Below are 51750 nucleotides of genomic sequence, written 5' to 3'. Positions count from 1 at the left end.
CTCAGGCCGGCTACCCGTAATCGCCTTGGTAGGCCTTTACCCCACCAACAAGCTGATAGGCCGCGAGCCCATCCCCAACCGAAAAAACTTTCCACTCGCACACCATGAGGTGGCGGGTCGTATCCGGTATTAGACGGCGTTTCCACCGCTTATCCCAGAGTCGGGGGCAGGTTGCTCACGTGTTACTCACCCGTTCGCCGCTCGTGTACCCCGAAGGGCCTTACCGCTCGACTTGCATGTGTTAAGCACGCCGCCAGCGTTCGTCCTGAGCCAGGATCAAACTCTCCATAAAGGTCATACCACCCGTTCCGGCGACCTGTGAGGGTCGGCCTGGTCCGGGTAAACCTAGAAGAAATCCTGACCGATCAACTGGCGTTGATCAATCAAAGGAACCCTACACACGATGAAGTGTGTCGGGGCCAAAACAAACATGGCTTAAAGAAAATCAAACACGCGCTGTTGAGTTCTCAAGAAACAATCACTCTTCCCGTACAAGCTCCGGAACCTTGCGGTTCTCGTCTGCTCTTCCGTGGAAGGCTTCTTCGTTGTGTCTTTACTTTATCAGGTGTTCCGTTTCCCGTCGAATCGGCGGTTTCGGTGTTCCTGATCGGGGTAAAGGCCCGTTTGTGCTTCTTTCGGCTTTGCGTTTTCGCCTGTCGGTTTGAACGCTGGGCTTTTGAAGCGACTCTTCGAGTTTACATGCTCCGAGCACCGCTCGAACCAGGCTGCTTTGAAGAGGATGTCTGTGATCGCGGTCCGGTGCCGAGCGCGAACCAGAAGGTTCTGCGCTCTCCGTCCCGCAGCGACTCGCTGAGTCTAGGTAACTGTCTCGGTGACGTCAAATCGGCCCGGTCCGGTGGGGAGATCCCCGATGTGTCCGGGCCTTCCGACCTTGATGACGCTGTCGGCCCTGATGACGCCGTCGATCCTGGTGACACCGTACGTCGACGTCGGGTCCGGGGTCTTGGATCGGCTTGCTTGTCAGGCATGAACCATCCTGCCCCTGGTCCCGGACCGGCAAACCCCGGTGTCAAGATTTTTCCGTGCCCTGGGTTTGATCCGGGGTGGGACGGACCGAAACCGACCCGTCCCACCCCGGTCACACCAGTGCGGCCAGTTCTTCGGCCAAGGCGCGGAAGGCGATGCCCCGGTGGCTGATCGCGTTCTTCTCCTCGGCGGTCAGCTCCGCCGTGGTCCGATCGTGGCCCTCGGGGACGAAGACCGGGTCATAGCCGAACCCGTTCTCTCCTCGGGGTTCCCCGACCAGGTGTCCACTCAGAACACCTTCGGCCGACCGCTCGGTCCCGTCGGGCATCACCAGCACGGCCGCGCACACGAACCGGGCGCCTCGGCGCTCCCGCGGGGTATCGGCGAGCTGGTCCAGGACCAGTTCCAGGTTGGCCCGGTCCTGGTTCCGCGCACCGAAACGGCCGGACCATCGGGCGGAGAGGACACCCGGCATCCCCCGCAGTTCGTCCACGCTCAACCCGGAGTCGTCGGCCACCGCGGGCAGACCGGTGTGCGCCGCGATCGCCCTCGCCTTCAGTCGGGCGTTTCCGACGAAGGTCGCCTCGGTCTCGGGTACCTCGGGTGCGTCGGGGAACGCGTCCAGGGCGAGGACCTCGGCCTTCACGCCCGCCTCGGCGAGGATGGCGCGCATCTCCGGCACCTTCTTCGCGTTGCGCGTGGCCAACACGATCTTCACGGTCAACTCCTCCGGACCTACTCGGACAGGCTCTTCTTCTGGATCGCGGACAGCTCCCCGCAACCGTTGGTGGCGAGGTCGAGCAGCTTGTCGAGGAGTTCGCGGTCGAACGCCGCACCCTGTCCCTCCGCGGTGCCCTGCACCTCGATGAACTTGCCGTCACCGGTGATCACGACGTTCATGTCGGTGTCGGCGACGGAGTCCTCCAGGTAGTTCAGGTCCAGCCTGGGCTGCCCCTGCACCACGCCGACGCTCACCGCTGAGAGCGAGCCGATGAGCGGGTTGGTCTTGAGCTTGCGCTTCTTGCGCAGGTACTTCATCGCGTCGGCGAGGGCCACGTAGGCACCGGTGATCGCCGCGGTGCGGGTTCCACCGTCGGCTTGGAGCACGTCGCAGTCCAGGGTGATGGTGTGTTCGCCCATCGCCTTGAAGTCGACGACGGCGCGCAGGGAGCGGCCGATCAATCGCGAGATCTCGTGGGTACGTCCGCCGATCTTGCCGCGCACGGACTCCCGGGCACCACGGGTGTCGGTGGCGCGCGGAAGCATGGCGTACTCGGCGGTGACCCACCCCTCGCCGGTCCCCCTCCGCCAGCGGGGCACACCGTCCTCGACGGTGGCCGCGCAGAGCACACGGGTGTCTCCGAACTCGATGAGCGCGGAACCTTCCGCTTGGCGGAGCCAGTTGCGGGTGATGGTCACAGGGCGAAGTTGGGTCGGAACGCGTCCGTCAGGTCGAGCCATGGTCATGAGCGTATCTCCGGTCGGACCACCTCGTGGCTCGGCCGCCGCTCAGTCGCTCAGCCGCTCAGTCGCCGATCCGGTGGACCTGTCCGCCTCGGGCGAGTTCGATGTCGCCGGCGAAGGTGGAACGGGCCTCGGACATGGTGACGTCGTCGTCGTTCCAGGGCACCAGGTGGGTGAGCAGGAGTTTGCGGACCCCGGCCCGGTCGGCGTGGTCGCCGGCCTCGCTACCGGTCAAGTGCATGTCCTTGGGGTGTTCGAGGTGGTCGTGGAAGGCGGCCTCACAGAGGAAGAGGTCGACTCCGCGGGCCAGGTCGATCAGGGAATCGCACGAGCCGGTGTCCCCGGAGTAGGCGAGGGAGGCGCCCTCGTGTTCGAGCCGGATGCCGAAGGCGTCGACGGGGTGGTTGACCCTGTCCACGCGGGCGGTCATCGGGCCGATGCGGAACTCGCCGGGGGTCAGTTCGTGGAAGTCGAAGACCTCGGTCATGCCGGGGTCGGGGTCCAGCCCGTAGATCTGGGCGAGGCGGTCGGAGACCCCGACGGGTCCGTAGACGGGGATGCGCGGCTTGGCTCCGTCGGGCGAGTACATGCGGGCGACCCAGTAGGCGCACATGTCGGCGCAGTGGTCGGTGTGCAGGTGACTGAGGTACACGGCGTCGATGGAGTAGAGGTCCGTGTAGCGCTGGAGGGCGCCCAGGGCGCCGTTGCCAAGGTCCAGAAGCAGGCGGTATCCACCGGCCTCGACCAGGTAACAGGAGGCCGGGCTGTCCGGCCCGGGGAAACTCCCGGAGGACCCGATAATCGTGAGTCGCACGTCGTCGTCGCCTTCTCGGTCGGCCGCTCTGTCTCCGTGGCCCCTGAGTGGCTGTGCGCGGGGAGTGCGGGTGGCGGCTGGTTCTGCGGATGTGCCCTTGTTACGGGTGTACCCCAATGACCGCCCTGGTGGTACAAAATGTGTCCCGCATCTCAGGCGACCTCGGTCACGTGTGAATTTTTCACACCAATTGATCAGAGATGACCGTTTTGCCCGAATAAGACAGGAGACCGGCCGCAGCAGCGACCGGTCTCCGTCACGAAGCTCGGATCAGGCCCAGAGCTGGCCGTCCAGGCGCTCCTCCGCCTCTTCGAGGGTCCCCTCGTAGGCGCCGGTGGACAGATACTTCCATCCGGCGTCGGCGATGACGAACGCGATGTCGGCGGACCGCCCCTCCCTTTCGGCCTTGCGGGCCATCCCCAGGGCGGCGTGCAGGGCGCCGCCCGTGGAGACCCCCGCGAAGATGCCCTCCTTGGCCAGGAGTTCCCTGGTCCGCTTGAGCGCGGCATCGGAGGGGACGGAGAAACGGGTGGTGAGCACCGACTCGTCATAGAGCTCGGGGACGAACCCCTCGTCGATGTTGCGCAGCCCGTAGACGAGTTCGCCGTACCGGGGTTCGGCGGCGACGATCTGAATGTCGGGCTTGTGCTCGCGCAGGTAGCGCCCCACCCCCATGAGGGTTCCGGTCGTACCGAGCCCCGCCACGAAGTGGGTGATCTCCGGCAGGTCGGCCAGCAGTTCGGGCCCGGTCGTCTCGTAGTGGGCGCGAGCGTTGGCCGGGTTGCCGTACTGGTACAGCATCACCCAGTCGGGGTTGGCCGCGGCCATCTCCTTGGCGACGCGGACGGCCTCATTGGACCCGCCCGCGGCCTCGGAGAAGTGGACCTCGGCGCCCCACATGGCGAGCAACTGCTTGCGCTCGGCGGAGGTGTTCTCCGGCATGACGCAGACCATGCGGTAGCCGCGCAGTTTGGCGACCATGGCCAGCGAGATGCCGGTGTTCCCCGACGTCGGCTCCAGGATCGTGCACCCCGGGGAGAGCAACCCGTCCTTCTCGGCCTGCTCGATCATGAAGAACGCCGCGCGATCCTTGATCGAACCGGTGGGGTTGCGGTCCTCCAGCTTCGCCCACAGCCGCACCCTCGGCGAGGGCGAGAGTCGGGGCAGGCCGACGAGCGGCGTGCCGCCGAGGGAGTCGAGTAGGGAGTCGTAGCGCATGGCCGTCCTTAGCGGCTTCCGCCGGCGACGGCGGGCAGGACGGTCACGTTGTCGCCGTCGGAGAGCTTCGCTTCGAGCCCACCGACGAATCGGACGTCCTCGTCGTTGAGGTAGACGTTGATGAAGCGGCGCAGCTTGCCGTTCTCCACCAGACGCTCGGCGATGCCGGGGTGACGGCTGTCCAGGTCGGTGAACAGCTCGCCGAGGGTGGCGCCGGACCCCTCGACGACCTTGGCGTCGTCGGTCAGGTTGCGCAGGATGGTGGGGATGCGGACCTCGATGGCCATGAAGGTGACTCCGTTAGCGGTCGTAGTTGTGCGTTCATGTCCAACAGGAGACACTCCGCCCTCATTCCGGACGGAGCCCTGCCGGTGGCGGAGCCTACTGGCGGCCGTCGCCCTCGGTGATCTCCACCGGTTCCTCGGTGACCTCGCCGTCGACGATCCGGTAGGAGCGGAACTCGACGGTGTCGGGCTCACGGGTGGAGACGAGGACGTAGTGGGCCCCCGGCTCGGAGGCGTAGGCGATGTCGGTGCGCGAGGGGTAGGCCTCGGTCGCGGTGTGGGAGTGGTAGATCACGACGGGTTCCTCGTCGCGGTCGTCCATCCCACGCCAGACCTTGAGCTGCTCGATCGAGTCGAAACGGTAGAAGGTCGGTGACCGTTCGGCGTTGAGCATCTCGATGAACCGCTCCGGGCGGTCGGAGCCCTCGGGGCCGGCGACGACACCACACGCCTCGTCGGGGTGGTCGCGGCGGGCGTGTGCGACGATCTGGTCGTAGATCGAGCGGTCAATCCTCAGCATGGCTCCAGGGTACCCACCCATTCTTCTCTACCAACCGAGTGGGTATTGTTGCCCCGGCTGGTGGGGCGGCTGCGAAGCTCCAACCCTCAACGAATAGGCTCGCTCCTATGAGAGAGGACGGCAGCAGTGCGCTGCTCACCGACCACTATGAACTGACGATGCTCCAGGGCGCCCTGCACAGCGGCGCCGCCGCACGCAGGTCGGTGTTCGAGATGTTCGCCAGGCGCCTACCCGAAGGCCGTCGTTACGGCGTCGTGGCGGGCACCGGGCGCTTCCTGGACCTACTGGAACGCTTCCGCTTCGGCCGTGCGGAACTGGACTTCCTGTCCGACCACGGTGTCGTGGACGAGCCCACCCTGGAGTGGCTCGCCGACTACCGCTTCTCGGGCAACGTCTGGGGCTACGGCGAGGGAGAGGCCTACTTCCCCGGCTCCCCCATTCTCGTGGTGGAGTCCACGTTCGCCGAGGCCGTGATCCTGGAGACCCTCGCCCTGTCGGTCTACAACCACGACAGCGCGATCGCCTCGGCGGCCAGCCGCATGTCGGTCGCGGCCGGCGACCGCCCGCTCATCGAGATGGGGTCCCGCCGCACCCACGAACGCTCCGCCGTGGCCGCGGCCCGCGCCGCCTACGTGGCCGGGTTCGCGACCTCTTCCAACCTGGAGGCGGGACGCTCGTTCGGGGTACCGACCGGCGGCACCGCGGCGCACGCCTTCACCCTGCTGCACGACAGCGAACAGCACGCGTTCAAGGCCCAGCTGGAATCCATGGGCATGGGCACCACCCTGTTGGTGGACACCTATGACGTCGAACGCGCGGTGCGTCACGCCGTGGAGTTGGCCGGCAAGGAGCTCGGAGCCGTCCGGATCGACTCCGGTGACCTGGGCGCGACCGCGTCCCGGGTGCGCGCCCAACTCGACGGGCTCGGCGCCACCGACACCGAGATCGTGGTCACCGGCGACCTCGACGAGCACTCCATCCAGGCTCTGGCCGTGGCCCCGGTGGACGGCTATGGCGTGGGAACGTCCCTGGTCACGGGTTCCGGCGCCCCGACCGTCTCGCTGGTGTACAAACTGGTGGCACGGGCGCGCGGCCTGGCGGACGACGCCCCGCTGGAACCGGTCGCCAAGCGTTCGGTGGGCAAACCGAGCCGGGGCGGCCGCAAGTGGTCGGTGCGCCGATTGGACGACAAGGGCGTCGCGGTGTCCGAGGAGGTGTACCCGCACGACCCGGGCGAGGTCGTCGGTACCCGTCCGTTGTTGCGGCCGCTGGTCGTCGACGGGGAGATCGTGGGCCGGGAGACGGTCCACCAGGCCCGTGAACGCCACCGGGCGACCGTGGCGGAACTGCCGGAGCAGGCGCTGCGGATGTCCCGCGGCGACGCCTCGCTGCCGACGATCTTCCACTGAAGTCCCAGACCCGACCCGATCCTGGAAGAGAGGTGCCGGACATGACGAGGGCACTCATCGTGGTGGACGTACAGAACGACTTCTGTGAGGGCGGCAGCCTCGGTGTGAAGGGCGGAGCGCGTACCGCGGCCGCCGTCACCGAGCACTCCCGCGCCGGTGGCTACGACCACGTGGTGGCCACCCGTGACCACCACATCGACCCGGGGGCGCACTTCTCCGACACCCCCGACTTCGTGGACACCTGGCCGCCGCACTGCGTGGTCGGTACCCCCGGCGCGGAGTTCCACGCCGACTTCGACGCCTCGGTGGCGGAGGAGATCTTCGGCAAGGGCCAGTACACGGCGGCCTACAGCGGTTTCGAGGGGACCGCGCGAGATGGTGAGACGACCCTGGTCGCGTGGTTGCGCGAACGGAACGTGGACGAGGTGGACGTGGTGGGCATCGCCACCGACCACTGTGTGCGGGCCACCGCGCTGGACGCCCGGGAAGAGGGGTTCCGGACGCGGGTGCTGCTCGGTCTGACCGCGGGCGTGGCCGCGCCCACGGTCGAGTCGGCGCTGGAGCGGTTGCGCGCCGCCGGCGTGGAGCTGGAGGGCGAGCCGCTGGTCGGTTGAGCCCCTGCCCTGACGACGAAGCGGCCGTGACCGGAGAGGTCACGGCCGCTTCTTGACTCCGGCGCGGCGCTCGACCTAGGCGATGCCGATGGCGGAGCGGACGTCCTTCAGGACCCGGCGGGCGCGCTCACGGGCGCGGTCCAGGCCGGAGGCGAGGATGTCGTCGAGCTCGGTCTCGGAGGCCATGAGCTCCTCGTAGCGGTCGCGCTTGGGGCCGAGTTCGGTGTCGACCGCCTCGAACAGTTCCTTCTTGAGGTCGCCCCAGCCCATGCCGCCCGCTTCCAGACGCTTGCGCACGTCGGCGACCTTGTCGGCGTCGGCGAAGTGTGTGAGCAGCTGGAACGGGATCGAGGAATCCGGGTCCTTGGGGTCCTCCACCGGGGTGGAGTCGGTGGGGATCCGGTTGATGGCCTTGCGGAGCTTCTTCTGCGACAGGAACAGCGGGATGTGGTTGTCGTAGGACTTGCTCATCTTGCGGCCGTCTGTGCCGGGCAGGATGCTCGCTTCGCTGTCGTCGATGACGCCCTTGGGGATCGGGAAGCTGTAGGAGTCCCCGAAGCGGTGGTTGAAGTACCCGGCGATGTCGGCGGTGTACTCGATGTGCTGCGACTGGTCGCGGCCGACGGGGACCTGGGTGCCCTCCATGACGAGGATGTCCGCGGCCATGAGGATGGGGTAGTTGTACAGCCCCATGTTGACGCCCGAGTCGAGGTCGGTGACGCCGGCCTCGGTGTTGCGGTCCCGAACGGCCTTGTAGGCGTGCGCGCGGTTCATGAGCCCCTTGGGGGTGAGGGTGCTCAGGATGGTGGTGAGCTCGAAGGTCTCGGGGATGGAGGACTGGCGGTAGAAGACCGTGCGCTCGGGCTCGAGCCCACAGGCCAGCCAGGTGGCAGCGCCCGACCGGATGCTGTGACGAAGCTCGTCCGCGTCCTTGATGATGTTGAGCGCGTGATAGTCGGCGATGAAGTAGAAGGTGTCGTAGCGCTCGGCGGCCGCGAGGGCGGGCTTGATCGCGCCGATGTAGTTGCCCAGGTGGAAGTCGCCGGTGGGCTTGATCCCGGTCAGGTACGTGTTGGCTGCCATGTCTCAAGCCTAGCGGCGCGCACCACCCGCTCCCCGCCCGACTTATGGCCAAGCCCCCATCCCTGAGGCATACTTTCAGTATGACTTCCATGGATACCACGATCAAGGTCCCACGATCCCTGAGAGAGCGCATCAGCAAGAGGGCGAGACACCGCCGGGTCACCATGGCTCGCGCGATCGAAGAGGCACTGGACGAGGCCGAGGAGTTGGAGTTCTGGTCCGACGTGCGCATGTACAACGAGAGCCTCACCAAGGAGGACCGGCGTGCCCGCCTCGATGACCGGACACTCCAGGACGACCTCTCAGACCCGGGGGACGACGAACTGACCGCAGAGGAAGCCTGGTGAAGCGAGGCGAGATCCACATGGCCGACCTGGGAGACCCGGTCGGCCACGAACAAGGGATGCGCCGTCCGGTTCTCCTGGTCAACGCTCAACTCTGGTTGGAGTCCCACCCACCCGTGGTCATGGCGGTCCCGTTGACCCGAACCCACCGGGGAAGTCGGACCCATGTGGAGATCGAGCCGGGTTCCTCGGGACTGAAAGCGTTCAGCTACGCCAAGTGCGAGGACCTGCGCTCGATCTCTCCCGAACGGCTCGGACGACGGTTCGGTCGTGTCGACGATCTCGTCCTGTTCGAGGTGGAAACGGTCCTGCGCAGACTACTCGCCCTTTGAGGTGGCGATTCGTGGCGCCACGGGTGGTGTGACGCCACGAACCCGGGTCAGGCCTGTGGCGCGCCCTCGCGGAAGGCGGCCCAGTGCTCGGCCATGCGATCCGCCTGCCCCTTGGTGAAGTGGGTCATGCAGGCGTCGTCGCTGTAGTTCATGAAGTTGGTGACCGGGTCCTCGCCCTCGCGTTCGGGGCAGGTGTCCCGGCCCTCGGGGCAACCGGAGGCGGCCTCGCGTTCGTAGGGGGTGTCGTCGACGTAGTCGCCCGGGCTCTCGCAACCGTTCTGGAAGGTGTGGAACAACCCCAGCCAGTGACCGACCTCGTGGGTTCCGGTGTGCCCCTCGTTGAACTTCTCGCGGCCACCGCCGGGCAGGGTGTCGTGCGCGATCGCGACCCCGTCCTGGTCGGGGTTGTCGGCGTAGTCCTGCGGGAACGTGGAGAAGCCCAGCAGTCCGCTGCCCAGGTCCGCGGTGTAGATGTTCAGGGTCTCGGGGCCGCCCTGGCGCAGTTCGGCGCGGATCTCGTCGCGCTGCTCTCCGAAGTCGCGGAACCAGGTGTCGTTCTCGGTCCGCGTGACGTCGGCGAGCTCGAAGCGGAATCCGGTGTCGGTGCCCTCCGAGCCCTTCGCGTACTCGCCCTGGTACGCCCGGTTGAGCACGTCCACCTGGTCGTCGACGCGTTCGTCGGAGATCTCGCCGCTGCCGTCGCTCGCGGAGATCACGTGCATGACCACGGGCACGGTGTAGGGCGCGGCGGCCTCATGGTCGCGGATCCGTTCCATCGCCCGGCGGAGGCCTTCCTCGTACTCGGCGGCCTGTTCCGGGGTGACCTCCACACCGTCGGAGGGTCCGGCGTGCGGGTCGGCGACCCTGCGTTCGGCCTCCGCGACCGGTTCCGTGCCGGGTGGGCAATACGGTTCGTTCGCCACCGTGGCCGCCGAGACGTTCTCCGGAGCCGCCACCCCCTGGGTGGTCGGCTCCGGAGAAGTACTCGCCACCAGGCCGGTCAACGTGACCGCGCAAAGGGACAGTCCGGACCAGAGCGCGGCTGTGCCACCGCGAGAGCTTCGTCGAATCATCTCACGCACAGTAGCGACACAATCGCCCACAGTTTGCCTGCCTTGCGCGGCGTTGCGAAGTATTTGCCCGATTCGACTGGTCAGTGACTATTTCTGCCCGACGGCCCAGGCGCGCAGCTTGGCGATGCGTTCCTGGATCTGATCCGGGGTGGCCTGCGCGACGGGCGGCCCACCACAGGCGCGCCGCAGCTCGTTGTGGATGGCACCGTGCGGTTTTCCGGTCCGATGGTGCCAGGCCCCCACCAACCCACTGAGTTCGCGACGCAGGTCGGCCAGGATCTGGTGGGTGGGCCCCTTGGGCTCCTCCGGTTCCTGCCTGCCCTTGGCCTTGAGCTCACTCGCCTTCAGGTCCGCCTTGCGCTTGCGCAACAACTGGGAGACCTGGTCGGGGTCGAGCAGCCCGGGCAGCCCGAGGAAGTCCTCCTCCTCACTGGACCCCGCGGCGCCGCCCCCGTACTCCAGGCCGTCGTACAGCGCCCGGTCGAACTCGGCGGCGGACTCCATCGTCTCGAACGGGAGCTCCTCCCCCGCGTCCGGCGAGTCCTTCTTCTTGTTCGCCTCCCGGAGCAGGTCCTCCTCCGGGTACTCGTCGTCACCTGGTGTCTTGTCCAGGACGTGGTCGCGCTCGCGCTCCATCTCGCCCGCGTACTCCAACAGCGTGGGCACCGACGGCAGGAACACCGACGCCACCTCGCCACGCTTGCGGACCCGCACGAAACGCCCGATGGCCTGCGCGAAGAACAGCGGGGTGCTGGTGGAGGTGGCGTACACGCCCACCATCAGACGGGGCACGTCCACACCTTCGGAGACCATGCGCACCGCGACCATCCAACGATCGTCGCCGGCGGCGAACCGGGAGATCTTCTTGGAGGCCGTGGGGTCGTCGGAGAGCACCACGGTGGCGCCCTTGCCGGTGATCTGCCGCAGGATCCGTGAATAGGCGCGGGCGTTCTCGTGGTCGCTGGCGATGACCAGCGCGCCGGCGTCCGGGTGTGTCTTGCGCACCTCTGTCAGGCGCCGGTCGGCGGCCTGCAGGACCTTCTTGATCCAGTCGCCCTTGGGGTCGAGCGCGGCCCGCCAGGCCTGGGAGAGCGCGTCCTGGGTGAGCGGTTCGCCCAGGCGTGCGGCGAGTTCGTCACCGGCCTTGGTCCGCCAGCGCATCTCACCGGAGTAGGCCATGAAGATGACCGGGCGCACCACGCCGTCCTCCAGCGCGGGCGCGTACCCGTAGCTGTAGTCCCACGAGCAACGTCTGACCCCGGCACCGTCCTGGACGTAGTCCACGAACGGGATGGGGTTGATGTCGGAGCGGAACGGGGTGCCGGTCAGTGAGAGCCTTCGGGTGGCCGGGTCGAAGGCCTCCCGTGCCGCCTCGCCCCAGGACAGGGCGTCGCCGGCGTGGTGGACCTCGTCGAAGATCACCAGGGTCTTGCGCGCCTCGGTGCGGTTGCGGTGCAACATCGGGTGCGCGGCCACCTGCGCGTAGGTGACGGCCGCACCGAGGTACTGACGCCCCAGTGCGCCCTGCCCGTTCTTGAACTCGGGGTCGATGGGGATCCCGAACCGCGCCGCGGCCTCCGCCCACTGCTTCTTGAGGTGCTCGGTGGGGCAGACGATGGTGATCGAACGCACTGCGTGCCGTTGGAGGAGCTCACTGGCCAGGGTGAGGGCGAAGGTGGTCTTGCCCGCGCCGGGGGTGGCCACCGCGAGGAAGTCGCGCGGCTGCCTGCGGAAGTACTCCTCGAAGGCCTCCCTCTGCCAGGCCCGAAGGCCGCTCAGGCGATCCTCTTGCGAGGTCTGCGTCACCGTCATTCGTCTCGTCCCCCGTTGCTCACCTGCTAGAGGTTAGTGGTTGCCCGGTCCGGAAGATGGAGCCCCGGCAGTGGTGCCGCGCACAGCGGCCCACCATTCCACCACCTCACGACGGGCGGCACGGTGCCCGTGCACCGCGCCGCCCTGTTGTTCCTCTTCAGCGTCGAAACCGCTGTCTTTCCTCGTGTCCTAAACGCCGCCCTCTTCGGCTTCCGGGTCGGCCCCGGGATCGCCTCCCAGCTCATCACCGGTGGATTCGGCGTCCTCACCGGGCACGCCGGCGGGGGCCTCCTCACCTCCGATGTTCGACGTGTCCACCGCACCGTCGTTGAACGGCATGTGGGGGGAGATCGCCGGGAAGGCGAAGAACCACAGCAGCGCGGCGGCACCCGCGAGCAGGCCGACCATCATGATGAACTTCGACGCCCATGGTCCCGGCAGGACGCGCCAGATCAGGCCGTACATTCGTGAACCCTCCCTAGGCTTCCGGCGCCATGTGCGCGATGGACTCCGGCATGCCCTCGGACTTGGGCGTGGTCTCGGCCAGTTCCGCCCAGACGATGAGCCGGTGCGTGTTGTTGAGCTTGGGCGCGCAGGTGGTGAGGGTGAGCAGCGCACGTCCGGGTTCCTCTTCCGAGGCGTCCTCGAAGGGGTCGGGGGTGACCACCCAGAAGTCCTCGGGCAACACGGTCTCCTCTCGGAAGACCTCGTAGGTATAGAAGTTCTCGCCGTCCTCCAGGACCATGACGTCGCCCTCGTCGAGCAGGTCGAGGTCCCAGAACAGGCCGGGGGTGCGGTGGGCGGCCACGCCGTAGTTGCCCATCTCACCGGGTGCGCTGTCGAACTGGGTGTAGCGACCGGGACTGTAGCGGATGTCGTCGGGCTCGGTGCCGTTGACGACGACCCAGTCCAGGTCCAGGCTCGGAACGTACAGGCGGCTGTCGGCGCTGCCGGGCAGCGGCTCCGAGTCGGGCCCCTGCACGGTCTCCTCCGTGGCGGCCCAGGCCTCGTCGAGCCCGTCCGCCAGCCCCTGCTGTTCGCGGTCGGTCTCCCACTGGGAGCCGTACACCTCGTAACCGGCGTAGAACAGCATCAGCAGACCCGCGGTCAGCAGGATCTCGCCGAAGAACCGTACGAAACCGCGGACGACGTCACCGGGGGTGGTCTTCGGTTTGCGGGCGCGCCGCCTCCCGCCCCTGGAGGAGCGGGGGCGGTGCTCCTCGTTCTCGGGGTGGGGCTCATCGCGCGACTGCCGTTCAGTTGTGGACACCAATACGACCTACTCCTGTGGACGCTTTCGTGTGCACCCGGGTGACCGGAGTGGGACGACGAGCGGGACCCCCGTACGCGGATGCGGCAGTACTTCGACCTCGTGTCGGTACACGGCGCTGAGCAACGACGCGGTGAAGACGTCGGCGGGGGTGCCCTGCGCTGCGACCCGTCCTCCGGAGAGTACCGCCACACGATGGGCGTACGCGGCCGCAAGCCCCAAATCGTGCAGGACCACGATAACCGCCCCACCGTGGGACGCCAGTGTACGCGCGATCCCCAGAACGAGTTCCTGGTGGCGGATGTCGAGCGCCGCGGTGGGTTCGTCCAGCAGGAGCAGGGAGGTGTCCTGGGCCAATACGCGGGCGAGCATCACCCGGGCTCGTTCGCCGCCGGAGAGCGTGGGGAAACGTCGGTCGGCGAGCTGTTCGACACCGACCCGCGCCATGGCCTCGCGCACGAGTGCGGCGTCCTGATCGGGGGTGCTCAGCCCGGCCCAGGGCGCCCGCCCCATGGTGACGAGCTCGTGCACGGAGAACGGGAAGCCGACCGTGGCCTCCTGGGGCAGGACGGCGCGGCGCAGCGCGAGTTCGGGCGGGGTCCACTCCTCCAGCGGGCGGTCGAACAGGCGCACCGTGCCCGAGTCCCGCTCCCCCTTACCGGGTGCTCCGGTGACGTCCCCGGAAACGGCGCGCAACAGCGTGGACTTGCCGGCGCCGTTGGGGCCGACCAGCGCCAGCAGCTCCCCGGAACGGACGGTGACATCGACCCCGTCGAGCAGGGCCCGCCCACCCCTGCGGACGGTGACGTCCCGCGCTCGGACCACGGGGGCGCCGGGTTCGAGGGGTTCGGGCCGATCGGGTGCCCGGGTGAGTGGGGCGACGGCTGACGCGAACCGGCGGCGCAGCGGGGACCCCGTGGTCATGACCAGCCTCCTTGCTTGGCGCGGGTGCGGTGCAGCAGGTAGAAGAAGAACGGTCCGCCCAGGGCCGCGGTGACCACGCCGAGTGGGATCTCGGCGGGGGCGGCCGCGGTTCGGGCGAGCAGGTCGGCGGCGAGCAGGAGCAGCCCGCCGCCCAGCGCCGAGGCGGGCAGCAGCACCCGGTGTCCGGGACCGGTGACCATCCGGATGATGTGGGGTACGACCAGTCCGACGAACGCGACGATCCCCGCGAAGGCGACCGCGGCGGAGGTCAGCAACGCCATCGCGGTGATGATCACCAAACGCATGCGTTCGACGTCCACGCCCAGATGACGGGCGGGCCCCTCGCCGAGGGACAACAGGTCGAGCTTGCGCGCGTAGAACGGGATGACGGACAGGCCCAGCAACAGGCACGGCGCGATCGCGGCGACCTTGGACCAGGTGGCGGTGGAGACGCTGCCCAGCTGCCAGAAGGTGATGGTCTGGATCTCGGCGTCCTGGGAGAAGTTGGTCATCAGCCCGATGGCCGCGCCGGCGATGGCGTTGACCGCGATACCGGTGAGCAGCAGGGTGACGACCTCGGTACGGCCGCCGGAGCGCGCGAACACGTACACGAACAACGTGGTGAGCAGGCCGAAGACGAACGCCGACGCGATGATCGTCCAGTGACCGAGCACGGTCAGCCCGGTGAAGATGACCACGATCGCGCCGACGGCCGCGCCGGAGGAGACGCCGATGACGCCGGGTTCGGCGAGGGGGTTGCCGAAGATGCCCTGCATCATGGCGCCGGCGCTGCCCAGGGCCGCACCGACCATGACGGCCAGGACCACACGGGGCAGGCGCACGTCCCACAGGACGGTCTCGGCGATCTGGTCGGGCAGGCCGCCGACCCGCAGGCCCACCGCGTCCAGGAGGGAGGCCGCGACCTGGCCGGCGGGGATCGGGTAGGCGCCCACACCGGCGGCGATCACGGAGACGACGACGAGTCCGACGGACAGGCCCGTGATCAGCAGGGTGGCGCGCAGGCGTCGGCAGAGGGTCCCGGGGGTGGCCCCGCCGTCGTCCGCGGGGGCGTCGTCGGATCCGGTGGTGGGGCGTGGGGACAGGGCGGTCACTCGTCGCCCTCCGCACCCGAGGCGTCGCCGGTCTCGCCGGTGACCGCGGCGAGTTCCTCGGCCATGGTGGTGATGACCTGCGGGGTGCGGGGACCGAAGTTGAGCAGGACGCCGTCCTCGAAGTCGATGACGGCCTGGTTCCGTCCGGCCGGGGTCTGCGCGACGCCGGGAATCTCGGAAAGTCCGGCGACGCCGCCGACCGATTCCAGTCCCTTGGTCATGACCAGCAGGACGTCGGGGCGTGCCTCGATGAGCGCTTCGGTGGTGATGGGGGTGAAGGCCGTGGTCAGGCCCATCTCGACACCGGCGTCGCGGGCTCCGATCTCTTCGAGCAGGGCGTCGGCGCCCGAGCCGGGGCCGCCGAGCAGGTACACGCCGGCGGTGCCGCGCAGATAGAGGAAGGCGACGAGGGGATCGCCGCTGGTCTCCAGGGAACTCTCGCGCACCTGCGCCATCTGCTCCTGGGTGCGTTCGGCCAGGAGGGTGCCGGAGTCGGGGACGCCGAGGGCCCGTGCCACACGTTCGAAGCGGGGATACATCTCGTCGATGGACCAGGCCTCTTCGACGATGACGACGGGGATGCCGGAGTTCTGGACCTGTTCGATCACCTCGGGCGGGCCGGTCTGGGTGTCGGCGAGGATCACGGTGGGTCGGAGGGCCAGGACCGTCTCGGCCGAGACCTCGTGGCCCTCACTGATGACGGGCAGGTCGGCGGCCTCGTCGAAGGTGGCGGCCACGTCGCGGCCGACCACGTTGTCGCCCAGACCGAGCGTGAAGACGATCTCGGCGAGGCTTCCGGTGAGCGGGAGGATGCGTTCGGCGTCGGTCACCTCGACGTCCTCGTACTCCAGGGGGTCGGAGGAGGAGCGGTAGGGGTCGAGGAGCACGGATTCGACGGTGACGGGGAGTTCGGGGGCCGCGACCTCGTCCAGGATCTGGAGGCGGTTCTCGGACAGGTCCGGGATGCCGCCCGCGTCCCCTGACGCGTCCACGGGGGCGTCGGGGCCCGTGCAGGCGGTCAGGGCCAGGGTGCAGGCGATGGCGAGGGCGAGCGGGCCGAGACCACCGCGCGGGAGGGTTCGGGGGACGGCGTGGGGCATGGCGATCGCTTTCGGTTGAGCCGGGATGCCGGTCGGGGCCGCGGAGCGGGTCACGACAAGACCTTTTATATGACAGGTCGTCAGATCCTTGACAACCTCGTCGCTTCAGTGGTCAACTATTGCGGCGCCGGATCGAGTTAGGCAAGGCTCACTTCACATAGGTAAGCATAACCTAAAATCGTTTCCCCCACCTCACGCGGAGGTCGGCCCCTCGTCCGACCCGCCCGACAACTAAGGCCCCTGATGCGAGCAGCGGTTCCCCTCCGTGGGCTTGTCCCACCCCTGGCCACCGTCGCCGCGGCGACGCTTCTGGTCGCCGGCGCACCCTCGACGGTGCTCGCCGAACCCATCGACGAACCAGTCCACCCCCGAACCACCACCGTGAACCGAACCCAGGGACTCGACCCCGAGGGCGACAGCGTCACGGTCGCCGGCATCGGGCACACCCCCGGTTCCCGGATCGAGATCACCACGCGCGCCGTCCCCGCCGAGGCACGGGGCACCGACGAGGTCGACGAGACCGCCGTACTCGACGACGACAACACCGTCACCACCGACGTGGACGAGCGCGGCCTGTTCGGCGTCACCCTCGACACCGGTGTCGACTTCGCCGCCGAGGCGGGCCTGGACACCGAGGAGGATCCCTTCGAGATCGTCGTCCTCGACGCCGAGCCGCCCGAGCGGACGGACGAGGTGGATGGGACGGGTGAGTCGGTCGAGCCCACCGATGACGGTGTGGTCTCCGACCCCGGCGCGGGAATGAGCGCCCCGGTGCTTGCACCCGTCTCCCCCGCCGTACCAGCGGTCGTGGCCGCGGTTCCGGTCGTCTTCGCCGTGCCCGCCGCCGTTCCCGAGAACCGGCCGCAGAGCGCTTCCCGGAGCGCGCCGCAGGCGGCCCCGCACAACGCTCCCCAAGCCCTGCCCCGGACCCCGGGCGATCTGTCGCTCAGCGTCTCCAAGACCAGCGGGATCGACCCCGACGGGGAGACCGTGACCGTCACCGGCTCCGGCTACGACACCGCCAAGGGCATCTACGTGGCCCTGTGCGACACCGCCAACGCCGGTTCGAGCGTCGCGCCCGGGCCGTGCATCGGTGGGGTGGACATGGAAGGCGAGGGCGGTTCGTCCGCCTGGATCTCCAGCAACCCGCCGCCCTACGGAGAGGGCCTGGCCACCCCCTACACGGGTGGCGGGACCGACGGCGGCTTCACCGTGGAACTGGCCGTCAAGGCCAAGGACGACAACACCGACTGCACCGCGGCAGGCACCGAGTGCGCCGTGGTGACCCGAAACGACCACACCCGCTCCAGCGACCGCGGTCAGGACGAGTTCGTCCCGGTGACCTTCGCGGGGCAGGCGGGCGACGGCGGTGGCGGGTCCGGCGATGGTTCCGGCTCCGACGAGGGCGCGGGTTCCGGTTCTGGCGGGGGTGGCGCGAGCGGCGGCTCCGGTGCGGGCGGCGCGAGCGGCTCCGGATCCGGCTCCGGTTCCGGCGGCTCCGGTGGCGACGGGCCCCTGGCCCTGACCGGCGCCCCGTTGGCGGGGTTGCTGCTGACCGCCGTGGTGGCCTCTCTGGCCGGTGTCACCGCGCTGGTGGCGACCCGACGCCGGGCGGGTGGGACCGACCCGACCACCGCGTGATCTCGGGGGACGGTGGGGCTCTCACAACCGGGAGGCGGAGGCACCACCCCCACCTCGAACGCTGTGGACGACCGCCCCTCCTCCCTCCTCATGACCCGCTCTCCCTCGGCGGGTACCGCCGCGCCCGCTCAGCGCGCACCCGCCGCCCCCGCACCATCCCCGGTCCCGACGCGCGATCGAGACCGAATCACCTCTCCCCCGACACGATGGGAACCACCGATCACATGAGCACCAACACGAACCATGAGGGCGACGGCAGGGCCCGCCGGGCGCTGCGCTCCCTCACCGCCTACGTGGGCGCGGCCGCCCTCGGGGCCTCCCTCACCGTGGCGGCGGCCCCGGCCGCGATGGCCGACGAGGCGCCCGTCTCCCTGGACGGCGGTTCCGCCACCTGGGGTGTCAAGCAGTCCTTCCGCAACTACATCGGCAGCCCCATCGCCGATGGTGAGATCACCGCGTCCGACGGCGCGAGTGTCAACGACGACGGGACCTTCGACTTCCCGACCGTGGACGGCTCCGTCTCCAAGGAGGACGCCTCCGGTGAGGTGAGCTTCGGCGGCCGGGTGGTCTTCGCGGGCCACGACTACGGTCAGGGCGCGGTCCTGGAGGTCCATGTCGCCGACCCCCGCGTGGAGTTCGACGGCGACGGCTCCGCCACCGTGTACGCCGAGGTCACCAGCCGCGAATTCAACGGTGCGAACCCGAACCTGCCGCCCGGCGACCTGGTCGATTTCGGCGAGGTCCCCGTGACCGAGCTGACCGGCGCCGAACTGATCGTGGACGGCGACTCCCTCGCCCTCACCTCCGAGGCGGGCACCCTGCACGCCGACGCGGTCGAGGCCTTCGCCGGCTTCTATGGTGCGGGTGATCCGATGGACCCGCTGTCCTTCACCACCACCGCCGTGGAGGGCGGCGAGCCCGGTGAACCGGGTGAGCCCACCCACGACCCGAGGGTCACCGTCTCCAAGACCGAGGAACTGAACCCCGAGGGCGAGACCGTCACCGTCGACGGCACCGGTTTCCGTCCCGGCCAGGGCGTGTACGTCGCCCTGACCGCCGCCGAGCGGTCGGCGGACTCCTTCCCGGAGCACCACACCGGCGCGGTGTGGCTGCGTGGTGCCGACGCCCCCGGTGACGAGGGCACCTTCTCCACCGAGGTCGAGGTGTCCGGCGCCTACGACGCCGAGGAGACGACCTACGACTGCGTCGAGACCCGGTGCTACGTCGCGGTCTTCAACGACCACACCGACATCGGCAACCGCGACCAGGACGTGTGGACCCCGATCTCCTTCGCCACCGAGGACGATGGTGAGGGCGGCGACGACGGCGATGGTGACGGCGACGGCGGGAACGGCGAGGGCGAACTCCCCGAGGGCGACCTGACCGTTTTCAACGGCCGCGCCGACTGGGGCGTCAAGGAGTCCTTCCGCAACTACATCGAGGGCGACATCGCCGCCGGTGAGATCACCACGTCCGAAGGCGCCACCCGTGGCGAGGACGGGACCTTCTCGTTCACCGACGCCACCGGCCGGGCGAACCTGGACGACGTCACCGCCGAGATCGACCTCACCGGCACCGTGCTCTTCGAGGGCCACGTCTACGGTGACGCCGACCCGCTGCTGTACATGTCCGTCACCGACCCGCGCGTGGAGATCGACGGCGAGGCGGGCACCCTGTACGCCGACGTGGTCAGCAAGTCCCTGACCGACGCCGAACTCGTCACCTACGACGACGTCGCCCTGGCCGACCTGGACCTGTCCGGTGTCGACGCCGAGGTCGACGAGGGTGTGTTGAGCTGGGGCCCGATCCCGACCGCCCTCACCGCCGAAGGCGTCCCCGCGTTCGCCGACTTCTACGTCGAGGGTGAGCGACTGGACCCGATCTCGCTGGCCGTGAGCGTGGACGAGGACGTTCAGGTCCCCGGCGGCGGCGACGGCGACAATGGTGGTGGCGACGGCGGGCCGACCCCCGGCCCCGGTGACGGTGAGGGCGGTGGCAAGCCCGGGCTCCCCAACACCGGTACCGCCCTGGCCGGTCTGCTGACCGCGGCCGCGGCCGCGGTGGCGGCGGGCGGCGTGGCGATCGCGGTCTCGCGCCGACGCAACGGCGCGGACGGCGCCGGCACCGAGGACGGCGAACTCTAGCCCCCCGGTCCGTCTCGAACACGACGAAGGCCTTGGCTCACCCGCGGGGGTGGGTCAAGGCCTTACGGGTGCGACCGGAAGGGCCGTCTACTTCATCATGTCCTCGTACGCCTGCTTGCACTCCGGGCACACGGGGAACTTCTTCGGGTCGCGGTTGGGTACCCACACCTTGCCGCACAGGGCGATCACCGGGTCACCGGTCACCGCGCTCTGGGTGATCTTCTCCTTCTGCACGTAGTGCGCGAACCGCTCGCGATCACCATCGTCGTGCGAGATGTCCGGCCTGGTCTCGCTGTCCGGAAGAACCTTGTTCAGGACGTCCATCGACATCGTCCTCACACCTTTCAACGTCTGGACCCCACGGTATAGGGTGCCGCGGCCCGTCTCAGTCTCACCGGGGACAAGCTTGCGCTCAGTTCATGGTGGGGTCGTCCGGGTAGGTCGACAAAAGGGCCATCTCTCCGCCCTGCCGGCGCAGGACCCGTGACCACAACCCCTCGGGGGTGGCACCGAAAAGGTCGTCGGCGAACGCGTCGACCACGAACCAGGCGCCCTCCTCGATCTCCCCTTGGAGCTGCCCCGAACCCCAACCGGAGTAACCGGCGAAGACGCGCAGAGCCGCCAGGGAGGAGCCGAGCATCTCGGGCGGCCCGTCCAGGTCCACGACTCCCACGCCGTCCAGTCCCGTTCCGGGGGGTGGACCCACCAACGGGGACCAACCCGGGGGCTCGTCCTCGGGGACTGCGCTGCCCAGGGCGATACCCGAGTCGGTGCCCACCGGCCCGCCCGAGAACATCACCGCCGGGGAACTGGCGTAGGCGCCCCACGAGTTCACGACCTCGCCCACCGGAAGTTCCAGCGGACGGTTGAGGATCACCCCGAGGGTGCCGTCGGCGGCGTCGTCTACGACGAACACCACCGAACGGCGGAAGGAGTCCTCTTGAAGCAAGGGGGCGGCCACCAGTAGGCGCCCGGTCAGAGTCGACTGGTCCATGGTCCACCTTTACCCGAAAGGCGACCGGTCGGGCGCCCTATCAGGAGGGTTCGGCGAGACTGTTCAGGCCTTGGTCTCCTGGCCGCGCTGAGCGACCTCGCGGACCGCGTTGGCCACGTGGGTGGACAGCTCCGGGTGGAAGACGCTCGGGATGATGTAGTTCGGGCCCAGTTCGTCCTCGGTGACGACGTCGGCGAGGGCTTCGGCGGCGGCGACCATCATGTCCGAGGTGACGTTGTGGCTCTGGGCGTCCAGCAGACCGCGGAAGAAGCCGGGGAAGACCAGCACGTTGTTGATCTGGTTCGGGTAGTCGCTGCGTCCGGTGGCCACGACCGAGGCGTGCAGGTGCGCGATGTCGGGGTCGACCTCCGGGTCGGGGTTGGCCAGCGCGAAGATGATCGAGTCCTCGTTCATCTCGGCGATGTCCTCGCCGTCGAGCAGGTTCGGGGCGGAGACGCCGATGAACACGTCGGCTCCGGCGACGGCGCCCTTGAGGTCGCCGCTGTAGCCGCCCTGGTTGGTGTGTTCGGCGATCCAGCCCAGGTTCTGGTCCAGGTCCTCGCGTCCGGAGTGGACGGAGCCGTGCACGTCGTTGACGATGATGTCGCGCGCTCCGGCGTGCATGAGCAGCTTGAGGATGGCGGTACCGGCCGCGCCCGCGCCGGACATGACGACGCGGACCTCGGACAGCTTCTTGCCGACCACGCGCAGGGCGTTGCGCAGGGCGGCCAGGACGACGATGGCGGTGCCGTGCTGGTCATCGTGGAAGACGGGGATGTCCAGGAGTTCGCGCAGGCGGGCCTCGACCTCGAAGCAGCGAGGGGCGGAGATGTCCTCCAGGTTGATGCCGCCGAACCCGGGGGCGAGCAGCTGGACGGTTCGGACGATCTCGTCGACGTCCTGGGTGTCCAGGGCGATGGGCCATGCGTCGATGTCGGAGAAGCGTTTGAACAGGGCGGCCTTGCCCTCCATGACGGGCATGGCGGCCTCGGGGCCGATGTTGCCCAGGCCCAGGACGGCGGATCCGTCGGTGACCACGGCGACGCTGTTGCGCTTGATGGTCAGGCGACGGGCGTCTTCCTTGTTGGCGGCGATGGCCTGGGAGACGCGGGCGACTCCGGGGGTGTAGGCCATGGAGAGTTCGTCGCGGTTGCGCAGCGGCACCTTCGACTTCATCTCGATCTTGCCGCCGAGGTGCATGAGGAAGGTGCGGTCGCTGACCTTGTGGACGACGACCCCGTCGACGGCGCCGAGGGCGTCGACGATCGCCTGGGCGTGCTCGGTGTCGCGAGCGGCGCAGGTGACGTCGATGCGGATGCGCTCGTGCCCAGCGGCCGCCACGTCGAGGGCGGTGATCATGCCGCCGACCTGCTCCACCGCGTTGGTGAGGCTGCCGACCGCGCTACCTCCGGCGTCCAGTTCCAGTCGGACGGTGATGGAGTACGAAACGCTGGGAAGGGTGGCCACGTGTTGCTCCTTGGCTTTGGCTGGTGTCATCCGTCCGCGGGGCGCACCGGCGGCCCCTCCCGTGGACGTACGTACCGACCCCGGAACGGCTGTGGCCCTGCACGCCATGGATCCGCCCCGGTGGCTCTGGTCGGCTCTCGCGCGCCGATAACACGGGGGTTCGTTCTCCGTGCCGGCGACGCTTCCCGCCGTGGCATCCGTAGAGGGGTGCCTTCGAAAGCGGGGGCTCGGTTGACGGCCGGGGGCTGGCTGGAAACCCACAACCGAGTCGCTTCACCCTACCTGAGTCAAGGGGGGAACGTCAGCACAAGAGGACAATTAACGCTTGCGGAAAAAATCGCATTAATTCCTATCTCCGGCGCGGTCTTCGGCCGCCCGAACCACCATGTCCGCACAGGCGTCGGTGGAGAGCACGGCGGAATCGACCACCAAGTGGTAGTGGCCCGGATCGGCCGGATCGACCCGGTAGAACCGGCGCACGTAGGCGGCGCGAGCGCGGTCGTTGTCGCTCAGCAGTTTCGCGGTGGGCGGGGTGGGGCCCCACCCCTTGCCACCGAACTCCTCCCGGTTCCCGAGTTCCCACAGACGGCGGGCTCGGCGCAGGCGGGCCTCACGGCTTCCGTCCAGCCGTACGTGCAGGGCGCCCGGGTGGTCGGCCAGGATCACCGCGGCGGCACGACCGAGGACGACCCCGCCGGCGCGGGCCACGTCCTTGATGACCCGTTCGGTCTGTTCGACGAACTCGTGGTCGTAGAGGAGACGACCCTCGTCGTCCATGGTGCCGAAATAGGCGGTTTCGACGCTGCCGAGGGTGACGGTGGGCAGCCGGGCCGCGCTGGCGAGGAGTCGCTCGAAGCCGCCCGGAGCACGGTCGTCGCGTTGGAGGGCCTCGTCGAGCGAGCAGCCGATCTGTTCGGCGACGGCGCTGGGGACCGCGCGGTCGAGGAAGGGGACGCCCAGCCGGGCGGCGATGGCCGGGCCGATGACGCTGCCGCCGGCGCCGAAGGTGGCCGAGATCGTCACGACGGGGGCTCCGCCGGGATGCGGGGTGCGGTCGGTCGTCATGGTCCACCTGCCCGGTCGTGCTGTGGACCGTGTCTCCGCGGCCCGCCGTGTAGTTCTTTTACCCGGCGAGGGGGCGACCATCCCACCCGTCTTCGCTACGGCAAATACCGCATGATTTGCCACGATCGGGCACGAACGGGTGGAGTTCTCCGGCCGGTGACCGTCCCAAGAAATCTCGGAGAACGGGCACCGGCCGGTATCCGATCAGAACAGGGCGGAGGTGAGCTTGCGGCGGGCCGCGCCCACGCGCGGGTCCCCGGCCGGCAGTAGGTCGAACAGGGACAGCAGGTGTTCGCGGGCCTTGTTCCGGTCCTCATCGGCGGTGCGCTTGATCGTGTCGATGAGGCGGTCGAAGGCGTCGTCGAACTTGCCGCCGTACATGAAGACGTCGGACACGACGATCTGGGCGTCGACGTCGTTCGGGCGGTCGACCGCGGCCTGCAGCGCGGCCTCGGGGTCCACGTCCTGGAGTCGGCCGATCAGGCGCACCTGCGCCAGCTTGGCCTTGACCTCGGCGTTCTTGGGGTCGGCGGCCAGCGCCTTCTCGAAGACCGCGGCGGCCGCGTCGAAGTCACCGCGTTCCAGGGCGGCCTGCGCCTCGACGTCGACCGGGTCGGCCTCGGGTTCGGGGGCGCCCTGGTCCTCGGGCATCGCGGAGGGGTCGCCGTCCACCGTGCCGGGGTGCCCCGGCGGGAGCATGCCCTGCTGGGCCAGGGCGCCGAAGACCTGGGTGAGCCCCTCACGGAGCTGCTCCTCGGTCGCCGGGCCCTGCATCAGGGGCATGACCTGACCCTGGACGGCGATGATGATGCTCGGCGCGCCCTGCACGCGCAACGCCTGCACCAGCTGAGGACTGGCCTCGCTGTCGATCTTGCCCAGGATCCAGTTGCCGCCGGAGCCCCTGGAGAGGTTGTCCAGGGCGTCCTCGACCTGCTTGGACTGCTCGGACCAGCCCGCGAGGACCGCGAGGACGACCGGCGCCGACAGAGAGCTCTCCAGCACCTGCTGGAAGGTGGCCTCATCGACGTTGACGGCGAAGGGGTTGGTACGACCGGCCGACTCGTCGGCGCGCTGCTTGGCCTCACGTTCCAAGGCCGCCTTGCGCGCCCCGAGGTCGACCGCACTGTTCGGTGAAAAGTCCGAAGGCTGCATACTCCCTATCCTGCCCCATCCCGAGGCGGTACGAGGACTCCGTACCGCCTCGGGCCCCAGAACGGTCAGGGGTTCGCGGACGGGAAGCGGCGGCGCTCGCCGACGCCGCTCAGAACTGCGGGTCCTCGGTGTAGGTACCGAACTCCTCGCCCATGGTCGCGCAGATCTCGCCGAGGGTCGCCTCGGACCGGGCCGCGTCCATGATGAGCGGGATGAGGTTGCCCTCGTCGGCCCGCACACCCTCCAGGAGTCGGGCCAGGGCACGGTCGACGACGGCCTGGTCGCGCGCGCCCTTGCGGTCGGTGAGGACGCGCTTTTGCTCGTGCTCCACCTCGTGGCTGATCTTGAGGATGTCGAGTTCCCCGGAGACCGTGTTGGTGTGGCAGTTGACGCCGACGATGCGCTTGTCGCCCTTCTCCAGGGCCTGCTGGTACTGGTAGGCGGACTCGGCGATCTCGGCGCCGAAGTAACCGTTGTCGATCCCGGCGAGGATGCCGGAGGTCATCGGGCCGATGGCGTGTTCGACGTCGTCACCGCCGCCCATGTGGCGGATGTGCGCGAAGATGCGCTCGGCCTCGGCCTCGATCTCGTCGGTGAGGGCCTCCACGTACCAGGAGCCGCCGAGCGGGTCGGCGACGTTGACCACGCCGGTCTCCTCCATGAGGACCTGTTGGGTGCGCAGGGCGATCTCGGCGGACTGTTCGGTGGGCAGGGCCAGCGTCTCGTCGAGCGCGTTGGTGTGCAGCGAGTTGGTTCCGCCCAGGACCGCCGAAAGGGCCTCCACGGCGGTGCGCACCACGTTGTTGTAGGGCTGCTGCGCGGTGAGGGACACCCCGGCGGTCTGGGTGTGGAACCGCAACCACTGGGCCTTCTCGCTCTTGGCGCCGTAGACGTCGCGGATCCAGCGGGCCCAGATGCGGCGGGCGGCGCGGAACTTGGCGATCTCCTCGAAGAAGTCGATGTGGGCGTCGAAGAAGAACGACAGGCCGGGGGCGAACCGATCGATGTCCAGCCCGCGGGAGAGACCGAGTTCGACGTAGCCGAAGCCGTCCGCGAGCGTGTAGGCGAGCTCTTGGGCGGCCGTGGCGCCGGCCTCACGGATGTGGTAGCCCGAGACCGACAGCGGTTTGAAGGCGGGGATGTGCTCCGCGCAGTACTCCATCAGGTCGCCGATGAGGCGCAGGTGGGGTTCGGGCGGGTACAGCCACTCCTTCTGGGCGATGTACTCCTTGAAGATGTCGGTCTGCAGCGTGCCGTTGAGGGTGCCGATGTCGACTCCCTGGCGTTCGGCCGCCACCAGGTACATGCAGAACGCCGGAATGGCGGGGCCGCTGATGGTCATGGACGTGGTGGTCTCGCCGAGGGGGATGCCGTCGAAGAGCAGGTCCATGTCGGCGACCGAGTCGATGGCCACACCGCAGTGACCGACCTCGCCCAGCGCCTGCGGGGAGTCGGAGTCGTAGCCCATGAGCGTGGGCATGTCAAAGGCCACGGACAGTCCACCGCCGCCGGAGGCGAGGATCATCTTGTAGCGCTCGTTGGTCTGGGTGGCGTTGCCGAAGCCGGCGAACTGGCGGATGGTCCAGGCGCGGCCGCGGTAGCCGGTGGGATAGAGCCCTCGGGTGTAGGGGTACTCCCCGGGCCAGCCGACGCGTTCGAAACCGGGGACCTCGGCACCGGGTCGCGGGCCGTAGACGGGTTCGAGCGGCTTCCCGGACAGGGAGGTGAAGTCGGCGTCGCGTTTGCGGGCGGTGTCGTACCTGCGCTGCCAGCGCTCGCGCCCGGCCTCGATGTCCCGGGCCTCGCCGCCGTTGGTGAGGTCTCCTGTGCTGTTCGCCATACCCAAATAGTAGGACGTCCAACTAAGTATGTACAGAAGAGCGAGCGACGGCGCGAACGGCGTTCGGCCGCTCAGGCGCCTCGCGCTTCCTCCGCCACCGGGGCGGGGAAGTCACCGAAGTCGACACGGAGCCGCACGAACATCTCGTGCATACGCCACAGCTCCTCCTCGGAGTAGCAGCCCACACCGAAGTCCATGCCCAGGAGTGCCCGGGTGGCCCCCTCGGTGACCTCGCGGCCCGTCTCGGTGATCTCCGCCAGCACCCCTCGACCATCGCTGGGGTTGGGCCTGCGCAGCACGAAGCCCTGTCCCTCCAAGCGGTCGATGGTGTTGGTGACACTGGTCGGGTGCACCATGAGGCGCTCGCCGATCTTGCCCAGGGGCAGCGATCCGGAGGCGCTGAAGGTGAGCAGGACCAGCGCCTCGTAGCGCGCGAAGGTCAGGCCGAACGGCTTGAGGGTGCCGTCCAGCTCACCGATGAGGATCTGTTGCGCGCGCATGAGCGAGGTGACCGCCGCCATCGCGGGCGAGGCGCCCCATCTCTGGCTCCAGTTGTCGTGCGCGCGTTCGATCGGGTCGAACGGAAGGTTCAAAGGGTTTCCCACGCCGTCACTCTAGGCGGTGCGCTCGGCACCGGGTCCCGCCGCGAAGCGGGTACGGATCCGACCGTCCTCGAAAATCCCACCGGCGACCTGCGACTTCGCGGATCGTCCCAAGAAACCCGTCGCGCGGGCGTTGACGCCGCCCGGAATTATTAGTTAAGTTTCCTAAAAATTAATCCCCCCACGTCAGTACGGCCCCGCCCCCACACTCGGCCGCTGACAAGCCCCCCAGGAGACCCCGACGTGAGCGCACGACGACTCAGGAACACACTCGCGGTTCCCGCCGCGGCGGTTCTCGCGGTACCGCTCGCACTGGCCTCGTCCCCCGCGGCCGCGCAGGAGGCCGACGCCTCCGACCTCACCGTGACCTACGTGGAGTCGGCCCGCTGGAACACCGGCTACACCGGCGAGATCACCGTCCACAACGCCTCCGACACCGACCTCGTCGACTGGACCCTCGAATTCGACCTCCCCGAGGGCAGCGCGGTCCACGAACTGTGGAACGCCTCCCTCACGGGTTCCTCGGGGGAGGGCTACACCGTCACTCCCCCGCACTGGGGCGCGGTCGTCCCCGCCGGCGGCACCTACGGCTTCGCGTTCAACGGCGTCCACTCCGATGGCGCCACCCACCTGTCGGACTGCACGATCAACGGCGCGAACTGCGCGGGCACCCCCTCCCCCGGCCCCGGGCACGACGCGATGAACGTCGCCTACTTCACCCAGTGGGGCCCGCGGGAACGCGACTACCACGTCCGTGACCTGGTGGAATCGGGCAGCGCCGACAAGCTGACCCACATCAACTACGCGTTCGGCAACGTGAGCACCGACGGCGAGTGCTTCATGACCGACGAGCCCGAGGAGGGCGACGCCCTCGCCGACTACGGCCGGGTGGTCCCCGCCTCGGAGAGCGTCGACGGTGCCGCGGACGGTCCCGGCCAGCCCCTGCGCGGCAACTTCAACCAGCTGCGCAAGCTCAAGGAGCTGTATCCGGAGCTGGCCGTCGACATCTCCCTGGGCGGCTGGAACTGGTCCAAGAACTTCTCCGACGCGGTGTCGACCCCCGAGTCCCGTGAGCGTCTGGTGAGCTCCTGCGTGGACCTGTACCTGCGCGGGAACCTCCCCGAGATCGACGGCACCGGTGGCGAGGGCGTCGCCTACGGGATCTTCGACGGCATCGACCTGGACTGGGAGTGGCCCGGATCCGACGGCCACCCCGACAACGTGGTGCGACCCGAGGACCGGGAGAACTTCACCGCCCTGGTCCGCGAGTTCCGCGAACAGCTCGACGAGTTGGGCGAGGAGACCGGCCGGCACTTCGAACTGAGTTCGTTCATGCCCGCGGGCGCCTGGCGACTGGACACCGGCTACGAGCTGGACGAGGTCATGACCGACTTCGACTTCGTCACCGTGCAGGGCTACGACTACCACGGCACCTGGGAGACGGTCACCAATCACCAGTCCAACCTGGCGCCCGACCCGAACGACCCCGGTGACGTGATCTCCGCCGAGACCAACCTCCAGGCGTACCTGGAGCGCGGGGTCGACCCCGCCAAGATCGTTCTGGGCGTGCCGTTCTACGGCCAGGGGTGGACGGGCGTGGAGCCCGGGCCGAACGACGACGGGCTGTTCCAGTCCGCTGAAGGGCCCGCCCCCGGCACCTACGCGGACGGCACCGAGGACTGGAAGGCCCTCAAGGATCTGAGCGGCTTCGAGGTACACCGCGACGACGATCTCGGTACCGCGTGGCTCTACGACGGCGAGACCTTCTGGACCTACGACGACGAGGTCGCCATGACGCAGAAGACCGACTGGGCCCTGGACAACGACCTGGGCGGCGTCATGATCTGGTCCATCGACGGCGACGACGCCGACGGAAGCCTCATCACCGCGATCGACGCGGCGTTGGGCGGATAGGCGAGAAGACTCCCGTTCGGCCGGGAGCCGAACGGGTCGTGACGGCGTCGGTGCTCTGATCCGGGGAGCACCGCCGCCCGGCCGGGGTGGACCGACGTGCGACGGTCCGCCCCGGCCCCTTCACGGGAACCTCTCCGGACGGAAAACTCGCCGGGTGGGCGATGAGTTCGGCGGGGAACAACGGTCCATACGGGTGAGGTCGTCCGCGGCGACGACCCTGACCGAAGGGACTCGGAGATGACCGGCACGCACACACTGAAGACCCCGGACGGAGTCCTCTACCACGAGGTCCAAGGCGAGGGGCCCCTCTTGGTCCTGACCGGGGCGCCCATGGGGGCCGACATGTTCGGGCCGTTGGCGGAGGCGCTCGCCACCACCCACACCGTGCTCACCCACGATCCGAGGGGCATCGGTCGTAGCGTGCTCGACGACCCCGACCAGGATTCCACCCCCGAGGCGCGCGCGGACGACCTCGTCGCGCTCTTGGACCATCTGGGTGTCGCCGAGGCCGACTTCCTCGGTTCCAGCGGCGGCGCCGTGACCACCCTGGCGCTGGCCGAGCGCCACCCCGACCGCGCCCGCGTCATCGTGGCACACGAGCCCCCGCTGCTCGGACTGCTGCCGGAGGCGGAGGAACAGTTCGCGATCACCGAGGAGATCATCGCGACCTACCATCGGGACGGCGCGGGGGCGGCGTGGCGCCGGTTCATGGCCAACGCGGGCTTCCCCACGTCCGAGGAGGACGCGGCGGGGCCCGACGCGAACCCCGCCGGGGAAGAGGACGATCCGAACGACCGCCGGTTCTACGTCCACGAACTCCGGGGCACCGTCCACCACCGGGTCGACCCCGCGCGGATCACCGCCGGGTCCGCACGGGTGGTCCCCGCGTTGGGGGCGGCCTCGGGTGGTCTGATCACCGACCGGACCACCCGGGCCTTGGCGGAATTGCTCGGCACCGTCCCCGTGGTGTTCCCAGGGGACCACGGGGGGTTCGTGGAGGACCCGAACGGGTTCGCCGGTGTCCTGCGCGAGGTCCTCGCCCCGGTCACGGAAGCGGGTCGGCGCCCAACTCCTTGAGCAGCAGGTCGGCGGCGGTGTAGGGGTCGCGATCTCCCACGGCCACCTCATGGGCCAGGGTGTCCAGGCCGCCGTCGGCCCCCACCCCGCCCAGGCGTGCGCGCAGCAACTCCAGCACGATGGCCTCGACCTCGCCCCGCGCGCGGGCACGGCGTCGTTCGGCCAGCTCACCGGAGGACTCCAGGTGGGCGAAGTGCTGTTCGACGCGCTCCCACAGCTCACCCACGCCCTCGTCCTGGGAGGCCACCGTCATGACGATCGGCGGCTTCCACTCGTGGTCGGTGCGGTCCTTCATCGCGATCATCTGACGCAGTTCGCGCAGGGTCGACCTGGCGCCGTCCCGGTCGGCCTTGTTGATCGCGAACACGTCGCCGACCTCTAGCACCCCGGCCTTGGCGGCCTGGACCGCGTCGCCCATCCCTGGGGCGCTCAACACCACGGTGGTGTCCGCCTGGCTCGCGATGTCGACCTCCGACTGGCCCACTCCCACGGTCTCCACGAGGATGACGTCGAACCCGGCCGCGTCCAGCACCCGCAGCGCGTGCGGCGTCGCCCACGACAGCCCGCCCAGATGGCCCCGGTTGGCCATGGAACGGATGTACACCTCGGGGTCGGCGGAGTGCTCCTGCATCCGCACCCGGTCACCCAACAGAGCTCCGCCGGTGAAGGGCGAGGAGGGGTCCACCGCCAGGACCGCGACCGACCTGCCCTGGGCCCTCGCGGCGCGCACCACGGCGTTGGTGGTGGTGGACTTGCCCACCCCCGGCGACCCGGTGAAGCCGACCACATGGGCCCGACCGGTGTGGGGCGCCAACCCCGCCATGATGGGACGCAGTCCCTCGGCGCCGTTCTCCACCAGGGTGATCGCGCGGGCCAGGGCCCTGCGGTCACCACCGCGGACCCGTTCGACCAGCTGGGGGGCGTTCATGTGACTCCTCGGGAAGTACCGCGCGGGGCGGAGGCTCATGGCCTTCCGCCCCGCGGTGGACAGGTGCGCCGTGCGACCGTTCGGGGGTGGCCCTGGCCGCACAGATTCGTTCGGACGTCGTTCGGGAGTTACTCGGCGGGCACCGAGAACAGCAGGGCGTCGCCCTGGCCACCGCCGCCGCACAGGGCCGCGGCACCCAGGCCACCGCCGCGCCGGCGCAGCTCGTGCACCAGGTGCAGGGCGATACGGGCACCGGAGGCGCCGATCGGGTGACCGATCGCGATGGCGCCGCCGTTGACGTTGACGATGTCCTCGGAGACGCCGAGGTCCTCGGTGGACTTCAGGCCCACCGCGGCGAACGCCTCGTTGATCTCGATGAGGTCCAGGTCCTCCACCTTCTTGCCCGCCTTGCCCAGGGCGTGCTTGATGGCGTTGGAGGGCTGGGAGTGCAGGGAGTTGTCGGGGCCGGCCACGTTTCCGTGCGCACCGATCTCGGCGAGGATCGGGGCGCCGAGCTCCTCGGCCTTGGCCCGGCTCATCACGACCACCACGGCGGCGCCGTCGGAGATCTGCGAGGAGGAACCGGCGGTGATGGTGCCCTCGCGGTCGAAGGCCGGACGCAACCTGCCCAGGCTCTCGGCCGTGGTGTCCGCGCGAACGCCCTCGTCATGCGAGAAGACGACCGGGTCGCCCTTTCGCTGCGGGATCTCGACGGGGACGATCTCCTCGTCGAACAGGCCCTTCTCGGCCGCGGCGGCGGCGCGTTGGTGCGAGCGGGCGGCGAAGGCGTCCTGCTCGGGGCGCTCGATGCCGAGCTTGCCGTTGTGGCGCTCGGTGGAGGCGCCCATGGAGTCGCCCTCGAAGGAGTCGGTGAGGCCGTCGTGCGCGGTGGCGTCCAGGACCTCGATGGAGCCGTACTTGTAGCCCTTACGGGACTTGGGCAGCAGGTGCGGGGCGTTGGTCATGGACTCCATGCCGCCGGCGACCACGACGTCGAACTCGCCCGCGCCGATGAGCTGGTCGGCGAGGGCGATCGCGTCCAGACCCGACAGGCAGACCTTGTTGATGGTCACCGAGGGGACGTCCATGGGGATGCCGCCCTTGACGGCGGCCTGACGGGACGGGATCTGGCCGGCGCCGGCCTGCAACACCTGTCCCATGACCACGTATCCGACCTGTTCACCGCTGATGCCGGCGCGCTCCAGGGCGGCCTTGATCGCGAAGCCGCCCAGGTCTGCGGCGGAGAACCCGGCGAGGGAGCCGAGGAGTCTGCCGGTGGGGGTCCGTGCCCCACCGACGATGACGGAACCGGGCATCTTAACTGGCCTCCAAGTGATGGGTGACGCACCTGGTCTGCAACGATACCCACACGGATCACATCGACGTTCGAGAGGTTCACCCGTGAGCGACGCACCCGTTCCCACCGGCCCGTTCTCCGGGCTGACCCGTCTGGACCACGTGGGTATCGCCTGCAAGGACCTGGACGCCTCCATTGATTTCTACCGGCGCACGTACGGCTTCGAGGTCGAGCACGAGGAGGTGAACGAGGAGCAGGGTGTACGCGAGGCGATGCTGCGGGTCAACGGCACCGACGACGGCGGCGCCACCTACCTCCAACTGCTGGAGCCGACCCGCGACGACTCCCCCGTCGCCAAGTTCCTGGAGCGCAACGGCGAGGGCGTGCACCACCTCGCGTTCGGCACCGCCGACGTGGCCGCGAGCGCGGCGGGGATCGGTGAGCGCGGGGTACGGGTCCTGGACGCCGAACCGCGCGCCGGCACCGCCGGTTCACGGATCGTTTTCCTTCACCCGAAGGACTGCGGTGGCGTTCTGACCGAATTGGTGCAAGGCTCGCACTGAGGGAACGCCCCATGATCGACCGGGCCGACGAAGTCACGGTGACGTCCCGAACGCATCACGTATTGACTTCCGCGAGAGCGGCCGACCTTGGACCCCACCGGAAGTTACACCAAACCCCCTTCCCCGGTGTTGCACGCTTGATAAAGTCGGCTAGCTGCCGGATGTACTTTTCTTCCGGCGTTGGTCCATGTCTTGCAGTCCGGTCGTGAACCGGGGCGGCCATAACCACCAACGACACCGACCGGATCGGCCCTCGTATCCGGGCGGAGTCGACCATCGCACCCATCCGCCCACACCCTCGGCGCACGTACCTCGGACTCACACCGTCCCGGGGGCACCGCAGTTCCCTCCTGCCGTCCCCGGCAGTACGCAAGTACAAGTAGCCGTCTCGCACCCGTTCAGGATTCCGCCACATGTCGTCAAACAACATCGACACCCAGCTCAACAACATCTTCGACGAAGACAACGCTCCGCCCGAGTTCGACGTGGTGTTGCGTGGCTTTGACCGCAACCAGGTGCAGGACTACCTCGACGGGCTCCGCCACGAGGTCAAGGAGGCCAACGGCGCGGCCGAGAAGTACAAGGCCGAGCTGAACTCCAAGCAGCGCCAGCTCCAGGAGCGCGAGCGTCCCACCTACTCCGGTCTGGGCTCGCGCATCGAGGAGCTGCTCCGTCTGGCCGAGGAACAGGCCAACGAGCTCGTCCAGGGCGCCCAGATCGACGCCAACGACATTCGTTCGGCCGCCAAGATCGAGGCCGCGGAGATGCGCGCCGCCGCGGAGTCCGAGGCCACCGAGGTCCGCACGCTCGCCCAGCGCGAGGCCGACGAACAGCGCCAGTCCGCCGAGTCCGAGGCGGAGGAGATCAGCACCACGGCCCGCCGTGAGGCCGACGAGCTGGCCTCCACCACCGAGCGCGAGGTCCAGAAGAAGCGCTCCGCCGTCGACCACGAGATCGCCGAGAAGCGCGCCACCTTCGAGGGCGAGATCGCCAAGCTGCGCACCACCACCGAGCGTGAGTGCGCCCAGGCCCGCGCCGCGGCCAAGCGCGAGCGCGACGAGACGATCCAGTCCGCCAAGAGCCAGGCCGAGGAGCTGCGCAAGAACGCCGAGCGCGCCTACGCCGAGTCCGAGGCCCGCCGTACCGAGACCGAGGACCAGTTCGAGCTGCAGCTGGCCGACCGTCGTGCCGAGGCCGAGCGTCAGGACGCCGAGCGTCTGGCCGCCGCCCAGGCCGCCACCCAGCAGATGGTCAGCGAGGCCGAGGAGCGCGCCCGTAGCGCCGAGGAGCGCGCCACCAAGGCCAGCCAGCAGGCCGAGCACACCCGCCGCGAGGCCGAGAACCACGCCAAGACGCTGGTCGGCAACGCCAAGAAGAACGCCGGCCAGATCGACGCCGACGCCAAGGCCAAGGCCGAGCACCAGGTCTCCGACTCCAAGGCGGAGGCCAACCGCATCATGGCCATCGCCAAGAAGGAGGTCGAGGAGCTCAACCGCCAGCGCGACAGCATCCAGTCGCACCTGCAGCAGCTGCGTCAGCTGCTCGGTGGCGGTGGCGCCGCTCCGGCGCCGGCCGCTCCGGCCGCCGCCGCGCCCGCGGCCATCCAGCAGGAGCCCGCTCCGGCGGCTCCGGCCGAGGAGGCCAAGCAGCCGGCCCACTCCGGTAAGGGCGCCGACGACGAGGACTGGTGGCAGGAGTAGTCACGACCTTCGTGGCCGTGACCGTCTGACACGGTGAAGGGCCCGGGTCCCCCGCGGGGGTTCCGGGCCCTTCGTCATGTGTGGAGGCGCGAGGCTACACGGTGTCCTTCTCCCAGGGGCCATCCCACTCGGTGGGCAGCGGAGACGCCTCGGGGTTGACCCGTTGGACGATCTCGTCGAGGACTCGGCGCACATAGGGTTCACCGACCCACAGGTGCTTGGCTCCGTCCACCCCGATGATCTCCGCCCGGGTTAGCGGGGCGAAGCGTTCACGTGCCTCGTCGGGCTTGAGGTAGTCGTCGTGTTCGGGGACCAGCGCCACCACCGGCTTACCGGACTCGGCCCACACCGCCATGTCCGACTCGTCGGCCCGGTGCAGGGGTGGGGACAGCAGGATGGCGCCCTTCACCTGGGGGTCGCAGCCCCACTTGAGCGCGAGTTCGGTACCGAAGGACCAGCCCAGGAGCCAGGGTCGGGGGAGTTCCTCGAACTCGGTGAACTCGATCGCGGCGAGCACGTCGTGCTTCTCGGTCTCTCCCTCGCCGAACTCGCCCTGGCTGGTGCCGTGCCGGGAGGTGGTGCCCCGGGTGTTGAACCGAAGGACCGCGATGTTGGCCAACGCCGGCAGCCGGAAGGACGCCTTGCGCAGCACGTGGCTGTCCATCATGCCCTCGGCGGTGGGCAGCGGGTGCAGGCACACGATGGTGGCGGCCGGCTTCCCACCCTCGGGCATCGCCAGTTCCCCGACCAGTTCGAGGCCGTCGGCGGTGTGCAGGGTGATGGGGCGCCGATCGGCGGGCAGCACCGTGGTGGCTCGGATCTCCATGGCTCCTTCTTCGGTGGGGTCCGGAATCAGTATCGGGGGGCCCTGGGTGAGCGGTGGGAGCGCCGTTCCCAACAGGAGGAGTGCCAGTGACGCCGATCGCCGCCGTCGCCGTAGGGGCGCCAGGCGACCACGTGCGGCATACCGGTGGGGATCTCCTGGGCGCAACCGGGACAACGGTAGACCTTGGTGGCGGCCGATCCGGGTATGCGACGGGTGACGTACTCACCGTCCGGTCCGGTCTCGCGGCGTTGCCCCCCGGAGATACGCAGCATGAGGGCGTCCTCGTCGGGGGGACCGGCCGCCGACTTGCGGCCGGACTTACGGCGGGGGCTGTTTCGGCGCGGGCTCACCGTTCAAGGGTAGAAGAGAGACGACAGTGGCCGCCATCACACCCTGGGGTGCGATGACGGCCGAGGTGAGGCGGAGGCGCTGAGTGGACACCGCTCAGTGGCAGGCGCAGCCGCCGTGGCCCTCGGACTCCTCCACGTCGGGCAGGCGATCCATGAGCAGCGGGGCGGGCACCGCGATGGTGGTGAGGCTGTACTCGCCCATCGACACCAGGGTGGTGATGACAGACTCGGCGCCGCGGTCCTCCAGGAGTTCGGTCGGACCCTTCGGGTAGCCGCAGCCGAACCGCAGGGCGGTGTCGACGTCCTTGGCGGAGGCGTAACCGTCGCCGATCATGCGCATGGCGTCGTCGATCTGCGCCGCGATAAGCATCTCGCCGATGTCGAGGGTCTCCTCCTCGCGGACCATCTGGGCGAGACGACCGGTGCGCTGCGGCTCGGGGGCGTCGTCCTTGCCCTTGTAGAAGCCCTGTCCGGTCTTGCGGCCGAGGCGGCCGGCGGCGACCATGCGGCGCAGCAGCGGGGAGGCGGAGTAGCGCGGGTCGTGGAACTCATCCCACAGCACGTCCATGACGGCCAGGCACACGTCCAGGCCGACCAGGTCGGCGAGGGTGAGCGGGCCCATCGGCAGGCCGGCGGCCTTCTTGACGGACTCGTCGATCTCCTCACGGGTGGCGATCCGCCGCTCGTAGAGGCGGATGCCGTCGTTGATGTAGGGCACCAGCAGGGCGTTGGCCACGAAACCGCCGCGGTCGCCGACCGTGATCGGGGTCTTGCCGACGCGCTTGGCGACCTCGGTGACGACGTCGACGGTCTCGTCGGCGGTGGAGACGGTGGTGATGACCTCGGCCAGCTTCATGACCGGGGCCGGGTTGAAGAAGTGCAGACCGACGACCTTCTCGGGGCGGTCGGTCAGCGCGGCGATCTCGGTGACCGACAACGAGGACGTGTTGGTCGCCAGGATCGTGCCGGGAGCGCAGATCCGGTCGAGGTCGCCGAACACGTCGCGCTTGATGTCCATGCGCTCGGGGACGGCCTCGACGACGAAGTCCACGTCGGCCAGGTCCTCGCGGGACGCGCTGAACGTGAAGCGCGCGTCGATCTCGGAGCGTTCCTCCTCGGTGAGTTTGCCCTTTTCGACCGCGCGAGAGAGGGACTTGTCCACGTGACCTCGGCCGCGGTCGAGGGCGGCCTGGTCGATCTCGACCCCGACGACATTGAAGCCCGCACGGGCGAACACCTCAGCGATGCCCGCACCCATCGTGCCCAGTCCAACGACGCCGACCTTCTTGAATTCCTGCACCATGGGCCCCACTTTAGACGCCTCGAACCACGAGACCGCGCACCGGTACCCCTTCCGTCCTACTCGTTGGTAGTCGGCCCGGGGGACGATCGGCGACCGGCCGGAACGACCGCGATCGCCGCCGCGGCGAACACCGCGCCCACCGCGAACACCCACGGCAGCCCGGCCACCGTGATGACCACCGCCATGAGCAGTGGGGTCAGCGTGGTGCTGATCGCCTGCAACCAGTTCTGCACGGCGAGCGCCCGACCGGCCCACGCGGTTCCGGCGATCTCCGCCACGGAGGTGAAGGTCAGCCCGTTGTGCCACATGGTCAGGACCAGGCAGACCAGCACCAAGGGCACCGCGCTCCACGACCAGGCCGGTGGCAGGAACGTGAGCAGGAGCAGGACGAGGGCGCCGGACGCGGCGAGGGCTCGGACGGGTCGCATGCGTTCACCGGTGCGGTCGGAGACCGCGCCCAGGACCAGACGGCCGACCGCGCCCGGCACCTGCGCGGCGGCGACCACCACTCCGGCGGCGGGCGCGCCCCACCCTTGTTCCTGCACGAGGTAGAGGACGGCGTAGGTCATCAACGTGACCTGGGGAACGCCCAGGAGCATGCTCACTCCGTGCACGCGCCAGATCGTCCACTTCCGGTAGGGCGAACGAGACGGTCCGTCCGCGGCCTCCCGCTCGCCTTCCGGTGTGCTTCGCGATCGTTCGGTCCGGGGCGGTTCCGTGGGCATGGCCAGGACCAGGGGGACCGCCGCCAGGGCGAGCAACGCCGGCAGGGTCATGGCCCCCACGAATCCCCAGGCCTCGGCGGCGCCGGGCAGTACCAGCGCGGATATCCCGACCCCCACGGGCAACCCCGATTGTCGGATGCCCATCGCCAGTCCGCGTTCCCCGGCGGTGAACCAGGTGAGGACCAGACGGCCGCTGGCGGCGTTGACGGGACCGCCTACCGCGCCGAGGAGCAGGAAGACCGCCGCCACCGACCACAGACCGGGCGCGATCCACAACAGTCCGAGGGTGCCCGCGGTCAGGGTCAGGCTGAGCGCCATGGTGCCGCGCTCCCCCACTCGGTCGATGACCACGCCCCAGACCAGCAGGGTGAGCAGCAGCCCGAAGGACGGCAGTCCGGCCAGCACACCGGCCTGGGCGGTACTCACCCCGAAGTCCTCGCGCAGCCGCGGTAGGACCACCGGGATCCCGAAGATCGCCGAGACGCTCGCCACCTGCGCGACCATGCTGATGGACAGGACGACCCAACGATTGCGCACGAGCATCCGGACAGCCTAGGGGTGAGGAGGTCTTCGGTCTCGTCCCGGAACGCCTCGAACCGTCCTCAAGGGCCCACCGGAAGCGGTAACGTGACGTCCCGTGCGTCTTGTCATCGCGCGGTGCAGCGTCGACTATGCCGGCCGGCTCACCGCCCACCTGCCCATGGCTCCCCGCCTGATCCTCATCAAGGCGGACGGGAGCGTGTCCATCCACGCCGACGATCGGGCGTTCAAGCCGCTGAACTGGATGAACCCGCCGTGCAAACTGCGGGAGGAGACCGTCGAGGACGGCCCGGACGTGTGGACGGTCACGCACGACAAGTCCGGGGAGAAGCTCGTGCTGACGATGGAGGAGATCATGCACGACTCCTCCCACGAACTCGGCAAGGATCCCGGCCTGCAAAAGGACGGGGTCGAAGCGCACCTTCAGGAGCTGCTGGCCGAGCACATCACCACGCTCGGCGAGGGTTACACGCTCATCCGCCGCGAGTACCCCACCGCGATCGGTCCGGTGGACATCCTGTGCCGCGACGGGGAGAGCAAGACCGTGGCGGTGGAACTGAAACGACGCGGCGACATCGACGGCGTCGAACAGCTCACCCGCTACCTGGAGCTGCTCAACCGCGACCCGTCCCTGGCCCCGGTCACCGGTGTGTTCGCCGCCCAGGAGATCAAGCCCCAGGCCAAGGTCCTGGCCGAGGACCGCGGCATCTCGTGCGTGGTTCTGGACTACGACGAACTCCGCGGCATCGAGCCCGACACCCTCCGCCTGTTCTGATCCCCCGCCCCTGAGAGGGCACTTTCCAGACCCCGGGCCCGTGTCCTCCCATCGGAGGACACGGGCCCGTCCTCGTAGCGGATACCACCGCCTTCCGGCTCTCGGGAGGATCGGTGTATGAGCGATACGGTCATCGAGGTCACCGACCTCTGTAAGCGTTACGGCGACACCGAAGCCGTCGCCGGCGTCGACCTGGACATCGAGCGCGGTGAGATCTTCGCGCTGCTGGGCCCCAACGGCGCGGGCAAGTCCACCACCGTCGAGATCCTGGAGGGGTTCCGCGGACGTGACGGCGGGGAGGTCCGGGTACTGGGTGAGGACCCCGGCCTGGCGGGGCGCGCCTGGCGCTCCCGGGTCGGCGTCGTCTGGCAGAAGGAGACCCTCGTCCCGAAGCTGCCGGTGCGCGACGTCGTGCGGCACTTCGCCGCCTACTACCCCCTGGCCGACGACCCCGACGAGGTGATCGAGCGGGTGGGGTTGGCCCACAAGTCCCGCGAACTCGCCGAGTCCCTGTCCGGTGGGCAACTGCGCCGCCTGGACGTGGCCCTGGGCATCGTCGGCCGCCCCGAACTCCTCTTCCTGGACGAACCCACCACCGGCTTCGATCCCCGGGCCCGGCGGGAGTTCTGGGGACTGATCCGGGCCCTGGCCGCCGGCGGAACCACCATCGTGCTCACCACCCACTACCTGGAGGAGGCCGAGGCACTGGCCGACCGGGTGTGCGTGATGGCGCGTGGCCGGGTCCGGGCGATCGACACCCCCGCGGCCCTCGACGGGCGGGCCTCTCGCCAGGCCACCGTGCACTGGCGTGAGGAGGGCGAACGCCGGGAGGTCCGCACCGATGAGCCCACCCGGGTGGTCGCGGGACTGGCCGGCCGTTTCGTCGGTGAGATCCCGGAACTGAGCGTGCGCCGTCCCACCCTGGAGGAGGTCTACCTCGGCATGATCAAGGACGACCACGTGACAGAGGAGGTCTCGGGATGAGCGCCCGGACGACCGATCCGACCACCACGACCGCGACCGCCCTTCCCTCACCACCTTCCCGGGGACGCCCGCCCGGCGCGCTGCGCCTGGGTCTGTCCCGGGGATGGGTGGAGATCCGCACCTTCTCCCGCGAGTGGGAGGGGGTCCTGTTCACCTTCGCCCTGCCCACGGTCATCCTCACCCTGTTCGCGACCGTCATGGGCGGGTTCTTCGACATGGGGATGCCCGCCGTCGACTACTTCCTGCCCGGCCTCATCGCCATGGGCCTGATGTCGGTCAGCTTCCAGACCCTGGGCGTCTCGATCGCCACCGAACGGGAGTACGGCATGCTGCGGCGGTTGCGCGGCACCCCGATGCCGCCCAGCGCCTACTTCGTCGGCAAGACCATCCTGGTGCTGTTCCTCGCCCTGGGACAGGTGGTCCTTCTCCTGGGGGTGGCCCGCCTGTTCTTCGACGCCACACTGCCCACCACCGTGCAGGCGTGGGCGATCATGGCGTGGGTGTTCGTCCTGGGCACCATCGCCTGCTCGCTGCTCGGTATGGCGGTGAGCTCGCTGGCCCGCACCCCGCAGGCGGCGTCGGCCGTGGTGACCTTCCCCTTCCTCATCCTGCAGTTCGTCTCGGGCATCTTCGTGCCGGTGATGGCCCTGCCGGAATGGCTGCTGAACCTCGCGTCCCTCTTCCCGTTGCTGTGGATGGCCCAGGGCATGCGCGCCGCGTTCTTCCCCGAGGCCATGGCCGCGCTCGAACCTTCGGGGGCCTGGGACCTGCCCATGGTCGCCCTGGCACTGGGGATCTGGTGTGTGGTGGGCTTGGCCGTGACACTGACGACGTTTCGCTGGAAGACGCGCAAGGACGGGTGAACGTGATGACGGATCCGGGCGCGGAGGAGGCCGAGGGCACCGCCGACCCGGGGTCCGGCTCCCGGCGCCGCAAGACCCGCCCCTCGGTCGAGTGGCACGCGTGGGATCTGGGTCGCTGGTGGCATCTCACCTTCACCGTCGCGATGCTCGCCATGGTCGCGCTCGCGCTGATCAGCGGGCCGGAGCGGTGGCGATGGGCGACGGCGGCGCTGATGGCCACGGTCCCGGTGGTGTACTTCGTGTTCGCCCGCCCCGTGCTCAGCGTCGACAGCGACCTGCCCGGAAACCGGCGGTCCCTGGGTCTGATGCTGCTGTTCCTGCTTCCGGCCCTGCCCGCGGTCATCCTCAACCCCACGCTGTTGATCTCGCTGGTCGCGATCGCCCCGGCGTTGTTCATGACCGTGGGCAGCGCCTACGCCGTGCCCACCCTGGCGGTGCTGTTGCTGTGTCCCTCCCTGTTGGAGGGGCTGCTGGGCCGCAAGGACTGGGAGTTCGTCGGAATCACCTTGCTGGTCAACGGGGCGATCCTGGGGTACGCCCTGTGGTTCAGTGGCTGGATCGAACGCATCATCTTCCAGAGCGCCGAGCGTTTCATCCTCATCGAACAGCTGAGCCAAAGCCGCGAGGAGGCCGCCCGGCTGTCCGAGCAGGCGGGGGCGATGACCGAACGCGAACGGTTGGCCCGGGAGCTGCACGACACCCTCGCCCAGGGGTTCACCAGCATCATCACCCTCACCCAGGCGGTGGAGTCGGAGCTGGACACCGACCCCGCGACCGCCCGCCGGCACCTGGCCTTGATGCGCGAGACCGCCGCCGAGAACCTGGCCGAGGCACGCGCGATGGTCGCCGCCCGGCGGTCGGTCACGGTGGAGGGCGACGACCTGGACGGAGCGCTCACCCGGATCGGGGAACGCCTCGGCCGCGAACTGGGCATCGAGGTGACCGCGACGGTCATGGGCTCCCCCGAGGAGCTCTCCAACGACCTGCGGGTGTGTCTGCTGCGCACCGCCCAGGAGGCACTGGCCAACGTCCGCAAGCACGCCGAGGCCGACAGCGCCCGGGTCACGCTCACCTACACCGACGTCGGTGTCTCCTTGACGGTGGCCGACGACGGCGCCGGCTTCGACGTCTCCCTTCCCTGCGACGGCAACGGGTTGGCGAACATGCGTCACCGGGCCGGGTCGGTCGGCGGGATCCTGGACCTGGACAGTGCGCCCGGTCGGGGCACCACCGTCCGTCTCACCATTCCCCGCGACGAAGCGGAGGAGTGACCCGTGTCGCAGAGAGAAGGCCGCACCATGATCCGCGTCCTCCTGGTGGACGACCATCCCGTGGTCCGTGAGGGCATCCGCGGCATGCTCAGCGCCGAACCCGACCTGGAGATCGTGGGCGAGGCCGGTTCGGGCCCCGAGGCGGTGGTCCGGGCCGCCGCCCTGGAACCCGACGTGGTCCTGATGGACCTGCGCATGCCCGGCGGTGACGGGGCGCAGGCCACCGAACGGATCCGCGCCGACCACCCCGCCGTCCACGTGCTGGTGCTCACCACCTATGACACCGACACCGACATCCTGCGCGCGGTGGAGGCCGGCGCCACCGGCTACCTGCTCAAGGACACCCCGCGCGCGGAGTTGGCCGACTCGGTTCGTTCGGCGGCCCGAGGCGAGACGGTGCTCAGTGGGCGTCTGGCCGGAAAACTGTTCTCCCGCGTGCGGCGCGATCCCGAACCGGAGAAACCGGCGGCGCTGTCGCCTCGCGAGGTGGAGGTGCTCCGTCTGGCGGCGGACGGGCACACCAACGCGGCGATCGGTCGGGCCCTGCGCATCAGCGCCACCACGGTCAAAACCCACTTGATGCGCGCGTACGAGAAACTGGGGGTGGGCGACCGGACCGCGGCGGTCTCCCAGGCGCTACGTCGCGGGTTGCTCCCCGACAAGTGAGATCTCAGGGCCTTCTCAGGGGATTCCCCGGATGCCGCGTCCGCGGACCCTCGGAACAATAGAACTATGGTGGACACGATGAGCGAACTCACCCCCCACGAGGACCACAACGCACGGATGCGGGCGTCGGACGCCGACCGTGACGCCGTCGCACACCGTCTCCGGGAGGCCCTGGCCGAGGGCCGCCTGGACCCCGACGAGCACGGGGAGCGTCTGGACGCGGTCTATCGCGCCAAGACCCTCGGCGAGCTCGTCCCCCTCACCCGAGACCTGCCGGACACCGGCGCCGCGCCCATGCCGGCCCCCACCGACTTCCGTTCACCCCGTCCCGTCTACGGTGCGGGCCGGATCGTGGACATGCCGCCCAGCAGCCGGACCTCCCTGGTACTGATGGGCGGCGCCGACCGTTCCGGGAACTGGGTCCTCCCGGGCACGTTCACCGCGGTGGCGGTGATGGGCGGTATCGAACTCGACCTGCGCGAGGCCAGGTTCACCCAGCGCGAGACGACCATCTGGATCGGCACGGCGATGGGCGGTATCGGGATCATCGTCCCCGACGACGTCCAGGTGCGCGTGCACGGCCTGCCGATCATGGGCGGCTTCGGGATCGAGGGGAACACCCCCAGCGTGGTGGACCCGGGCGCCCCGATCGTGCACATCCGTGGGATCGCGGTGATGGGCGGCGTGGGCGTCGAGTACCGGGCGCGCAAGCACCAGAACGAGAACGAGAGGTAGCCGCCCGACCGCACCCCGCCCCCGTGGTCGAGACATTCCGGTCGATTTCGGCCGTCCATCCAACCACAGTGCCCACCCGTGTGTAAGGTCTGTGGCTGATTGTGGCAATGTGGCGCACCCACCCTTGCCGCCGCCCCCTGGCGGTGCGAGGCTTCAGCGGTACCCCGCCCACCCACGAGTCCATCCCCCATTCCACGGTTCGATGGACCCCCGCATACGGGAGGAAGCATCGTGCGTCCGAACCATCCCGGGCAGCCGCCCGCGGCCCCCTCACCCCGACGGCGCAGAGCCACCACCGCGGGTGTGGCCGCCCTGTGCCTCACCGCGGGCACCCTGGCGAGCGGCCCGGCCCACGCCGACGAGCTGCCCCTGTCGGAGGCCGTGACCGCCGAGGCGATCCAGGCCCACCTGACCAACCTCGACACCATCGCCGAGTACAACGGCGGAAACCGGGCCAGCGCCACCCCCGGCTACGACGTCGCGGCCCTGTACATCGAGGACCAGCTCGAACGCGCCGGATACGAGCCCTACCGCCACGAGTACGACTACGAGTCCTGGCGGGAGAACACCCCCGCGGTGCTCGCCCGGACCGCCCCGGACGAGCGCGCCTACGAGCTCGACGAGGACTACGTCACCATGAGCTACTCCAGCGCCGGTGACGTGACGGCCCCCGCCGTCGCGGTCAACACCGACAGCGAGGAGAGCGGCTGCTCCCCCGACGACTTCGCCGACTTCCCCGAGGGCGCGATCGCCATCACCCTCCGCGGCACCTGCCCGTTCGGTGACAAGGTGCAGAACTCCGCCGACGCCGGTGCCTCGGCCGCCGTGGTCGTCAACAACGAGGACGAGGTCTTCCTCGGCACCGTCGGCGAGACCTCCGGCATCCCGGCCATCGGTGTCTCCGGCCTGGTCGGCGCGGACCTGCTCACCACCTCGGACCTGGAACTCCAGGTCACCGTGGACTCGGAGGTCACCCAGGAGAGCTCCTACAGCGTCCTGGCCGAGACCCCCGGCGGCAAGGACGACAACGTGGTGGTCGTCGGCGGCCACCTGGACAGCGTCGAAGAGGGCCCGGGCATCAACGACAACGGCAGCGGCGTCGCCTTCGTCCTGGAGACCGCCCTGCGCCTGGCCGAGAAGGAGGACCCGAACAACAAGGTCCGTTTCGCCTTCTGGGGCACCGAGGAGTCCGGTCTGGTCGGCTCCAACGAGTACGTGGCGGGCCTGTCCGAGCAGGAGGTCGAAGACATCGCCCTCTACCTCAACTTCGACATGATCGGCTCGCACAACTACGGCCGGTTCGTCCTGGACGGCCGCATGGACCTGCCCGAGTCCGGTGGCGCCCCCGCCGGCTCCGGTGCCATCGCCAAGGTCTTCGAGGACTACTTCGAGGACCAGGGCCAGGTCAGCGAGCCCGGCGTGCTGAGCGGGCGAAGCGACTACTCGGCCTTCATGCTGGCGGGCGTCCCCTCCGGTGGTCTGTTCTCCGGCGCCGACGGCATCAAGACCGAGGAGCAGGTCGAGTGGTACGGCGGTGACGAGGGCGAGATGTTCGACCCGTACTACCACACGCCGGACGACACGATGGAGAACGTCAACTGGGACTCGGTGGCCGAACTGTCGGCCGCGGGCGCGCACGGCGTGGAGTTCCTCGCCGAGAGCACGCTGCCGGTGAACGGTGTGCTGCCCTTCAGCGCCCCGGCCCCGGTGGACCTGCCACGTCTGGGCGACGCCTGGGTGCGCTAGCGGTGTTCGGCTCCACCGACCGGCTCTGACAGGTGAAAGGGCGGGTGGCGTGAACCCCCCGGTTCCACGCCACCCGCCCTCAGCGGTGTCTCCCCCCGCGCCATCCGCCCGGACGGTCCCCCTCTGTCCCGTCCGGGGGCATTATGCGCGAACACCGCCGGAAACTACTTTCCGTAGCTCCCTGATTCCTCAAGGTATCAGCGAAACGCGCCATCATCACCCCCCGATATCGAACAGTTATCCTCAGTGAGGATCTCGTGCTCACGGGACCGGCGAGGCCCCGTTGACGGGCGCTCCCCTAGGCTGAGGCCCATGACCAAACGGGACACGGACAAGCCGGTCGTACTGTCGAAGATCTACACCCGGACCGGAGACGCCGGAAGCACGGCGCTCGGCGACATGAGCAGGACCTCCAAGAACGACACCCGACTCGTCGGATACGCCGACGCCGAGGAGGCCAACGCCGCCATCGGGGTCGCGTTGGCCATGGGCGAACTGCCCGAAGACGTACGGACGCTACTGGTCCGGGTGCAGAACGAGCTCTTCGACCTGGGAGCGGACCTGTCCACGCCCATCGTCGCCGACCCCGAGTACCCGCCGCTGCGCGTCCTCCCCGAGTACGTGGAGCGCCTGGAGGAGGCCTGCGACACCTACAACGCGGACCTGCCCACGCTGCGCAGCTTCATCCTGCCCGGCGGCTCCCCCACCGTGGCGTTGGTGCACACCGCGCGCATCGTGGTGCGACGGGCCGAACGTTCGGTGTGGGCCGCGATCGAGGAGCACGGCGACAGCGTCAACCCGCTCACCGCCCAGTACCTCAACCGACTCTCGGACCTGCTGTTCATCCTCGGCCGCCACGTGGCCGAGGAGGGCGACGAAGTCCTCTGGAAGCCCGGTGGGGAGCGTTAGCGCTCCAACTCGCGCTCGACGGCGGCGACCTTACCGCGCAGGCCGTCGGTGACACCGTCCCGGACATCGACCTTGAGCGTCACGCTCACCCGGGACGCGCCCCCACCGGCGGCCGCCACCGCGCGTTTGACCACGTCCATGACCTCGTCCCACTCACCCTCGACGGTGGTGAACATCGCGGAGGTCTCGTTGGGCAGCCCGCTCTCGCGTACGACCCTGACCGCGCGCGCCACCGCGGGCGCGACGGACTCACCTGTACCGAGCGGGGAAACCGAGAAAGCAACGATGGTACTCATGCGGCCATGGAAACACAGAGGCCCCGCCGGTGTGAACCAGGCGGGGCAGGACATCGCCGGAAGGCTCAGGCCTCCCAGTGGGTCCCCGGGGGCATCGACTCGATCCACGACAGGAAACCGGTGAGCTGACGCTCCCCCATGGCCACCTCGTAGACCGCCTTCTCCGGGTCGGCGCCGTCCGCGGCGATCCAGCCGATCTCCAGGACCGTCACATCGGCCGGCAGTGAGGCGTCCACCCGTTCCGCGCCGGAACCCTCGTTCCCCGCCATCCGGGGACGACGCCCCACAACGACGAGACCGCGGCGCGACAGTCGAACTGTCGGCCGCGGTCGGAGCGAGAGGACGGGGTACCAGCCGAAGCCACCGGTGCCGTACCGGCCGAAACCGACACGCCAGGTGCCCCGGCGCCCCTTGCCCCCGCATACGCGCAGATAACACTCGATGGCGCCCCCACTGCGCACCAGGACGAAACGTCGCAGGGCACCGGCGAGGACCACCACCACGATGAGGGCGACGAGGATGAGGAGCACCCACCACAGGGACTCCGACCACGGTGTTCCCGGCAGCTGCTCCACCACTCGTCACGCCTCTTTCGCTTCGCTAGGCGACTTCCTCGCCGGCGGCGCGCAGACGGCTGCGGGCACGCCCGGCGGCGAGACTGTCGCCCTCCTCGGTCGCACTCGTCAGAGCCTGACGCGCACGGTCCACATCGATGTCCTCGGCGAGCTCGGCGGTCTCGGCGAGGATGGAGACCCGACCCTCACCCGACACCGAGACGTACCCGCCGTGGGCGGCGGCCTTGACCTCACCGGTCTCTCGGGCCCCCAGCACGCGAACGACCGCGTCCTGGGCGAGCAGCGACAGCACCGGCACGTGGCCGGGCATGACGCCGATCTCGCCCTCGACGGTCTTCGCGATGACCATGTCGCCCTCGCCTGCCCAAACCTCACGGTCGGGAGAGACGATCTCGACGAAAAGCTTCTTCGACACTGTCACAAACTCCTCGGCTAGCGGGTGGGTTCGGCGGGGCCGAGTACGAATCGATACTCGGCCCCGCCTGGCTGGCCCCGCCCGTCGCCCCCGGGCTCACGGCCGGGGGCACTGACGCGCAGTCCTAGCCTTCCTGAAGCTTCTTGGCCTTCTCCACGACCATGTCGATGTTGCCGACGTCGAGGAAGGCCTGCTCGGGAAGGTGGTCGTACTCGCCGTCGCACAGACCCTTGAAGGAGGCGATGGTCTCCTCCAGGGGAACGAACACGCCCGGGGTACCGGTGAACTTCTCCGCCACGAACATGTTCTGGGAGAGGAAGCGCTCCAGGCGACGAGCACGGTTGACGATGATCTTGTCCTCTTCGGACAGCTCGTCCATACCGAGGATGGCGATCTGGTCCTGCAGGTCGTTGTTGCGCTGCAGGATCTCCTTGACCCGCTGGGCGACGTCGTAGTGCTCCTGACCCACGTACTGCGGGTCCAGGATGCGCGAGGACGAGGCCAGCGGGTCCACCGCCGGGTAGATGCCCTTCTGCGAGATCGGCCGGGAGAGCTCGGTCGTCGCGTCCAGGTGGGCGAAGGTCGTCGCCGGAGCCGGGTCGGTGTAGTCGTCCGCGGGGACGTAGATCGCCTGCATCGAGGTGATCGAGTGACCACGCGTCGAAGTGATCCGCTCCTGGAGCTGACCCATCTCGTCCGCCAGGTTGGGCTGGTAACCCACGGCCGAGGGCATACGGCCCAGCAGCGTGGAGACCTCCATACCCGCCTGGGTGAAACGGAAGATGTTGTCGATGAAGAGCAGCACGTCCTGACCCTGGACGTCACGGAAGTACTCCGCCATCGTCAGAGCCGAGAGCGCCACGCGCAGACGGGTGCCCGGGGGCTCGTCCATCTGGCCGAAGACGAGCGCGGTGTCCGGGAGGACGCCCATCTCGTCCATCTCCAGGAAGAGGTCCGTACCCTCACGGGTGCGCTCACCGACACCGGCGAACACGGACACACCACCGAAGTTTCGGGCGATACGGGTGATCATCTCCTGGATGAGCACCGTCTTGCCCACACCCGCGCCACCGAAGAGGCCGATCTTCCCACCGCGCACGTACGGGGTGAGGAGGTCGATCACCTTGATGCCCGTGACCATCATCTCGGTCTTGGACTCAAGCTGGTCGAAGGAGGGGGCCTTGCGGTGGATCGGCCAGCGCTCGGTCACGCCGAGCTCGGCCGTGGGCACGTCCATGGACTCGCCCAGGGTGTTGAACACGTGGCCCTTGACGATGTCGCCGACGGGCACGCTGATGGGCGCGCCGGTGTCGCGGACCTCGGCGCCACGGACCATGCCGTCCTGCGGGGCGAGGGAGATGGCGCGCACCAGGTTGTCACCCAGGTGCTGGGCGACCTCCAGGGTGACGACCTTGTCCTTGCCACCGATGCTCACATCGGTGTGCAGGGCGTTATAGATGCCGGGCAGGGAGCCGACGGGGAACTCCACGTCGACGACCGGGCCGGTGACCCGGGCGATCCGACCGGTGGCGGTGCCGGCGCCGGTCGTCTCTTCAACTGTCGTTGACACTTCTCTTACTCACTTCCCGCGCTGGACCCAGAGAGTGCATCGGCACCGCCGACAATCTCACTGATCTCATTGGTGATCTCGGCCTGACGGGCCTGGTTGGCCAGGCTGGTCAGGTTCTTGACGAGTTCTTCCGCGTTGTCGGTCGCGGCCTTCATGGCCGCGCGACGGGACGCCTGCTGGGAGGCGGCCGATTCGAGGAGGGAAGCGTAGATCCGGTTGACCACGTACTGCGGCAGCAGCTGGTCCAGGACCTCCTCGGCCGAGGGCTCGAACTCGTAGAGCGGCAGCGCCTCGCCACCGTGGCTCTCTTCGAGTTCCTCCGCCTCGACCTCCTCCACCTCCAGCGGAAGAGCGCGAACCGCCCCGGCCCGCTGGGTCAGCATCGACACGAACTCCGTGGAGACCACGTGGATCTCGTCGACACCACCCTCGGCGGTGTCCAGGGAGAACCTCTCCATGAGAGCGGAGCCGATCTCCTGGGCGTGCGCGTAGGTCGGACGCTCGGTGATGCCTTCTTCCCAGGACCGCTCGACCGCACGGTCACGGAACTTGTAGAAGGCCGCACCCTTGCGACCCACCATGTAGGTGAGAACCTCCTTGCCCTGCTCCCGAAGAAGCTGGGTGAGGGACTCGGCCTCCTTGATGACGTTGGTCGAGAAGGCGCCGGCCAGACCCTTGTCGCTGGTGATGACCAGGACGGCGGCACGGGTGGGGTTCTCGGCCTCGGTCAGCAGCGGGTGATCGGTCACCCGGCTGGCGAGGGCGGACACCGCCCGCGTGATCTCCCGTGCGTAGGGGCCTGCAGCCTCGGCCGCGCGCTGCGCCTTGGTGATGCGCGTGGCGGCGATCAGCTCCATCGCACGGGTGATCTTCGCCGTCGCCTTCGTCGCACGGATCCTCCGGCGATAGACGCGAAGCTGTGCACCCATGGGTTACTTCCCGCCCTTGGCGACCTTGATGGTCTCCTGGCCGACCTTCTCCTCGGAGAGCGCCTCGGCCTCGGCCTCGGTGCCCAGGAGGCCGCCCGCAGAGGTCTGGAAGCTCTGCTTGAACTTCTCGATGGCGGCCTGGAGGGTCTTCTGGCTGTCGTCCTCGAACTTGCCGGTGTCCCGGATGGTGTCGAGAACGGCCTTGTGCTCGCGGTCCAGGTAGGACAGGAAGTCCTCCTCGAAGCGGCGAACGTCCTCGACCGGGACCTCGTCGATCAGGCCGGTGTTACCCATCCAGATCGAGACGACCGTCTTCTCCATGGAGAAGGGCGAGTACTGACCCTGCTTGAGGAGCTCCATCATCCGGGCACCACGCTCCAGCTGCTGCTTGGAGACGGCGTCCAGGTCCGAACCGAAGGCGGAGAACGCCTCCAGCTCGCGGTACTGGGCCAGGCTCAGACGCAGGGTACCGGAGACCTTCTTGGTCGCCTTGGTCTGCGCGGCGCCACCGACACGGGAGACGGAGACACCGACGTCGATCGCCGGACGCTGGCCCTGGTTGAACAGGTCCGAGTTCAGGAAGACCTGACCGTCGGTGATCGAGATGACGTTGGTGGGGATGTACGCCGAGACGTCGCCCGCCTTGGTCTCGATGATCGGGAGGGCCGTCATCGAACCGGCGCCCAGCTCGTCGGAGAGCTTCGCGCAACGCTCCAGCAGCCGGGAGTGGAGGTAGAAGACGTCACCCGGGTAGGCCTCACGGCCCGGCGGGCGGCGCAGCAGGAGGGAGACCGCACGGTAGGCCTCGGCCTGCTTGGTCAGGTCGTCGAAGACGATGAGGACGTGCTTGCCCTCGTACATCCAGTGCTGGCCCAGGGCCGAGCCGGTGTACGGGGAGAGGTACTTGAAGCCGGCCGGGTCGGACGCCGGGGAGGCGACGATGGTGGTGTACTCCATCGCGCCGGCCTCTTCGAGGGCGCCGCGCACGCTGGCGATGGTCGAGCCCTTCTGGCCGACCGCGACGTAGATGCAGCGCACCTGCTTCGAGGGGTCGCCGGTCTCCCAGTTCGCCTTCTGGTTGATGATCGCGTCGATACCGATCGCGGTCTTACCGGTCTGTCGGTCACCGATGACCAGCTGGCGCTGGCCACGGCCGACCGGGGTCATGGTGTCGATCGACTTGATACCGGTCTGGAGCGGCTCGCCGACCGGCTGGCGCTCCATCACGGTCGCGGCCTGAAGCTCAAGCTCGCGAGTCTGGGTCGTCTCGATCTCGCCCTTGCCGTCGATGGGGGCGCCCAGGGGGTCCACCACGCGGCCGAGGAAGTTGTCACCCACCGGGACCGAGAGGAGCTTGCCGGTGCGACGCACCTTCTGCCCCTCTTCGATACCGGTGAAGTCGCCCAGCACGACGACACCGATCTCACCGATCTCAAGGTTCTGGGCCATGCCCAGGGTGCCGTCCTCGAATTCCAGCAGCTCGTTCGCCATCGCCGAGGGAAGGCCACCGACGCGGGCGATGCCGTCA

51 protein-coding genes and 1 rRNA gene (1 of these 52 only partly in view) are annotated in these 51750 nt (G+C 69.0%); 18 read left to right on the top strand and 34 right to left on the bottom strand.

The annotated features are described in order from the left end of the window. The 7 genes from ACWGKS_RS04005 to ACWGKS_RS03975 form a co-directional block, all read right to left on the bottom strand. A 16S ribosomal RNA gene (locus ACWGKS_RS04005) occupies nucleotides 1–292 on the bottom strand; the annotation flags it as partial. Nucleotides 293–1099: 807 nt separating this feature from the next. Continuing rightward, entirely contained in the window at nucleotides 1100–1705 is a 606-nt protein-coding gene (rdgB, locus tag ACWGKS_RS04000; RefSeq protein WP_358515675.1) for an RdgB/HAM1 family non-canonical purine NTP pyrophosphatase, read from the bottom strand. A 17-nt stretch (nucleotides 1706–1722) separates the two neighbouring features. Further along, on the bottom strand, nucleotides 1723–2448 hold the full coding sequence (rph, locus tag ACWGKS_RS03995) for a ribonuclease PH (protein ID WP_358515673.1): 726 nt from the start codon (nucleotides 2446–2448) through the stop codon (nucleotides 1723–1725). A 64-nt stretch (nucleotides 2449–2512) separates the two neighbouring features. Then, nucleotides 2513–3265 (bottom strand): MBL fold metallo-hydrolase, encoded by a 753-nt coding sequence (locus tag ACWGKS_RS03990; RefSeq protein ID WP_358515670.1) that lies wholly within the window; start codon nucleotides 3263–3265, stop codon nucleotides 2513–2515. A gap of 270 nt (nucleotides 3266–3535) precedes the next feature. Then, the gene (locus ACWGKS_RS03985) at nucleotides 3536–4483 is read right to left on the bottom strand and encodes a PLP-dependent cysteine synthase family protein (protein ID WP_358515667.1); all 948 of its coding nucleotides are present in this window, start codon (nucleotides 4481–4483) and stop codon (nucleotides 3536–3538) included. Between the two features lie 8 nt (nucleotides 4484–4491). Then, complete coding sequence (locus ACWGKS_RS03980; protein WP_067608473.1) at nucleotides 4492–4770, bottom strand: MoaD/ThiS family protein; 279 nt, start codon at nucleotides 4768–4770, stop codon at nucleotides 4492–4494. Nucleotides 4771–4864: 94 nt separating this feature from the next. Next, nucleotides 4865–5287, bottom strand: coding sequence for a M67 family metallopeptidase (locus ACWGKS_RS03975; protein ID WP_358515664.1), 423 nt, complete (start codon nucleotides 5285–5287; stop codon nucleotides 4865–4867). Nucleotides 5288–5394: 107 nt separating this feature from the next. Between ACWGKS_RS03975 and ACWGKS_RS03970 the strand changes: the two genes are divergently transcribed. Together ACWGKS_RS03970 and ACWGKS_RS03965 are read left to right on the top strand one after the other, a co-directional pair. Continuing rightward, the gene (locus ACWGKS_RS03970; RefSeq protein WP_358515661.1) at nucleotides 5395–6696 is read left to right on the top strand and encodes a nicotinate phosphoribosyltransferase; all 1302 of its coding nucleotides are present in this window, start codon (nucleotides 5395–5397) and stop codon (nucleotides 6694–6696) included. 41 nt (nucleotides 6697–6737) lie between these two features. Then, a complete protein-coding gene (locus ACWGKS_RS03965) occupies nucleotides 6738–7310 on the top strand; it encodes a nicotinamidase (protein ID WP_358515658.1) in 573 nt (190 codons plus the stop codon). Nucleotides 7311–7385: 75 nt separating this feature from the next. Here ACWGKS_RS03965 and ACWGKS_RS03960 read toward each other — a convergent pair whose 3' ends face one another. Then, on the bottom strand, nucleotides 7386–8393 hold the full coding sequence (locus ACWGKS_RS03960) for a tryptophan--tRNA ligase (protein ID WP_358515655.1): 1008 nt from the start codon (nucleotides 8391–8393) through the stop codon (nucleotides 7386–7388). An 80-nt stretch (nucleotides 8394–8473) separates the two neighbouring features. Here ACWGKS_RS03960 and ACWGKS_RS03955 point away from each other — a divergent pair, with 80 nt between their 5' ends. Then, the gene (locus tag ACWGKS_RS03955) at nucleotides 8474–8740 is read left to right on the top strand and encodes a hypothetical protein (RefSeq protein ID WP_358515652.1); all 267 of its coding nucleotides are present in this window, start codon (nucleotides 8474–8476) and stop codon (nucleotides 8738–8740) included. Next, on the top strand, nucleotides 8737–9069 hold the full coding sequence (locus ACWGKS_RS03950) for a type II toxin-antitoxin system PemK/MazF family toxin (protein WP_358515649.1): 333 nt from the start codon (nucleotides 8737–8739) through the stop codon (nucleotides 9067–9069). The genes ACWGKS_RS03955 and ACWGKS_RS03950 overlap by 4 nt, the downstream gene beginning before the upstream one ends. A gap of 47 nt (nucleotides 9070–9116) precedes the next feature. Here the strand turns inward: ACWGKS_RS03950 and ACWGKS_RS03945 are convergent, their stop codons facing one another. The 7 genes from ACWGKS_RS03945 to ACWGKS_RS03915 form a co-directional block, all read right to left on the bottom strand. Then, the gene (locus ACWGKS_RS03945; RefSeq protein ID WP_358515646.1) at nucleotides 9117–10142 is read right to left on the bottom strand and encodes a zinc metalloprotease; all 1026 of its coding nucleotides are present in this window, start codon (nucleotides 10140–10142) and stop codon (nucleotides 9117–9119) included. An 87-nt stretch (nucleotides 10143–10229) separates the two neighbouring features. Next, nucleotides 10230–11954 carry a DEAD/DEAH box helicase gene (locus ACWGKS_RS03940; RefSeq protein WP_358515643.1) on the bottom strand — a complete coding sequence of 575 codons (1725 nt, stop codon included), beginning with the start codon at nucleotides 11952–11954 and terminating at the stop codon, nucleotides 10230–10232. A 189-nt stretch (nucleotides 11955–12143) separates the two neighbouring features. Beyond that, the gene (locus ACWGKS_RS03935) at nucleotides 12144–12419 is read right to left on the bottom strand and encodes a hypothetical protein (protein WP_358515640.1); all 276 of its coding nucleotides are present in this window, start codon (nucleotides 12417–12419) and stop codon (nucleotides 12144–12146) included. 13 nt (nucleotides 12420–12432) lie between these two features. Next, nucleotides 12433–13227, bottom strand: a complete 795-nt coding sequence (locus ACWGKS_RS03930) for a class E sortase (protein ID WP_358515637.1) — start codon at nucleotides 13225–13227, stop codon at nucleotides 12433–12435. 6 nt (nucleotides 13228–13233) lie between these two features. After that, nucleotides 13234–14148 (bottom strand): heme ABC transporter ATP-binding protein, encoded by a 915-nt coding sequence (locus ACWGKS_RS03925; protein WP_358515634.1) that lies wholly within the window; start codon nucleotides 14146–14148, stop codon nucleotides 13234–13236. After that, complete coding sequence (locus ACWGKS_RS03920) at nucleotides 14145–15260, bottom strand: FecCD family ABC transporter permease (protein WP_452521663.1); 1116 nt, start codon at nucleotides 15258–15260, stop codon at nucleotides 14145–14147. Before ACWGKS_RS03920 ends, ACWGKS_RS03925 begins: the two co-directional genes overlap by 4 nt. Then, nucleotides 15257–16360, bottom strand: a complete 1104-nt coding sequence (locus ACWGKS_RS03915; RefSeq protein WP_452521675.1) for a heme/hemin ABC transporter substrate-binding protein — start codon at nucleotides 16358–16360, stop codon at nucleotides 15257–15259. The genes ACWGKS_RS03920 and ACWGKS_RS03915 overlap by 4 nt, the downstream gene beginning before the upstream one ends. A gap of 243 nt (nucleotides 16361–16603) precedes the next feature. Here ACWGKS_RS03915 and ACWGKS_RS03910 point away from each other — a divergent pair, with 243 nt between their 5' ends. Together ACWGKS_RS03910 and ACWGKS_RS03905 are read left to right on the top strand one after the other, a co-directional pair. Further along, a complete protein-coding gene (locus ACWGKS_RS03910) occupies nucleotides 16604–18001 on the top strand; it encodes a cell wall protein (RefSeq protein ID WP_358512135.1) in 1398 nt (465 codons plus the stop codon). Between the two features lie 224 nt (nucleotides 18002–18225). Beyond that, complete coding sequence (locus ACWGKS_RS03905; protein WP_358512137.1) at nucleotides 18226–20145, top strand: HtaA domain-containing protein; 1920 nt, start codon at nucleotides 18226–18228, stop codon at nucleotides 20143–20145. Between the two features lie 87 nt (nucleotides 20146–20232). Here the strand turns inward: ACWGKS_RS03905 and ACWGKS_RS03900 are convergent, their stop codons facing one another. The 7 genes from ACWGKS_RS03900 to ACWGKS_RS03870 form a co-directional block, all read right to left on the bottom strand. Then, the gene (locus ACWGKS_RS03900) at nucleotides 20233–20475 is read right to left on the bottom strand and encodes a DUF3039 domain-containing protein (protein ID WP_358512140.1); all 243 of its coding nucleotides are present in this window, start codon (nucleotides 20473–20475) and stop codon (nucleotides 20233–20235) included. An 82-nt stretch (nucleotides 20476–20557) separates the two neighbouring features. After that, nucleotides 20558–21139, bottom strand: a complete 582-nt coding sequence (locus tag ACWGKS_RS03895; RefSeq protein ID WP_358512143.1) for a YqgE/AlgH family protein — start codon at nucleotides 21137–21139, stop codon at nucleotides 20558–20560. Between the two features lie 63 nt (nucleotides 21140–21202). Continuing rightward, entirely contained in the window at nucleotides 21203–22606 is a 1404-nt protein-coding gene (locus ACWGKS_RS03890) for an NAD-dependent malic enzyme (protein ID WP_358512146.1), read from the bottom strand. A 342-nt stretch (nucleotides 22607–22948) separates the two neighbouring features. Further along, the gene (locus ACWGKS_RS03885; protein WP_358512149.1) at nucleotides 22949–23671 is read right to left on the bottom strand and encodes a cytidylate kinase-like family protein; all 723 of its coding nucleotides are present in this window, start codon (nucleotides 23669–23671) and stop codon (nucleotides 22949–22951) included. Between the two features lie 204 nt (nucleotides 23672–23875). Then, nucleotides 23876–24823: a tetratricopeptide repeat protein gene (locus ACWGKS_RS03880; RefSeq protein WP_358512152.1), complete on the bottom strand. Its 948-nt coding sequence runs from the start codon at nucleotides 24821–24823 to the stop codon at nucleotides 23876–23878. 109 nt (nucleotides 24824–24932) lie between these two features. Next, complete coding sequence (locus tag ACWGKS_RS03875; RefSeq protein ID WP_358512155.1) at nucleotides 24933–26663, bottom strand: acyl-CoA mutase large subunit family protein; 1731 nt, start codon at nucleotides 26661–26663, stop codon at nucleotides 24933–24935. 71 nt (nucleotides 26664–26734) lie between these two features. Beyond that, the gene (locus tag ACWGKS_RS03870; protein WP_358512280.1) at nucleotides 26735–27256 is read right to left on the bottom strand and encodes a MarR family transcriptional regulator; all 522 of its coding nucleotides are present in this window, start codon (nucleotides 27254–27256) and stop codon (nucleotides 26735–26737) included. Between the two features lie 252 nt (nucleotides 27257–27508). Here ACWGKS_RS03870 and ACWGKS_RS03865 point away from each other — a divergent pair, with 252 nt between their 5' ends. Together ACWGKS_RS03865 and ACWGKS_RS03860 are read left to right on the top strand one after the other, a co-directional pair. Next, nucleotides 27509–29179 (top strand): glycosyl hydrolase family 18 protein, encoded by a 1671-nt coding sequence (locus tag ACWGKS_RS03865; RefSeq protein WP_358512158.1) that lies wholly within the window; start codon nucleotides 27509–27511, stop codon nucleotides 29177–29179. Nucleotides 29180–29416: 237 nt separating this feature from the next. Beyond that, nucleotides 29417–30256: an alpha/beta fold hydrolase gene (locus tag ACWGKS_RS03860; protein ID WP_358512161.1), complete on the top strand. Its 840-nt coding sequence runs from the start codon at nucleotides 29417–29419 to the stop codon at nucleotides 30254–30256. Here ACWGKS_RS03860 and meaB read toward each other — a convergent pair. Beyond that, entirely contained in the window at nucleotides 30225–31184 is a 960-nt protein-coding gene (gene meaB / locus ACWGKS_RS03855; protein WP_358512164.1) for a methylmalonyl Co-A mutase-associated GTPase MeaB, read from the bottom strand. The two genes, ACWGKS_RS03860 and meaB, sit on opposite strands and share 32 nt — an antisense overlap. Before the next feature lie 128 nt (nucleotides 31185–31312). After that, the gene (locus tag ACWGKS_RS03850; RefSeq protein WP_358512167.1) at nucleotides 31313–32500 is read right to left on the bottom strand and encodes an acetyl-CoA C-acetyltransferase; all 1188 of its coding nucleotides are present in this window, start codon (nucleotides 32498–32500) and stop codon (nucleotides 31313–31315) included. Nucleotides 32501–32585: 85 nt separating this feature from the next. Between ACWGKS_RS03850 and mce the strand changes: the two genes are divergently transcribed. After that, on the top strand, nucleotides 32586–33044 hold the full coding sequence (gene mce, locus ACWGKS_RS03845) for a methylmalonyl-CoA epimerase (protein ID WP_358512170.1): 459 nt from the start codon (nucleotides 32586–32588) through the stop codon (nucleotides 33042–33044). Between the two features lie 413 nt (nucleotides 33045–33457). Next, nucleotides 33458–34744 carry a DivIVA domain-containing protein gene (locus tag ACWGKS_RS03840; protein WP_452521657.1) on the top strand — a complete coding sequence of 429 codons (1287 nt, stop codon included), beginning with the start codon at nucleotides 33458–33460 and terminating at the stop codon, nucleotides 34742–34744. A gap of 94 nt (nucleotides 34745–34838) precedes the next feature. On the opposite strand, the gene ACWGKS_RS03835 is transcribed toward ACWGKS_RS03840, so the two are convergent. From ACWGKS_RS03835 to ACWGKS_RS03820, 4 genes are all read right to left on the bottom strand, one after another. Further along, entirely contained in the window at nucleotides 34839–35570 is a 732-nt protein-coding gene (locus ACWGKS_RS03835; RefSeq protein WP_358512176.1) for an alpha/beta hydrolase, read from the bottom strand. A 26-nt stretch (nucleotides 35571–35596) separates the two neighbouring features. Continuing rightward, nucleotides 35597–35920: an ATP/GTP-binding protein gene (locus ACWGKS_RS03830; RefSeq protein ID WP_358512179.1), complete on the bottom strand. Its 324-nt coding sequence runs from the start codon at nucleotides 35918–35920 to the stop codon at nucleotides 35597–35599. A 94-nt stretch (nucleotides 35921–36014) separates the two neighbouring features. Beyond that, complete coding sequence (locus ACWGKS_RS03825; protein ID WP_358512182.1) at nucleotides 36015–37223, bottom strand: 3-hydroxyacyl-CoA dehydrogenase; 1209 nt, start codon at nucleotides 37221–37223, stop codon at nucleotides 36015–36017. Nucleotides 37224–37279: 56 nt separating this feature from the next. Next, nucleotides 37280–38491, bottom strand: a complete 1212-nt coding sequence (locus ACWGKS_RS03820; protein WP_358512184.1) for an MFS transporter — start codon at nucleotides 38489–38491, stop codon at nucleotides 37280–37282. A gap of 94 nt (nucleotides 38492–38585) precedes the next feature. On the opposite strand from ACWGKS_RS03820, the gene nucS reads away from it, so the two are divergent. The 8 genes from nucS to ACWGKS_RS03780 all read left to right on the top strand — a co-directional run bounded on the left by nucS (nucleotide 38586) and on the right by ACWGKS_RS03780 (nucleotide 46437). Then, on the top strand, nucleotides 38586–39263 hold the full coding sequence (nucS, locus tag ACWGKS_RS03815; RefSeq protein ID WP_358512187.1) for an endonuclease NucS: 678 nt from the start codon (nucleotides 38586–38588) through the stop codon (nucleotides 39261–39263). A 117-nt stretch (nucleotides 39264–39380) separates the two neighbouring features. Next, complete coding sequence (locus ACWGKS_RS03810; protein ID WP_452521653.1) at nucleotides 39381–40247, top strand: ABC transporter ATP-binding protein; 867 nt, start codon at nucleotides 39381–39383, stop codon at nucleotides 40245–40247. Continuing rightward, entirely contained in the window at nucleotides 40244–41110 is an 867-nt protein-coding gene (locus ACWGKS_RS03805) for an ABC transporter permease (protein ID WP_358512193.1), read from the top strand. Before ACWGKS_RS03810 ends, ACWGKS_RS03805 begins: the two co-directional genes overlap by 4 nt. Nucleotides 41111–41115: 5 nt before the next feature. Continuing rightward, nucleotides 41116–42381, top strand: coding sequence for a sensor histidine kinase (locus ACWGKS_RS03800; RefSeq protein ID WP_358512283.1), 1266 nt, complete (start codon nucleotides 41116–41118; stop codon nucleotides 42379–42381). A gap of 27 nt (nucleotides 42382–42408) precedes the next feature. Then, entirely contained in the window at nucleotides 42409–43047 is a 639-nt protein-coding gene (locus ACWGKS_RS03795) for a response regulator transcription factor (RefSeq protein ID WP_358512285.1), read from the top strand. Between the two features lie 66 nt (nucleotides 43048–43113). Further along, on the top strand, nucleotides 43114–43782 hold the full coding sequence (locus tag ACWGKS_RS03790; RefSeq protein ID WP_358512195.1) for a DUF1707 SHOCT-like domain-containing protein: 669 nt from the start codon (nucleotides 43114–43116) through the stop codon (nucleotides 43780–43782). A 231-nt stretch (nucleotides 43783–44013) separates the two neighbouring features. Beyond that, entirely contained in the window at nucleotides 44014–45528 is a 1515-nt protein-coding gene (locus tag ACWGKS_RS03785; RefSeq protein WP_452521651.1) for a M20/M25/M40 family metallo-hydrolase, read from the top strand. A gap of 312 nt (nucleotides 45529–45840) precedes the next feature. Continuing rightward, on the top strand, nucleotides 45841–46437 hold the full coding sequence (locus tag ACWGKS_RS03780) for a cob(I)yrinic acid a,c-diamide adenosyltransferase (RefSeq protein ID WP_358512201.1): 597 nt from the start codon (nucleotides 45841–45843) through the stop codon (nucleotides 46435–46437). Here ACWGKS_RS03780 and ACWGKS_RS03775 read toward each other — a convergent pair. From ACWGKS_RS03775 to atpA, 6 genes are all read right to left on the bottom strand, one after another. Beyond that, the gene (locus tag ACWGKS_RS03775; protein WP_452521648.1) at nucleotides 46434–46733 is read right to left on the bottom strand and encodes an MTH1187 family thiamine-binding protein; all 300 of its coding nucleotides are present in this window, start codon (nucleotides 46731–46733) and stop codon (nucleotides 46434–46436) included. The genes ACWGKS_RS03780 and ACWGKS_RS03775 overlap by 4 nt on opposite strands. 65 nt (nucleotides 46734–46798) lie before the next feature. Continuing rightward, nucleotides 46799–47311, bottom strand: a complete 513-nt coding sequence (locus tag ACWGKS_RS03770) for a DUF2550 domain-containing protein (protein WP_358512206.1) — start codon at nucleotides 47309–47311, stop codon at nucleotides 46799–46801. A 22-nt stretch (nucleotides 47312–47333) separates the two neighbouring features. Next, nucleotides 47334–47723: a F0F1 ATP synthase subunit epsilon gene (locus tag ACWGKS_RS03765; RefSeq protein WP_358512208.1), complete on the bottom strand. Its 390-nt coding sequence runs from the start codon at nucleotides 47721–47723 to the stop codon at nucleotides 47334–47336. Nucleotides 47724–47847: 124 nt separating this feature from the next. Next, nucleotides 47848–49293, bottom strand: coding sequence for a F0F1 ATP synthase subunit beta (atpD, locus tag ACWGKS_RS03760; RefSeq protein ID WP_358512210.1), 1446 nt, complete (start codon nucleotides 49291–49293; stop codon nucleotides 47848–47850). A 5-nt stretch (nucleotides 49294–49298) separates the two neighbouring features. Beyond that, nucleotides 49299–50222 carry a F0F1 ATP synthase subunit gamma gene (locus tag ACWGKS_RS03755; protein WP_358512213.1) on the bottom strand — a complete coding sequence of 308 codons (924 nt, stop codon included), beginning with the start codon at nucleotides 50220–50222 and terminating at the stop codon, nucleotides 49299–49301. A gap of 3 nt (nucleotides 50223–50225) precedes the next feature. Further along, nucleotides 50226–51750, bottom strand: the 3' portion of a protein-coding gene (gene atpA / locus ACWGKS_RS03750; RefSeq protein ID WP_358512216.1) for a F0F1 ATP synthase subunit alpha. Its footprint extends 116 nt past the window's final position; 1525 of the gene's 1641 nt are visible here — the last part of the coding sequence; its start codon lies beyond the right edge, outside the window; its stop codon occupies nucleotides 50226–50228.

It is taken from the genome of Nocardiopsis sp. NPDC055879 (assembly GCF_053615935.1).
The sequence above is the reverse complement of the archived record's forward strand: the minus strand, read 5'-3'. Positions and strand labels throughout refer to the sequence as shown.

What these genes read in the sequence shown, in the direction of transcription:
- rph (WP_358515673.1), bottom strand. Translation starts at nt 2,448, where the DNA reads ATGGCTCGACCTGACGGACGCGTTCCGACCCAACTTCGCCCTGTGACC.
- ACWGKS_RS03985 (WP_358515667.1), bottom strand. Translation starts at nt 4,483, where the DNA reads ATGCGCTACGACTCCCTACTCGACTCCCTCGGCGGCACGCCGCTCGTC.
- ACWGKS_RS03980 (WP_067608473.1), bottom strand. Translation starts at nt 4,770, where the DNA reads ATGGCCATCGAGGTCCGCATCCCCACCATCCTGCGCAACCTGACCGAC.
- ACWGKS_RS03975 (WP_358515664.1), bottom strand. Translation starts at nt 5,287, where the DNA reads ATGCTGAGGATTGACCGCTCGATCTACGACCAGATCGTCGCACACGCC.
- ACWGKS_RS03970 (WP_358515661.1), top strand. Translation starts at nt 5,395, where the DNA reads ATGAGAGAGGACGGCAGCAGTGCGCTGCTCACCGACCACTATGAACTG.
- ACWGKS_RS03965 (WP_358515658.1), top strand. Translation starts at nt 6,738, where the DNA reads ATGACGAGGGCACTCATCGTGGTGGACGTACAGAACGACTTCTGTGAG.
- ACWGKS_RS03960 (WP_358515655.1), bottom strand. Translation starts at nt 8,393, where the DNA reads ATGGCAGCCAACACGTACCTGACCGGGATCAAGCCCACCGGCGACTTC.
- ACWGKS_RS03955 (WP_358515652.1), top strand. Translation starts at nt 8,474, where the DNA reads ATGACTTCCATGGATACCACGATCAAGGTCCCACGATCCCTGAGAGAG.
- ACWGKS_RS03945 (WP_358515646.1), bottom strand. Translation starts at nt 10,142, where the DNA reads ATGATTCGACGAAGCTCTCGCGGTGGCACAGCCGCGCTCTGGTCCGGA.
- ACWGKS_RS03940 (WP_358515643.1), bottom strand. Translation starts at nt 11,954, where the DNA reads ATGACGGTGACGCAGACCTCGCAAGAGGATCGCCTGAGCGGCCTTCGG.
- ACWGKS_RS03935 (WP_358515640.1), bottom strand. Translation starts at nt 12,419, where the DNA reads ATGTACGGCCTGATCTGGCGCGTCCTGCCGGGACCATGGGCGTCGAAG.
- ACWGKS_RS03925 (WP_358515634.1), bottom strand. Translation starts at nt 14,148, where the DNA reads ATGACCACGGGGTCCCCGCTGCGCCGCCGGTTCGCGTCAGCCGTCGCC.
- ACWGKS_RS03915 (WP_452521675.1), bottom strand. Translation starts at nt 16,360, where the DNA reads ATGCCCCACGCCGTCCCCCGAACCCTCCCGCGCGGTGGTCTCGGCCCG.
- ACWGKS_RS03910 (WP_358512135.1), top strand. Translation starts at nt 16,604, where the DNA reads ATGCGAGCAGCGGTTCCCCTCCGTGGGCTTGTCCCACCCCTGGCCACC.
- ACWGKS_RS03905 (WP_358512137.1), top strand. Translation starts at nt 18,226, where the DNA reads ATGAGCACCAACACGAACCATGAGGGCGACGGCAGGGCCCGCCGGGCG.
- ACWGKS_RS03900 (WP_358512140.1), bottom strand. Translation starts at nt 20,475, where the DNA reads ATGTCGATGGACGTCCTGAACAAGGTTCTTCCGGACAGCGAGACCAGG.
- ACWGKS_RS03895 (WP_358512143.1), bottom strand. Translation starts at nt 21,139, where the DNA reads ATGGACCAGTCGACTCTGACCGGGCGCCTACTGGTGGCCGCCCCCTTG.
- ACWGKS_RS03885 (WP_358512149.1), bottom strand. Translation starts at nt 23,671, where the DNA reads ATGACGACCGACCGCACCCCGCATCCCGGCGGAGCCCCCGTCGTGACG.
- ACWGKS_RS03880 (WP_358512152.1), bottom strand. Translation starts at nt 24,823, where the DNA reads ATGCAGCCTTCGGACTTTTCACCGAACAGTGCGGTCGACCTCGGGGCG.
- ACWGKS_RS03875 (WP_358512155.1), bottom strand. Translation starts at nt 26,663, where the DNA reads ATGGCGAACAGCACAGGAGACCTCACCAACGGCGGCGAGGCCCGGGAC.
- ACWGKS_RS03860 (WP_358512161.1), top strand. Translation starts at nt 29,417, where the DNA reads ATGACCGGCACGCACACACTGAAGACCCCGGACGGAGTCCTCTACCAC.
- meaB (WP_358512164.1), bottom strand. Translation starts at nt 31,184, where the DNA reads ATGAACGCCCCCCAGCTGGTCGAACGGGTCCGCGGTGGTGACCGCAGG.
- ACWGKS_RS03850 (WP_358512167.1), bottom strand. Translation starts at nt 32,500, where the DNA reads ATGCCCGGTTCCGTCATCGTCGGTGGGGCACGGACCCCCACCGGCAGA.
- ACWGKS_RS03840 (WP_452521657.1), top strand. Translation starts at nt 33,458, where the DNA reads ATGTCGTCAAACAACATCGACACCCAGCTCAACAACATCTTCGACGAA.
- ACWGKS_RS03835 (WP_358512176.1), bottom strand. Translation starts at nt 35,570, where the DNA reads ATGGAGATCCGAGCCACCACGGTGCTGCCCGCCGATCGGCGCCCCATC.
- ACWGKS_RS03825 (WP_358512182.1), bottom strand. Translation starts at nt 37,223, where the DNA reads ATGGTGCAGGAATTCAAGAAGGTCGGCGTCGTTGGACTGGGCACGATG.
- ACWGKS_RS03820 (WP_358512184.1), bottom strand. Translation starts at nt 38,491, where the DNA reads ATGCTCGTGCGCAATCGTTGGGTCGTCCTGTCCATCAGCATGGTCGCG.
- ACWGKS_RS03810 (WP_452521653.1), top strand. Translation starts at nt 39,381, where the DNA reads ATGAGCGATACGGTCATCGAGGTCACCGACCTCTGTAAGCGTTACGGC.
- ACWGKS_RS03805 (WP_358512193.1), top strand. Translation starts at nt 40,244, where the DNA reads ATGAGCGCCCGGACGACCGATCCGACCACCACGACCGCGACCGCCCTT.
- ACWGKS_RS03800 (WP_358512283.1), top strand. Translation starts at nt 41,116, where the DNA reads ATGACGGATCCGGGCGCGGAGGAGGCCGAGGGCACCGCCGACCCGGGG.
- ACWGKS_RS03795 (WP_358512285.1), top strand. Translation starts at nt 42,409, where the DNA reads ATGATCCGCGTCCTCCTGGTGGACGACCATCCCGTGGTCCGTGAGGGC.
- ACWGKS_RS03790 (WP_358512195.1), top strand. Translation starts at nt 43,114, where the DNA reads ATGGTGGACACGATGAGCGAACTCACCCCCCACGAGGACCACAACGCA.
- ACWGKS_RS03780 (WP_358512201.1), top strand. Translation starts at nt 45,841, where the DNA reads ATGACCAAACGGGACACGGACAAGCCGGTCGTACTGTCGAAGATCTAC.
- ACWGKS_RS03775 (WP_452521648.1), bottom strand. Translation starts at nt 46,733, where the DNA reads ATGAGTACCATCGTTGCTTTCTCGGTTTCCCCGCTCGGTACAGGTGAG.
- ACWGKS_RS03755 (WP_358512213.1), bottom strand. Translation starts at nt 50,222, where the DNA reads ATGGGTGCACAGCTTCGCGTCTATCGCCGGAGGATCCGTGCGACGAAG.